Source organism: Streptomyces sp. NRRL S-340 (genome assembly GCF_000720185.1).
GTDB lineage: Bacteria > Actinomycetota > Actinomycetes > Streptomycetales > Streptomycetaceae > Streptomyces.
Genome location: NZ_JOIY01000025.1, coordinates 1 through 55,651, shown reverse-complemented (window position 1 = coordinate 55,651; position 55,651 = coordinate 1). Strand labels below are relative to the sequence as shown.

The following is a 55,651-nucleotide window of genomic DNA, read 5'->3' as shown; positions in this document are numbered from 1 at the left end:
CCGCTACGAGTGGACGCTCTTCGACTTCGCGCTGTGGACCATCGGCGCCCAGGTGGTGCCGGTCTATCCCACCTCCTCGGCCGAGCAGTGCTTCTGGATGCTCTACGACGCCGAGGTGTCGGCGGCGATCGTCGAGCACGAGGACCACGCCATGACGATCGCCACCGTCATCGACCGGCTGCCGCGCCTGGGCCGGCTGTGGCAGCTCGACTCGGGGGCCGTGCAGGAGCTGTACGACGCGGGCGCGCACATCGAGGACGACGTGGTGCACCGGCACCGCGAGGCGGTGACACCGGAATCGGTCGCGACGGTGATCTACACCTCCGGCACCACCGGCCGCCCCAAGGGCTGTGTCCTGACCCACGGCAACTTCATGACCGAGGCGGACACGGTGATCGACCGGTGGCAGCCGGTGTTCCGCTCCCGCCGGGGGGACGAGGCGGCCACGCTGCTGTTCCTGCCGCTCGCGCACGTCTTCGGCCGCATGGTGGAGGTGGCCGCGATCCGCGGCCGGGTCCGCTTCGGCCACCAGCCGCAACTGCACGCCGCCGCGCTGCTGCCGGACCTCCAGGCGTTCCGGCCGACGTTCATCCTGGCGGTGCCGTACATCTTCGAGAAGGTGTTCAACGCGGCCCGGCGCAAGGCCGAGGCCGAGGGCCGCGAGGGCCCCTTCGAGAAGGCCGTGGACATCGCCGTGAAGTACGCGGACGCGATCGAGGCGAAGGCGTGGGGCGTCGGCCCCGGCCCGTCGGCCGCGCTGCGCATGCAGCACCAGCTCTTCGACAAGCTGGTGTACTCCAAGGTGCGCGCGGCGATGGGCGGCCGGATCCGCAACGCCATGTCCGGCGGGTCGGGCATGGACCGGCGGCTGGGGCTGTTCTTCGCGGGCGCGGGCGTGCAGATCTACGAGGGCTACGGTCTGACCGAGTCGACGGCCGCCGCCACCGCCAACCCTCCCGAGCGCACCCGTTACGGCACCGTGGGGCAGCCGATCCCCGGGGTCACCGTGCACATCGCCGACGACGGCGAGGTCTGGCTGCGCGGCGGCAACGTCTTCCAGGGCTATCTGAACAACCCGAAGGCCACCGACCAGACGCTGCACGACGGCTGGCTGGCCACCGGTGACCTCGGCGCCCTCGACGAGGACGGCTACCTCACCATCACCGGGCGCAAGAAGGAGATCCTCGTGACCTCCGGCGGCAAGAGCGTGGCGCCGGGCGTGCTGGAGGAGCGGGTGCGCGACCATCCGCTGGTCTCCCAGTGCATCGTCGTCGGCAACGACCGCCCCTACATCGCCGCCCTGGTCACCCTCGACCACGAGGCCGTCGAGCACTGGCTGAAGATGCGGAACAAGCCGAAGCCGACACCGGCCGAGCTGGTGCACGACCCCGATCTGGAGACCGAGGTGCGGCGCGCGGTGGTCGCCGCGAACACGCTGGTGTCCCAGGCGGAGTCCATCCGCACCTTCCGCATCCTCGCCCAGCCCTTCACCGAGGAGCACGGCCTGCTGACGCCGTCCCTGAAGCTGAAGCGCAAGGCGATCGAGAACGCGTACGCGGCCGAGGTCGAGGCGCTGTACCGGGCGTGAGGAACCGGCCGGAACGGGGGGGCAGGAATGCGCCGACGCCCGTGATCGTTGACCATAGGAGTACCACTTCGACGACAACCGAAGGATCAACAGCTCGTGAGCAGCCAGGTCCCCACGATCATCCTCAACAACGATGTCGAGATGCCCCAGCTGGGCTTCGGCGTCTGGCAGGTGCCGGACGACGAGGCCGAGCGCGCGGTCGCCACCGCCCTGGAGGCCGGGTACCGCAGCATCGACACAGCGGCGATCTACGGCAACGAGGAGGGCACGGGCAAGGCCATCGCCGCCTGTGGCCTCCCGCGCGAGGACGTCTTCGTCACCACCAAGCTCTGGAACGGCGACCAGGGGTACGACAGCACCCTGCGCGCCTTCGACGCGTCCCTGGCCAAGCTCGGCCTGGAGTACGTCGACCTGTACCTGATCCACTGGCCGCTGCCGGCCCGGGGCACGTACGTCGACACGTACAAGGCGTTCGAGAAGCTGCTCGCCGACGGCCGGGTCCGGGCGATCGGCACGTCCAACTTCCTGCCCGAGCACCTGCGGCAGCTGACCGCCGAGACGTCCGTGGTCCCGGCGGTCAACCAGATCGAGCTGCACCCGCACCTGCAGCAGCGCGCCGCCCGCGAGTTCCACGCGGAGCAGGGCATCGCCACCGAGGCCTGGTCGCCGCTGGGCCAGGGCAAGGGCCTGCTGGAGGTCCCGGCGATCGTGGCGATCGCGCAGAAGCACGGACGCACCCCGGCCCAGGTCGTGCTGCGCTGGCACCTCCAGCTCGGCAACATCGTCATCCCGAAGTCCGTGACGCCGTCCCGGATCCAGGAGAACATCCAGGTCTTCGACTTCACCCTGGACGACGAGGACCTGGCGGCGATCAGTGCGCTGAACGAGGACCGGCGGCTGGGCCCGGACCCGGCCACGTTCGACGTGGTCTGAGCCGGCGGGCCCGCCGCACCGGGTGCCCCGCCCCCGCCTGCCCGGCGGGGGCGGGGCACCCGCCTTTCCAGCGGTGTCCTGGAGGCCGGGGAAGATCCCGGCACCGCAGTCTTGACGCGCACATGGCCAAGGGGCCACCTTGTATCGCACCCGGTCAGGAAAGTTTCCTAACAGAAGGGTTCCCCCACCGTGCGCATACGAACACTGGCCCTCGCCGCCGCCTCCGGAGCCGCCCTGCTCGCCGCGGGCGTCCTCCCCGCCAACGCCTCCGGCCCGAGCGGCACCGCCGCGCCCCGCTCCGCCCAGGAGGGCTCGGTCAGCGCGGCCGACCTGCTCGCCAAGGTGAAGTCCTGCCAGCAGATCTCCAACGGCAAGTACCGGACCGACGAGGAGACCTCGGCCACCGTCCCCGTGTGCGGCAAGAACGGCGCGGTGTTCTGGAAGGCCGACATGGACATCGACTGCGACGGACAGCGCACCGCCAACTGCAACGAGGACCGCGACCCCTGGTACCAGGACGACACGAGGTTCCACCAGTCCGACGGCAAGCCGCTCAAGGCGGAGTCGCTGCCCTACGTCGTGGTCCCCAGCTCCAGCGGCATCTGGAACTACGCCGACTCGGGCATCAAGGGCGGCGGTGTGGTCGCCGTCGTCTACGGCAACAAGGTCGAGTACGCCGTCGTCGGCGACACCGGACCGGACAAGATCATCGGCGAGGCGTCGTACGCCACCGCCAAGGCCCTCGGCATCGACCCCGACCCGGAGACCGGCGGGGCGGACTCCGGGGTGACGTACATCCTGTTCAAGGACGCGAAGGCGTCCCCCATCGAGAGCCACAGCGCGGCCGTGACCCTCGGCGACAAGCTCGCCAGGCAGTTCCTCGCCGCGAACTGACCCGCGCGGGGCGGGGCGGGCGGGTCAGCCGGTGCGGACGGCCGTGTACACGGTGTGCGCCTTCAGCACGAAGACGTCCTTCCTGCGGTGCACGCTCGCCTCGTCCTCGGGGTCCAGCAGCCGGTCGAGGGTGTCCCGGTCCTCCGCGCCCAGGCCGTCCGCCGCCCCTTCGCGCAGCCGGCCGAGGGTGGCGGCGACGTAGGCGCGGGCCGGTCCCGAGAGCGGGGCGGGCAGGTCCAGCAGGAAGCTGCGGGTGCCGGTGGGCTTCAGACCCGCCGAGGCCAGCAGTCGCGGCCAGTCCTCGGTCTCGGCGACGGAGTCCGGCAGGTCCTCGCGCATCCGTGTGAACCACTCCGACTCGACCGCGTCCAGGCGGGCCTGCAGCCCGGGGCGGCCGAGGCCGATGTCCCGGGGCAGGTAGCGGGCGGGCAGACCGCCCTCCAGCAGGGCCAGGGTCCCGCCGGGCGCCAGCCGCTCGGCGAACGCGGCGAGCGCGGCGCGCTGGTCGCCGAGGTGGTGCAGGCTGTTGCTGGCCCACAGGAGGTCGGCCGGGTAGTCCAGCTCGGACAGGGCGCCGGGCAGTTCGCCGGTGACCGTGGTGAAGCGGTCGGCGACGCCGACCCGGGCGGCGCGGGCGGCGGCCCGCTCCAGCAGCGGCGCTGAGCCGTCCACCGCCACCACCCGGGCGTCCGGGAAGGTCTCGGCGAACAGGCAGGAGACCACCCCCGGGCCACTGCCCGCGTCCACGATCAGACCGGGGGCGGCCGCCTCCCGGGCCAGCCAGTCCATCGCCTGCCGGTACAGCGGGGTGAAGAGTTCCGCCTGCGACTCCAGCAGCGGGGCCATCACGGCCCAGTCCAGGTCCGCGTGGCCGTGGTGGTGGCCCTGGTGTCCGCCGGACCCGTGGTCGCCGTGGCGGTGGTCCTCGTGTCCGCCGGACGCGTGGCCGCCCTGGGGGTCGTGCCCGTGCGGACCCTGGTGGCCCCGGTGCTCCTGCGCCATGGTGATCAGCCTCTCGTCTCGGTGCGGCCAGCGTGCGCCGCCACACCGCGCCGGGGCCAGTTCCCTTGCCGGGACGGCAAAAAATCCGTGCAGAATTCCCTGTTCGGCGTGAGGAGGCGTCCCTGGAACCCCGGCGCCCCGGAAGGGACCGGGGCCCGGCCCGGAAGGCGCGGCCGGGCAGACGGCCGCACCTCGCCCGGACCGGGCCCCGGCGGAACACCTATGCCCCGCCCGTCACGGCAGCGGCGGATAGGCGTTCTGCATCAGCTGCTGGAACTGGGCGGAGAACCAGTGCCCGGCCAGCGGCGCGTTCGGCAGCGCGCCCGAGGGGTTGTTGCCGTTGCGTGCGTTGCCCCCGTACGTCGGGTCGCACATCCGGTCGAAACCCTTGCCCTCGTCGTTGGAGACGGCGGAGCTGGCCCCGTCCGACTCGCCCGGCGGCTTGACCCACACATAGGCGTCGATCCCGGCGGCCGGGGAGGCGGCCGGCCGTTCGCCGAGGCCCGCACCGCTCTGGTTGCACCAGTTGCCCACGTGGATGCGGCGGTCGATGCGGCCGCCGTCGACGTAGGCGTCCACCGAGGTCAGCGGTCCGGCGCCGGCCGGCCGCGCGGATCCGCCCCAGCCGTTGCGGGAGGTGTCGATCAGCATGCCGAGACCGGAGTCGAAGCCGGCCGCGACGAGCTTGTCCCGCAGCGCCTGCGCGAACGACTGCTCGTCCACGTACTGGTTCCAGTCCACCCACTTGGACTGGCGCACCGTCTGCCCGTTGACGCTGTCGGTGACCTTGAAGTACGGCTCCTTGGTGGGGCTGTAGTTGGCCGTGTTGACGATGAACCCGGCCACGTCGTGCAGGCTCGCGCCGTTGCTCGTCGCGGTCTTCAGGAACTCCGTGACGGACGGCCCGAGGTTGGAGTCCCAGCCCAGCCAGCCGTGGTGGCCGGCGTCGATGTAGTTGTAGACGTTCGGGACGGCGCCGAGCTTGTCCAGGGCGTAGCCGACCCCCTTCTCGTAGTTGCCGTTGGACTTCATGGTCACGCAGGCGTCGGTGGTGGTGTTGGTGCCGCCGGCGTTGGTGACCAGGTTGGGCAGCGAGTCGGGCTCGATGACCGTGGCGATGCGCAGGCCCGCGTACTTCGGGTCGGACAGGATCGACGCGATGGGGTCGATGTACTGGGTCTTGTACTTGTCGAGGTCGGTGGGGCCGAGTTCGCCGTTGGAGGCGAGGGCCGCGCAGTCGCGTCCGGGCAGGTCGTACACGACCAGCTGGACGACGAGTTCGCCGGAGCCCTTCTGCTTGAGGGCCTCGTCGAGGTGGTCGCGCAGGCCCATGCCGCCGTTGACGCCCTCGATGGCGGCGATGCGGTCGAGCCAGACGGCGGTGGGCTGGTTGGCGATGCGGCTGCCGCCCGGTTCGGCGGCGGCGTGCGCGGACCACTCGGGGTTCACGTAGACCTTGGCGCCGTCGTACGGGTTGGCGGCCCGGCCGCCCGGGTCGGTGGTGCCGCCGCCCGGGTCCGTCGTGCCGCCGCCCGGGTCGGTGGTGCCCCCGTCGACGTTGCAGGTCACGCCGTCGAGGGTGAAGGTGGCCGGGACGGCGTTGGTGCCGCTGTAGGTGCCCTGGAACCCGAAGGCCGCGCTGGATCCGGTGGCGAGGGTGCCGTTGTAGCTCTCGTTGGCGGCGGTGACGGCGGCGCCGCTCTGGGTGATCTTCGCGTTCCAGCCGCTGGTGACCTTCTGGTCCCCCGCGTAGGACCACTTCAGGGTCCAGGCCGACTTGGCGGGGCCGTTGTTGGTGACGGTGACGGCGGCCGTGAAGCCGGTGCTCCACTGGTTCTGCACCTGGTAGTCGACGGTGCAGGGTGCGGCGGCCGCGCCGGCGCTGGCGGGTGCGGCGGTGAGCGCCATGCCCGTGCCCCCGGCGACGAGGGTCAGGGCGGCGAGCATCGCTGTTCTGCTGCGGCTCATGAGTGGGGAATCCTCCTGTAGAAGGGAAGGACTGACCTGCTGGGATGCCTGCTGTGCCGGTGTTGCTGCTGTGCCGGTGTTCCGGTGGTGCTCTTGTGCCGGTGGTGCGGGAGGGGAGTCAGGGGGCGAGGGCGCGCAGGTGGTCGCGCAGCCCGGCGCCGTACGCCGTGGGCGTACCGCCGTAGTCGCTGATCAGGGACGGGCCGGAGGAACAGTCCCAGGTGTTCCAGGTCCAGCCGAGATAGGACAGGTTGTGGTCGTCGAACCACTTCATGACCCGGTCCACGAACCCGTGGGAGCAGGTGTTCTCACCGATCTCGCCCGCCACCAGCGGCACCTGGGCCGCGACGGGGGTGAGCGTGGAGTCCCAGCAGCTCTCACTGGCGCAGGCGTTGAAGTTGTAGACGTGGTAGGCGGCGGCCAGATTGCCCGCCGGGTCCTCGGGCCGGTGGGTCAGCCACTGGCTCAGGTCGTTGGAGTAGGCGAGCCCGCCGGCCAGGATCACGTTCTTCGCCCCGGTGCCGCGTACGGCGTCGACCAGGTCCTGCATGCCGGCCACCTCGTAGCCGATGCCCGGGCAGGTGCCGCCGTCGCGCCAGCACGTCCACGCGTCGGCGGCGCTGGAGGTGGCACGGTCCGGGTAGGGCTCGTTGAACAGGTCGAAGGCGACGGCCTGGTCGTCCTTGAAGGCACCGGCGACCGACGACCAGAACGAGGGGCTGTACCGGGCGTCGGGCATCGGTTTCTGGCAGGTGGCGTGCACGTCGGAGCAGCCCGCCGAGTTCCCGGTGTACTGGCCCTCGGTCCAGTGCAGTTCGACGATCGGGGTCATGCCGTGCGCCTCGGCACGGGCCACCAGCTGCTTGACCGCGTCGACGTACCGCTCGCCCGCGTACGCGGGGTCCACGCCGGAAAGTCCCAGCCAGCACTCCTCGTTGAGGGGGATGCGGACGGCGTTCGCCTTCCAGCCGGCGATCGCCTCGACGGCGGCGTCGTCGACGGGACCGTCGAAGATGCCACGGCCCTGGACGCACATGAACTCGCCGCCGGAGCGGTTGACGCCGAGCAGCCGGCGCGGGGTGCCGTCGGCGGTGACGAGCCGGTTGCCGTTCACGTGCAGGGCGGGTGCCCGGCCGTCACCGGCCGGCGGGGGGTCCGTCGGCGGGCCGGTCGGGTCCGTCGGCGGTGCGGACGGATCCGGGTCGACGTTGCAGGTGACCCCGTTGAGCCGGAACACGGCCGGTGCGGGGCCGCTCCCCGGCGAGGTGCCGAGGAAGCCGGCGCCGACGCTCGCGCCTGTGCCGAGCGAGCCGTTCCAGCTCTCGTTCCGCGCGGTCACCTCCGTGCCGGACTGGGACCACTTCGCGTTCCAGCCGCCGGTGACCTCCTGGCCGTCGGCGAGGTCGAAGGTCAGACGCCAGCCGGTCAGCGGCGCACGGTTGTTGGTGAGGGTGACGGCGCCCTGGAAGCCGGTGCCCCACTGTCCGGTGACGGAGTACTCCACCGTGCACGCGGGGGCGGCGCCCTGCGCCGAGGCCACCGGGACGACCACGCTCGCGGCGAGCGCGACCGCTCCGGTGGCGGCTAAAAACACTGAACGCGGGGGGTGTCGCATGAGCGACTCCTTGCAGACCGGGCGCGTCGTGGCGGACGCGCCGACTGATGGAACCGCTCCCACTGGTGCGAGTGAAGGTAGCGCCAAGCGCCGGTGAAGGCCAGGGGGCTTCCTGACTTTCGGCGGAATTCCCCGGGCCCGGCCCGCCGGAGGGGCCGGAATCTTTTTCGACCCCTCAAGGACTTGACCGTTCCCTGACAGGTCCGCACTATGGGAGCGCTCCCACTGGTCAGGTCTTGTCGCACCTCCCCCGCAGCCCCGCTCCACCTCCCCGTTCCTCCCCGCTCCTCCCCCGTCTTCCGAGCCGCAAGGAGAGGGACCGTTCATGCACCCACCTGACGGACGGCGCCGCGCGCCGCCCCGCGCGGCACGACCGGTTCCGGACCGGGGCGGACGGCGCCCCGGCCATGGGTTCGTACGCGGAGCCACTCGCCCAAGTCCCCGCTGACGGCTCCGCGTACGGCACGGGGCGCGTGCCGGTCCAGGCGCGCGCCCCGCACACGCCGACGAGGTGCGGCCCGCCTGCCGGTCCGCGCCTCACGCACGCCGAGGCGCGGACCGGCCCCGGGCCGTGGAAACGTCCTCCCGTTCCGCGCCCCCGCGCGGTACGGCGCGCGGGGCGGTGCGGCTTCCGGTCGCCCCTCGCCGGTCGCCCGGTCGTGGACTCAGCCCGTGACCGCCGCCCTGCGGTACGCGCGCAGACGGAAGACCGGGTCGGGGCGCGGGCGGTCCTGGTCGGGCAGGGCCGCCAGCCGGGCCGCGAAGGCGTCGGCGAGCGGGCCGCCCGGCGGCAGCGTCATGAACCAGCCGCGCCGCAGGTCGGCGATGGTACGGCGGGGGCTGCGGCCCTGGCCGGCGCCGCGGAACTCCGCCGCCCCGGCCGGTACCAGGCCGTACGCGGCCGCGTACCCGGTGACGAGACCGTCCGCGTCCCGGGCGGGACTGGGCGGCCGGGAGGCCAGCACGGCGTCGATGTCGCTGCCCACGTTGTGCGCGGCGGCCTTGCCGACCGTGGTGACGTACACCCCGCCGGGGCGCAGCACGCGGGCGCACTCGGCGACGACGGCGCGCGCGTCGGCGTCGCTCGGGGCGAGGTGGAGCAGCCAGACGCTGGTGACCGCGTCGAAGCGGCCGTCGGGGAAGGGCAGCCGCCGGGCGTCGGCGCGCACGACGGCACCAGGCAGGCGCTCGGCGGCCCTGCGGGTCATGGCCGGCGCCAGGTCCACGCCGGTCACCCGGGCCGCGGGCCGGCCGGCGGCGAGGCGGCGGGTCACGATGCCGGTGCCGCAGCCGGTGTCCAGCAGTTCCCGGACGTCCGCGGGCAGCAGGCCGAGGACCGCCCCGGCCGCGGCGGCGGCCCGGGGTTCGCCGCCGCGGGCGCTGTCGTAGCGTTCGGCTTCCTGGTCGTAGTCCAGCACGCGGTCCCCCGCCCCGTCCGGTCCGGTTCAGTGCGCTCCGTGGACCGGGGCCAGTTCCTGCACCCGGCGGGCGAGCCGGAAGTCCAGCTCGGTGACGGCGCCGCCCGCGCTGTGCGTGTTCACGGCGAGGGAGACGGTGTTGTAGCCGAGGGTCAGGTCGGAGTGGTGGTCCAGCTCTTCCTGCACCTGGGCGATGTGCACCACCATCGCGGTCGCCGCGAAGTGCGAGCCGAGCCGGTAGGAGCGGGTGAGGCGGTCCCCGTCGAGGGACCAGCCGGGCAGTTCCGCCAGCCGGTCCTCGATCTCCTTCTGGGACAGCGGTGCGACGGGCATGGGCCGGCTCCCTTCCTGGGCGCCGCCGGGCGGCGCGCGCCTGTGGTGACGGTGTGCGGGGCGCGCCGGGCCGGGCGCCCGGTCGGCCTGCGCTGTTCAGCCTGCCACAGGAAGGCCGCCGGGTCCCGGGCCGGACGCGGGCCCGCGCTCACCCGGGGAGGGATCCGGCCGCAAGGTCGTCGGCCAGCGCGGCGATCCGTGCCCGCCCCTCCACGCGCTCCACCCAGCTGTGCGGCAGGCCGTGGTCGCCGTGACGGGCGCCGAGGATGTTGCCGCAGACCGACCCGGTCGAGTCGCTGTCGCCCGAGTGGTTGACGGCCAGCAGCAGGGCGTTCTCGACGCCGGAGGCGGCGAGGGCGGCGTAGACGCCGATGGCCAGCGCCTCCTCGGCGACCCAGCCGGCGCCGAGCCGTTCGACGTGTTCCGCGCTCGGGGTGCCCTCGGCGGCCAGGTCGAGCGCCTGGGTGAGGGCAGCGCTGGTCTCCTCGTGGCCGGCGTGGCGGCCGAGCAGGCGCAGCGCGCGCAGCACCGCGCCCTCGACGGAGTCGCCGGCGACGAGGCAGGCGATGAGCGCGGCGAAGGCACCGGCCGCGTAGTAGCCGGTGGGGTGGCCGTGGGTCATCTGGGCGCAGCGGGCGGCGCTGTCGAAGGCCTCTTCGGGGGTGGCGCCGGTGAGGCCGAAGGGCGCCGAGCGCATCACGGCGCCGCAGCCCTTGGAGTCGGGGTTGATGGGTCCGGGCGGGCCGAGCACGGCGGCCGGGTCGGGGACGAGGTCGAGGGCGAGCCCGGACAGGCAGGCGTTGCCGGGCGCGCGGCGGGAGTACAGCCAGGCCTCGGTGACCAGGCCGCCGCGCGGGCCCTCGTAGTCGCCGCCGGCGGGCCGGGCGAGTTCGCTCTCCTGCGGTCCGGTGCGGCGCTGGGTCTCCAGCCAGCGCTCGTAGGCCCAGCGCACCATCCGGAAGCCGCCGCTGCCCAGGCGGGGGCCGTGGCCGTGCTGCTGGGCCTGGCGGATGCCCTCGGCGGTGAACAGGGTCATCTGGGTGTCGTCGCTGATCAGGGCGACCGATCCGGCGTCGGCCGAGACGGTGACCAGGCCGGTGAGGCCGCGCGGGCCGTGGGTGGCGCGGATGCGGTCCAGGGCGTTGAACTCGATCGGGTAGCCGAGGGCGTCCCCGACGGCCCCGCCCAGCAGACAGCCGCGCACCCTGGCCCGGTACACGGCCGTCGCCTCCCCGGACGGCTTCCACAGCTCGCTCATGCGCCCACTCCTCCACGTCGGTTCGACTACGGTCGTACGCATGACCATTCTCGCGACCGGTGACGTCCGGGTTCCCACCGCCCCCGCGGGCCGCGGCGCGGGTCCGCTGCTGCGGGCCTGGCGGGAGCGGCGGCGGATCAGCCAGCTGGAGCTGGCACTGCGCGCCGACTCCTCGGCCCGGCACATCAGTTTCATCGAGACGGGCCGGTCCAGGCCGAGCGAGGAGATGTTGCTGCGGCTGGCCGAGCACCTGGAGGTTCCGGTGCGGGAGCGCAACGCGCTGCTGCTGGCGGCCGGTTACGCGCCGCGCTATCCGGAGACGCCGCTGGACGACCCGGCGCTGGGCGCGCTGCGCGAGGGCCTCGAACGGCTGATCCGGGGCTACGAGCCGTATCCGGCGCTGGTGGTCGACGCGGTGTACGACGTGGTGACGGCCAACCGGGGTGTGGCGATGCTCCTGGAGGGTGTTCCCGAGGAGCTGCTCGTCCCGCCGCTGAACGCGATGCGGCTGACCCTGCACCCCGAGGGGCTGGCGCCGCGCATCCGCAATCTGCGCGAGTGGCGGGGGCATCTGCTGGCGCAGATGGAGCGGCAGATCGCGCTGCACCGCTCGCCGGCGCTGCGGGAGCTGTACGAGGAGGTGGCGGGCTACCCGTTGCCGGAGGCGGCCGCGGGGGCGGTGCGGGAGGAGGAGGCCGGCGAGGCGCCGTACTTCGCGCTGCCGATGCGGATCGAGCACGAGGGCCAGGTGCTGTCGTTCGTGTCCTCGATCTCCACGTTCAACACGCCGATGGACGTGACGGTGGCGGAGCTGGCGATCGAGACGTTCCTGCCGGCCGACCCGGCGACCGTGAAGTACCTTCACTCGATGATGCCTTGACCGGGTGTGACACACTGCTGCGCGGATGTCGGCGCGCGTGGGGAGGCGTGGCGTGAGTGAGCGGCGGCCCGCGCCCACCGTGGGTCAGGTGGTGCTCGGCAGGAGGCTGCAGGAGCTGCGCGACGCGGCCGGTCTCACCCGTGAGGAGGCCGCCCGGGTGCTGCGGGTGGCCGCCGCGACCGTGCGGCGCATGGAGCTGGCCGAGGTCTCGCTGAAGATCCCGTACGTGCAGGTGCTGCTGGCGACGTACGGGGTGGACGAGGAGGAGGCGGCCACCTTCGTGCGGCTGGCCGAGGAGGCCAACGAGCCGGGCTGGTGGCAGCGGTACCACGACGTGCTGCCGGAGTGGTTCAGCCTGTACGTGAGCCTGGAGGGCGCGGCCCGGCTGATCCGTTCCTACGAGCCGCACTTCGTGCCGGGTCTGCTGCAGACGGAGGAGTACGCGCGTGCCGTGCTGGAGGCCGGCACGGTCGGGCAGAGGGGCCCGGAGGCGATCGAGCGGCACGTGTCGCTGCGCATGGCCCGGCAGGCGCTGCTGGAGCGGCCGGACCCGCCGCACCTGTGGGTGATCATCGAGGAGACGGTGCTGCGGCGGCCGGTGAGCATCCGCGGCGAGGTGATGCGCGGGCAGCTGGACAAGCTGCTGGAGTTCACCGAGCGGGACCGGGTGACGGTGCAGGTCGCGGAGTTCGCGGACGGCCCGCATCCGGGGACGTACGCGCCGTTCTCGCTGTTCCGCTTCGCCGAGCCGGAGCTGCCCGACCTGGTCTACACCGAGTACCTGACCGGCGCGCTGTACCTGGACTCGCGCAAGGAGGTCTCCGCGCACCTGGAGGTCCTCGACCACATGATCGCCCGTGCCGCCACGGCCGAACGCACCCGGCAGCTGCTGCGGGAGTGCCGCGAGAGCTACTGACCGGACGACCGAGGAGCGGTCACCGCATGCCCGGCTCCGAGACCGCGCCCGTCCGCCTGTTCCGCCGGGGCGGCACGCCCTTCTTCCCGCGCTCCCTCGCCGAGTTCTCACGCTTCTTCACGGGCCGGGTCAGGCTGCTCCTCCGCCCCTGGGGTTCCGCTCGTCCCGGTCCTCGTCGACGATCTCCGCGTCCACCACACCCTCCTCCTGCGTGCCGGTGTGCGGGCCCGTGCCCTCGCCGTCGTCCGCCGGGTGCGGGCGGTCCTGGGCGGCCTCGGCGTACATGGCCTGCCCCATCTTCTGGCTGACCGCGGCGAGCTTGTCGACGCCGGTGCGCAGGGCGGTGGTGTCCGTGTCGCCTTCCAGCAGGCCCTTCACCTCGGCGGCGGCCGACTCGACCTCGCTCCTCGTCCCGGCCGGTATCCGGTCGCCGTTGTCGCGGAGGAACTTCTCGGTCTGGTAGACGAGTTGCTCCGCCTGGTTGCGGGTCTCGGCGGCCTCTCGGCGGGTGCGGTCCTCCTCGGCGTACTGCTCCGCCTCGCGCATCATGCGGTCGATGTCGTCCTTGGGCAGGGCGGAGCCGCCGGTCACGGTCATCTTCTGCTCGCGGCCGGTGGCCAGGTCCTTGGCGGAGACGTGCATGATCCCGTTGGCGTCGATGTCGAAGGCGACCTCGATCTGCGGCACCCCGCGCGGGGCGGGCGGCAGCCCGGTGAGGTCGAAGACGCCGAGCTTCTTGTTGTACGCGGCGATCTCGCGTTCGCCCTGGTAGACCTGGATGCCGACCGAGGGCTGGTTGTCGGTCGCGGTGGTGAAGATCTCCGAACGCCGGGTCGGGATCGTCGTGTTGCGCTCGATCAGCTTCGTCATGATGCCGCCCTTGGTCTCGATGCCCAGGGACAGCGGGGTGACGTCCAGGAGCAGGACGTCCTTCACGTCGCCGCGGATCACACCCGCCTGGAGGGCTGCGCCCACGGCGACCACCTCGTCGGGGTTGACACCCTTGTGCGGGTCCTTGCCGGTGAGTTCGCGGACCAGGCCGGTGACGGCGGGCATCCGGGTGGAGCCGCCGACGAGGATCACGTGGTCGATGGCGGAGAGCTTGACGCCCGCGTCGTCCACGGCCTGGTGGAAGGGCTTCTTGCAGCGCTCCAGCAGGTCGGCGGTGAGTTCCTGGAACTGGGCCCGGGTGAGCTTCTCCTCCAGGTGCAGCGGGCCCTCGGCGGAGGCGGTGATGTACGGCAGGTTGACCGAGGTCTCCGTCGACGAGGACAGCTCGATCTTCGCCTTCTCCGCGGCCTCGCGCAGCCGCTGCACCGCCATCTTGTCGTTGCCCAGGTCGATGCCGTACTGCCCTTTGAACCGTTTGACCAGGTGCTCGACGATCCGCTGGTCCCAGTCGTCGCCGCCCAGGTGCGTGTCGCCGTTGGTGGCCTTGACCTCGATGACTCCGTCGCCGATCTCCAGCAGGGAGACGTCGAAGGTGCCGCCGCCGAGGTCGAAGACGAGCACGGTCTGCTCCTCGCCCCGGTCCAGTCCGTAGGCGAGGGCGGCGGCCGTGGGCTCGTTGATGATCCGCAGCACCTTCAGGCCGGCCACCTCCCCGGCCTCCTTCGTCGCCTGCCGCTGGGCGTCGTCGAAGTACGCGGGCACGGTGATCACCGCGTCCGTGACGTCCTCACCGAGGTAGGCCTCGGCGTCCCGCTTCAGCTTCTGCAGCACCCGCGCGGACAGCTCCTGCGCCCGGTAGCGGGTGCCGTCGACGGATCCCTGCTCGGGGAAGCGCCAGTGCGCGTCGCCCATGTGGCGTTTGACGGAGCGGGCGGTGCGGTCCACGTTCGTCACCGCCTGCCGTTTGGCGACCTCGCCGACGAGCACCTCGCCGCTCTTGGCGAACGCCACGACCGACGGGGTGGTCCGCGCGCCCTCCGCGTTGGCGACGACGGTGGGCTCGCCGCCCTCCAGGACGGCCACCACCGAGTTCGTCGTCCCCAGATCGATCCCGACCGCACGTGCCATCGTCGTCCCCTTTCCGCCTCTTTCCTGCGGGTACCCAGGCGGGCGGGAAAACACGAAGGCGCCGCGCCCCGGCGTGAGCGGGAGGGGCGCGGCGCCGCGGACCGTTCCCGCCGGGTCAGGCGAGCTTGGCGTCCAGGGTGATCGTCGTACCGGTCAGGGCCTGGCTGACCGGGCAGTTCTTCTTGGCGTCCTCGGCGGCGGCGGCGAACGCGTCGTCGTCGATGCCGGGGACGGTGCCCTCGACGGTCAGGTGGATGCCGGTGATGCCCTCACCCGGCTGGAAGGTGACGTCGGCCTTGGTGCGGATGCTGGTGGGCGGGGTGCCGGCACCGGCCAGGCCGTGCGACAGCGCCATGGAGAAGCAGCTGGAGTGGGCGGCGGCGATCAGTTCCTCGGGGCTGGTCTTCCCGTTGGCCTGTTCGGCGCGCGACGGCCACGACACCGGCTGCTCGCCGATGCCGGAGGAGTCGAAGGTGACGACGCCGTTGCCCTGGAGCAGGTTGCCTTCCCAGACGGTGTGAGCGGTGCGCGTGGTTGCCACGGTGTGTTCCATACCTTTCGCCGAGGTGCCCGGTTCCCGGGTTCCGTCGCCCCCATCCGATCACATCCGCGCGGCACGTACCCGGTGAACGGCGTGGGCCGCGGGGCGTTCCGCCCCGGACTCCTGCGGGCCGGGGGCGGTCAGGCGGCCCGCTCCTCGGCCGGGACCGGGCGGGGCACCTGGGGGCCGCCGGCTGCCTCGCGCAGCCAGCGGCGCAGCACCCGGTGGACCTGTTCCGCGCCGACGAGGTCCGCGCCGTCCGCTGCGGGCGGCGAGCAGACCAGCGGCGACAGCAGGAAGGGACGGCCCTGCGCCCCGCCGAGGCCGCCGTGCGAGCCGATCTGCTCCTCGAAGGCGAGGACCTCGCCGTCGGCCGGGTCGTAACTGGAGTTGACCATGATGTCGGCGGTGTGCGGGAAGGAGTCGGTACGGCGGACGGCGTCGGCCGCGCCGGGTCCGAACGCGGCCAGCGGCCCGGGGTCGGTGTCGAGGCCGGCCAGCGGTGTCTGCGCGCCGCGCGCGCCGAGCACCACCGCGCCGTGCTCCTCGCTGCGCACGAGCAGGAAGCCGATGCCGGGGTGGTTGGCGAGGGTGGGCAGCAACGCGGGGTGGCGGGCGTCGATCTCCTCCCGGCTCATGCGGTGCGGCACGTCAGGGAAGGAGACCAGGCCGAGGTTGCCCGAGGCCAGCACGACGGGCTCGGAGCGGCTGCCCGTGCCCGTGTGCCGCTCGCCCGGCTCCTCGACGGTGCGGCCCAGCGCGGCCCGTACGGCGGCCCGTGCCTCGGCGCCGCTGCGGGTCCGCCCCGCTTTGCGGGGCACGTGCAGTCCGCAGCCGGCCCGGACCAGGTCGCCGAGGGTGAGGCCGTAACGTGCGTGGAAGGTCTCGCCGGGACTCTGGCCGTGGTCGGACAGGACCACGATCCGGTACGGACGCGGGGCGTGCTCGGCGACGTTCTCGATCAGCGCGAGCGCGCGGTCCAGGCGCCGCAGCACCTTGGCCGCGTCCCGGCTGTGCGGCCCGGAGTGGTGGGCGACCTCGTCGTAGGCGACCAGGTCGGCGTAGACGACGGTGCGGCCGGCGAGCAGGTCGCCCATGACGGCGGCCACCACCACGTCCCGTTCCACGACGGTCGCGAAGGCGCGCACGAGCGGGTAGAGGCCGCCGCGCGAGACGCGGGGGCGCTGCCCGCGGATCCGGGCGCGGAGCGACTCGCCGATCTCGCGGACGACCTCGGCGCCGAAGGACAGCGCGGTGCGCACCGCGTTGGCGGGGTCGGAGAAGTAGGCGAAGTAGCCCGCGCGGGAACGGTTGTCCCGGCCGCGGCGCGCGGAGACGGACAGCACGAGGGCGAGTTCGTCGGCACCGCCGCTGAAGAGGTTGCCGCGGCTGGCGCCGTCGGCGGTGAGCAGCCCGCCGTCGCGGGTGCGTTCGACGGCCCTGCGCTGGAGTTCCACCGCGCCGGCGGGGCGGTTGCACACCATCACCTCGCCGGTCTCCTTCTCGTACCAGCGGAAGGCGGGGACGTCGTGGTTGCTGCCGTGCAGGATGCCGAGCTGGCTGGCACCGGTCTGGCTGGACCAGTCGGTGCGCCAGGGGGTGAGGCGGTGGGTGGGCGGCTGCGCGGGCAGGGGACGGCCGGCGGCCATGACACGGCCGGTGGCGGCGGCGGGGCGGGCGGCGGCGGCAGCGCGGGTCGCGGTGGCACCGGGTTCCGCACCGGCTGCGGTGCGGGTGCTCGCGCCGGTACCGGTCCCGGTGCCCGTGCCGGCGCTGGTGTCCGCGCTGATGCCGGTGTCCGCACCGGTGCCGCGGTCCGCGCTGATGCCGAGCCAGCGGGCGACGGTCGGCATCAGTCCGCCGTCCACGGCGTCCCGCAGGACGTCGTGGCCGACGCCGTCGAGCTGGACGACGACCGTGCCGGGCGTGGTCGAGCAGGGCGGCTGCCGTCTGCGGCGGCGGTCGGCGAGCCGGTGGAGCCGGCGCCGGTAGGCGTCGTCGTCACGGACGGCGAGGGCGCCGCCGGTCGCGGAGGCCACCGCCGACATCACGGCGGCCACGATGACCGCGGTCTCGGGCGCGGCCTGCGGATGCCCGGAGGGGTTGACGCGCAGGGCGAGCAGGAGCAGCGAGCCGTTGAGGAAGAACACCAGCAGGCCGAGGACCAGGGCGGGCACGAGCAGCAGCAGCCGGACCAGCAGCGGCCACACGACCGCCGACAGGACACCGAAGGCACCAGCGCCCAGGGCCGCGGTCACCGCGATGGTGGTCGCGCTGTCGCCGTCGGCGGACTGGAGCCGGAAGTCCGGCAGGATCCCGGCGAGCACCAGCATCGTGACCGTGGAGACGGCCCACACCGTGACGCTCCGTCCCGCCTGACTGGCGGCCCGCCGCCACCACCACCCGCCTCGCACTCCCGCACCTCACGTCCCGGCCCGGTCGTCCGCACGGGCCCGCTCCAGCTTGTCACACGCCCCGCGCTGCCCGGCCGGGCTGTGGACAACCACGGAAACCCGCAGGTCGAGACGGGCGGCGTGGGGCGGAGGCGGGAAGGCCTAGCGGCCGTCGTAGCCCGCGGTGGGCATGGAGAGGCGGCGATGGACCCGGGCCTTCATCTGGGCGTCGTAGGACGGCTCGGCGCAGCCGACCGTCTCCACGCGGACGCCGCGCCGGGCGCACTCCGCGGTGAACTCCTCCACGGAGGACAGCGCCCGCTCCAGCACCCGGCGGCTGGGGGCGACGAACAGGTCGACGCCCGGGCGGACGCCGTCCCACAGGGCGCGGTGGTCGATGCGCAGCCCCCGTACGAGAAGCTCGCGCGCGATCACGTAGCCGTGCTCGGCCGCCCAGCGGGCGCACATCGCGTACTGACTGCGGGAGTCCACGAGGAAGGGGTCCTCGTTCAGCTCCTCCAGGGGGGTCAGGCTGGCGATCGCCGTCACGCGGACCGGCGTCGCGGCGGACCGGCCGCGGGCGTCCCGCACATGTCCCATGGAGTCTCCCTCACCTCCGGGTTCCGGCCGCCGACACTACCCCTGCACGTAGGCTCAGGGGGAGTCGCGCGAAGGAGGCAAAGAAGGTGCCGGTGGAGATCACCTGGTGGGGTCACGCGACGTGCACGGTCGAGGATTCGGGCGTGCGTGTGCTGACCGATCCGCTGTTCGCCCGCCGCCTCGCGCACCTGCGGCGGCGCCGCGGCGCGCTGCCGCCGCCGGGCGCCCGGCAGGCGGACGTGGCGCTCGTCTCCCATCTGCACGCCGACCATCTGCACGTCCCCTCGCTGGCCCGGCTCGCCCCGGGCACTCGGCTGCTGGTGCCGCGCGGGGCGCCGCGGGCGGTGCCGGGGCTGCGGCGGCTCACCGGGCTGCGGGTGACCGAGGTGGCGCCCGGGGACCGGGTCGAGGTCGGCGGGCTCGTCGTCCGGGTGGTGCCCGCCCGCCACGACGGGCGGCGGCTGCCGGTCGGACCGCACCGCTCACCGGCGCTCGGTTACGTCGTGGAGGGTGCCGCCCGGACGTACTTCGCCGGGGACACCGGCCTGTTCGAGACGATGGCCGAGGAGGTCGGGCCGGTGGACGTGGCACTGCTGCCGGTGGGCGGCTGGGGGCCGTACCTCGGCGAGGGGCACCTGGACGCGGAGCGGGCGGCGCACGCGCTGGCCCGGCTCGCGCCGCGCATCGCCGTACCGGTGCACTACGGCACGTACTGGCCGATCGGGATGGACGCCGTGCGCCCCCACGAGTTCCATGCGCCGGGCGAGGAGTTCGTGCGCCATGCGGCGCTGCGCGCGCCGGGGGTGGCGGTGCACCGGCTCGGGCACGGGGAGAGCGTGCGGCTGGAGGTCGCCCGGTGATACGGCTCGCCGCCGCCGTGACGACGGTGGTGCCGCCGGAGTCCACCCAGCAGGCCCTCGGCTATCCGTCGCTGTTCCTGCTGGTGCTGGTCGGGGCCCTGGTCCCGGTGGTGCCGACGGGAGCGCTGGTCAGTTCGGCGGCGGTGGTGGCCGTGCACCAGACGGCACCCTTCTCGCTGGCACTGGTGTTCGTGACGGCGTCGCTGGCCGCGTTCCTCGGGGACGCCGCGCTGTACTGGCTGGGGCGGCGCGGGCTCCGCTCGAAGAACGGTTCGCGCTGGCTGGCGGCGATCCGCTCGCGCGCGCCGGAGGAGCGGCTCGCGCAGGCGCAGGAGAAGCTCGGCGAGCACGGCGTCGCGGTGCTGGTGCTCTCGCGTCTGGTCCCGGGCGGGCGCATACCGGTGATGCTGGCCTGCCTGCTGGCCGGCTGGCCGCTGCGCCGCTTCTCCCGCGGCAACCTGCCCGCCTGTCTGGCCTGGGCGGTGACGTACCAGGTGATCGGCATCCTCGGCGGTTCGCTGTTCCCCGAGCCGTGGGAAGGCGTGGTCGCCGCCATCGCCCTGACGGTGCTGGTCGGTGCGGCCCCGGGCGTGTGGCGCAGGCTCCGCCGCTCGGCCCCGGCGCACCGGTCGAACTGACCGGCCGGGGCACGTCGCTGCGGGCCGTCCGCCCGGGCAAGTAGCCGCGCACGCGAGGGGCGCCCGGCTCGGGCTCCCCTGGTGCTCGCGGCTCTCAGTCCAGCACCCGGGAGGCGCCCACCGGGAGGTCCCACAGGTCCTCCCGGGCGAGGCCCGCCTCGTCCCAGGCCGCACGGACACGGGTGAGCGGTTCCAGGACCGGTTCCGCGGACAGCACGAACGTGCCCCAGTGCATCGGGGCCATCCGGCGCGCGCCGAGGTCCTGGGCGGCCCGGACCGCTTCCTCCGGGTCGCAGTGGACGTCGCTGAGCCACCAGCGGGGGTCGTAGGCGCCGATGGGGAGCAGCGCGAGGTCGATGCCGGGGTAGCGGCGGCCGATCCGGGAGAACCAGTGGCCGTAGCCGGTGTCCCCGGCGAAGTAGACGCGCTGTCCGTCGGGGGCGGTGAGCACCCAGCCGCCCCACAGGCTGCGGCAGGTGTCGGTGAGGGTGCGCTTGGACCAGTGGTGGGCGGGGACGAAGTCGATGCGGACCCCGTCGAGCCGGGCCGCCTCCCACCAGTCCAGCTCGGTGACGCGGGTGAACCGCCTGCGCCGGAACCAGCGGCCGAGTCCGGCCGGGACGAACACCGGTGTGTCGCGCGGGAGTCTGCGCAGGGTCGGGGCGTCGAGGTGGTCGTAGTGGTTGTGGCTGATGACGACCGCGTCGACGGGCGGCAGGGCCTCCCAGGCGACGCCGACGGGGGTGACGCGGGCGGGGGTGCCGACGATCCGGCGCGACCACACCGGGTCGGTCAGCACGGTCAGCCCCCCGATCCGCACGACCCAGCTGGCGTGCCCCGCCCAGGTGACCGCGACGGTGCGGCTGTCCACACGCGGCAGCGGGCCCGGCTCGTAGGGCAGCAGGGGGATGTCGGCCAGCCCCTCCTTGCCCGGCCGGACCGCGCCCTCCCTGGCGAACCGGGCGAAGGCCTTCAGACCGGGCAGCGGGGCGGTGAGCCGGTCGTGGAAGGCGCGCGGCCACACCCGCCGCTCCCCCAGCGGGCGCGGCTCGGCCAGCGGCGGGTACGGCGCGGCCGGGGAGGCGAGCGCGGCGGGGGCCGCACCGCCGTCGGCCTCCCGGACGTCCGCGGTCGGGGGGCCGGGCGGAGGCGGGGTGAGGACGGAGGCGGCCGGGGCGGTGGAGGGAGGCGCGGTGGTGGAGGGGGACGCGGTGGTGACGGAGGTGAGCTGGGTGGGGGTCGCGGTCGGGGTCGGCTCGGACTGCTGCGTCATCGAGGAGGCTCCCATCGCCGGGCATCGTCACGGAGATCGTCGAAAACCGACCTCAAGGAGATCAACGCGCGCCGCACGTGCGGCAGTTCCGACGGCTCCGGGGACAGCAGGCATCGCGCCCGCTCCTCGTCCGTGCCGCCGAGCAGTTCGGCGCCGGCCAGCCGTACGCGCAACGCGCCGAGGTCGTCCCCGAAACGGTGGCCGCCCGGCGCCCTCAGCCCCGTGCGGGCGCTGAGGAAGTCCTCCAGTTCCTGTGCGTCACCGACGCCGTGGGCGGCGAGCGCGGGGCGCAGCGGACCGAGGTCGGCGTAGAGGTGGCGCCCGGCCTGCGGCGGCCGGGCCAGCGCGCCGGCGGCGACGACCGCGGCGTGCACGGCGCGGGCCAGGCGCGCGTGCAGGCGCACGGTGGCGGCCAGACGCGTGGTGACGGGCTCGGGTTCGTCCAGGGCGTAGCCGGCAGCGGCGGCGACGGGCTCGGCGACACGGGCGTCCAGGGCGGTGAGGATGTCGAGCACGCGTGCGTGCAACGCGTCGCCCCTCGCGCCGTCCGGGAAGCGGGCGACCGCGGCGGGCCAGCCCGAGGGCAGGAAGGCACCGGCGAGGTCGGTGACGACGGTGACCCGGTCGGGCAGCATCTCGGCGGGGCTGAGCAGCACCGTCTCGTGCGGTGCGTGCACGGTGTCGCGCCAGGTCTCGTCGCTGACCAGGTGCAGGCCCTCGCCCGCCGCCGCCTCGACGGTCTCGTGCAGCAGCTCCGGCGGTGCCACGGTCGCGGTCGGGTCGTCGGCGACCGCCAGCACCAGCAGCCGCGGGTCGCCGCCCTCCGCGCGGACCCTGCGCACCGTTTCCAGCAGTGCGTACGGGTCGGGTACGCCGCCGCACTCGGCCGGTGTCGCCACAGGGAAGGCGGGCCTGCCGAGCAGGCGTGCTGAGGGCGCCCACCATGCGGCGCACGGCCGGGGCACGAGGACGTCGCCGCCGAGCGCGGCGGTCAGGGCGAGCAGGAGGGCGGGCGCGCCGGGCGCGGCGGCCACCCGGTCGGGCGTGGTGGCCAGGCCGCGCCGCTGCCAGTAGCCGGCCGCCGCGGCCAGGAGCGAGCCGCCGCCGCCGATCGGCCGCTCCGCGCGCCGTGCGGCGGAGGCGGCGAGCGCGGCGGACAGTTCCGGCAGCACGGGCAGTCCGTCGCCGGGCAGCGCGGAGGGCCCGTAGCGGACGGGACCGTGGCCCTCACCGCGCCCACGAGCCGGGCCACGGCCGTCGCCGGGGGCGGAGTCGTGGGCCGGGCCGTCGTTGCCGGGCCGTGGGTCGCGGCCGGAGTCCTGGCCCGGACCGCCGTCGCCGGGGCCGGGGACGGGGTTTTGGCCGCCGTCCCGGCCCGGGCCGGCGTGACCAGGGCCGGGATCGTTGCCCGAGCCCTGGGCCGGGGCGCCGTGGCCGGAGCCCGGACCTTGGCCGCGGTCCCGGCCCGGGCCGCCGCGACCCGCGCCCGGGCCGTGGCCTTCGGGGGCCGTCCGCCGCATGGGTACCTCCGCGCAGTCCCTGGTGCCGTGCCGTGCCGCCGGTCCGTACGGGCACGGGTACGGGGGCCGCGCCCGGCGCCCGCCGCGGAGTCCACCGCGGCTCCGAGCGCACCCGGCCGGACCGTGCCCGCGGTGGCCGGGGCCGCCGCCGGTGACGGGTCCGTCCGTACGGCGAGAGCGGGTGCGGCGGTCTCCGTGGGCGCCGTGCCCTCGGCGGGCGAGTACCCCGGCCGGCGCCGTTCCATGGCAGGCGGACCGGACGACGCCGGTCGCGGGGGGCCGCGGCCGGCACGGCACCCCGGGTGGGTGCGGGTACTGGAGGTCCATGCGGTGTCCCGCGGGCCCGGTCAGCCGTCCGCTCGCCTGCGCCGCCACACCCGGTGCGCGGCGCCGCAGAGCGCGATGGCGATGAGGGTCCCGCCGCCGATCAGCGCGGGCAGCGACGCGGTGAACGAGCCGCCCGTACCGGCCTGCACGCCGTGTTCGGCGGCCGCCCCCGCACAGGACCCGTCCCCCGTCCACTCGCCGTCCCCGTCGTCGCTCCCGCCCCTTCCGTCGCGGTCGCGGTCAGTACAGCCTGAGCCGGGGTCGTGGGTGGCCTGGCCGTGCGGGCTCTGGTCCCGGCCCGGGGCGCGGGTGGCCTCGTCGCGGCCCGGTTCGCGTGAACCGTCGCTGCGGGCGGGTGTGCGCGAGGGCGACGCGTGCGCCGTCTGGTCGCGGCCGGGGGTTGCCGCGGAGGTGCCGTGGGAGGGGTCGTACGAGGCCGTGCCCGCGAGTGGGCCGTAGGACGGGTCGCCGCCCCGGGTGCCGGAGGGCGCCCCGTCCTGGAGGGGACCGGGGGAAACCCCGGTGAGGGCCGGGTCGTGCGCCAGCGCGTCCCGCAGCAGCGGGTCCTCGGCGGGGTCGAGGAGCCCGTCGCCGTCGGGGGCGGAGGCCCGGGGCGCCGGGGCGGACAGGGCGGGGGCATGCGCCCGACCGGTGCCGGCGGCGGCAGCCCCGGGGAGGGCGACGCCGCGTGCCGGTCCGGCCGCCCCGGCGCTCAGGGACCCCGGCGCACGGACCGCACCGCCGGCATTGGCCTGTACGCGGGCGTTCACCGGGCGGTTCGCTCGGGCCGCGGGTTCGGCCGCACCGGCCGCCGCGACGGCCGGTGCGGCCGAGCCCGCTATGAGGGCGGCCAGGGCGGCGGCGGACAGGGCGCGGGGGGCGGTACGGCGCATGGGCGGAACTCCTCGGACCGGCGGTCGGCGGACGGCACGTCACGCGTGCCTTCCCCGCCATCACAGCCCCCCGGGTCGCGGGCCGCGCGCGGCCGAGCCCCATTCGCGGGACGGCGGCGGCCTATCGGGTGACCCGTCATCCGGGCCGGAGAGGCCGTGTCGGTTCCGTGTGCACGGGTACGCGGCAGCCACCCCGACCGATCTGGAGCAAGACATGCAGCGAGGCAGTGACCGGCTGAGTGTCCACCGTGACGACGAGATGAAGCACGAACTGCAGGGACTGCTCCGGTCCGGCCATCCCACGCGCAGCGAGGAGTGGCACGACCCGGAGCCGACCGCCGACGACGACCCCGAGGTGTGGGGCGGCCCGGTGGCACCGGGCGGTTCCCGGGCCTCCCTGGAGACCGTCCGCCTTGAGCTGGCCAGGATCCTCGGCCGCAGCGCCTTCCCCGCGGGCCCGTCCGAACTGGCGCGCGTGCTGCGCCGCAAGAACGCGCCCGACGCGCTGGTCGACGCGCTGGAGCGGTTGCCGCGCAAGGCGCAGTACGCCAACGTCCAGGAGCTGGCCAAGGAACTGACCCACACCGAGCGGCCCGCGCGCGAGGACCGGGCGTAGGCCCGGCCCGGGCCGACGCGCGCCGGGACACCCCAGGCCGACCACGAACCGTCCTCCCTGCGTACGAGGACGGCCCCGTGTACGAGGACGGCCCCGTGCACGAGGGCGACGAAAGGACTCCGAACCATCATGCGCATCGCTTTTCTGACCGCACCCGAGGGCGTGGAGCAGGTCGAGCTGACCGAGCCCTGGAAGGCGGCGAAGGACGCCGGGCACGAACCCGTGCTGGTGTCCACGGCGCCCGGCGAGATCCAGGCGTTCGACCACCTGGACAAGGCGGACACGTTCCCGGTCGACGAGGTCGTCGGGGACACCTCGGCCGACTCCTTCGGCGGGCTGGTCCTGCCGGGCGGCGTGGCCAACCCCGACTTCCTGCGCACCGACGAGAAGGCCGTCGCGTTCGTGAAGGACTTCTTCCAGCAGGGCAGGCCGGTCGCGGCCATCTGTCACGCGCCCTGGACGCTGGTCGAGGCGGACGTCGTGCGCGACCGCGTCCTGACCTCCTGGCCGAGCCTGCGGACGGACATCCGCAACGCGGGCGGCACCTGGGTCGACGAGCAGGTGAAGATCTGCGAGGGCGGCCCGAACAAGCTCGTCACCAGCCGCAAGCCGGACGACCTGAAGGCGTTCTGCGAAGCCTTCCTGGGCGTGTTCGGACATCAGGGCGGCTGACCGGACCGAGAGCGGCTGACCGGACCGCGGCCGGCCGCCCGGCCCGGCCGGTACGGCCAGTCCCGACCGGCCGGCCCGGCAGGTGCGGCGCGTCCTCGAACAGCCGCACCCGGGTCGCGCCGCCGCCGGAAGGCGGCCGGCCCGGCAGAGCCCGGCAGCCGGGGAGGAACGACAGGTGCCCGTCGGCCCGCCGCAGGAAGCGGGCCGACGGGCACGACTGTGACCACTCACGGGTGACGCCGCTCACGGCGGACGGGACGCCTCCCGACGCCGGGCGCCGCCCCCCCGTTCAGCGGCTTCAGCGGCCGGGAGCCGCCGGTCCCCCGCCGCAGCGCTCCCTGGCTCCTTCCCGGGTGCGGCCCGCGGCCACGGGGCGTCGTGGATTGCGGCGCAGGTACTCGCCCTCGAGCTGCGCCATGCGCTCGTTGTGGATGCGCAGCGCGTCGTTGGAGCCGTACAGCAGGGTGTCGTGGCGCGTGCGGTGGATGGTCTCCAGCTCCTTCATGAGCTGCTGATCGTCCAGCCGGCCCGGGTCGACTCCGGTCATGGTGGTGCCCCGCTCGTCGTGTCCGTCCATGCCTCCCGGGTACCCGCCCCGCGCGCACTGCCACCGGACGGCACCCCGGGAGGGAGCCATGGATCTCGCCTTTCTGCATCCACTGTACGAACACCCGGGCCCCTGGGCCTCCGTGTACGTCGACACCTCCCGGCACACGGAGGACACCGCCCGCGAACTGCACCTGACCGGCCGGGCGATGGCGCGGGAGCTGGCGCGGCGCGGCGCCGACGAGGCGACCTGCCGCGCGGTCGGGGCGGCGGTGGAGGAGCTGCGCCACTCCCCCGGCCCTCACGGGCGTGCCTTCTTCGCCCGGGCCGGGACGGTGGTGCTCGACCCGCGTCTGGCGCGCCCTCCGCAGGGCGGCAGCCGGGCGGAGTGGGGTCCGCTGCCGCGGGTGGGGCCGCTGCTGGACCTGGCGGGCGAGGACCCGGTCGCGATCGTCGCCTACGTCGACCGCAAGGGGGCCGACTTCGAACTGCGCAGCGCGCTGGGCCGCCGCGAGGCCGGCACGGCGGCGGGCCGGCGGTGGCCCGTGCACCCCACGAGCGGTCCCGACTGGTCGGAGCGGCACTTCCAGCTGAAGGTCGAGAACACCTGGGAGCACAACGCGGCCGAGATCGCGGACGCGCTCAGCGTCTGCCAGGAGGAGACCCGGGCCGATCTGCTGATCCTGGTGGGTGAGCAGCGCGAACGGCACGAGGTGCGCGGACGGCTGCCGCGCCGGTTGCACGAGCGCGTCGTGGAGGCCACGCACGGCTTCGGCAGCAGGCTGCTGGACGAGGACGTGGAGCAGTTGCGCGCCGAGCACGTACGCGACCGGATCGACGGGGAACTGGACCGGTTCCGGGCCGCCCGCGCACCCGACGGGGAAGGCCGGTCCGGCGCGGTGGAGGGGGTGCCCGCGCTGGTGGAGGCGGCCCGCGAACACCGGCTGGAGGAGCTGTTGATCCGTCCCGAGGCGGCGGACGCCCACCGCGAGGTGTGGGTCGGCGAGGACCCCGACGAGCTGGCCGCGCGCCGTGCGGAGCTGAAGGCGCTCGGCGAGCAGCACGCGTGGCCCACGCGGGCCGACGACGCGCTGATCCGCTCCGCGGTGACGACGGACGCCGCCGCCCTCTCCCTGACCCCGGTGACGCCGCTCATGGAGGACGACGCGCCGGCCGGAGGCCTGGGCGCGATCCTCCGCTGGAGGTGAGCCGCCGACGGGCCGCCGACGGACATCCGGTGCAGGCCTACCGGGCCCGTTCCACCCGGCGTTCGTCCCAGACCGGTTCGGGGGTCTCGCGGACCCGGCCGTCGCTGCCGAAGACCAGGTAGCGGTCGAAGGAGCGGGCGAACCAGCGGTCGTGGGTGACGGCGAGGACCGTGCCCTCGTAGGCTTCCAGGCCTTCCTGGAGGGCTTCCGCGGACTCCAGGTCGAGGTTGTCGGTGGGCTCGTCCAGGAGGAGGGCGGTCGCTCCCGCCAGTTCCAGCAGCAGGATCTGGAAGCGGGCCTGCTGGCCGCCGGAGAGCCGGTCGAAGGCCTGCTCGGCCTGCCCGGTCAGCTCGTAGCGGCGCAGCCGGGACATCGCGGCGCCCCGGTCCTGGGCGTGCTCCTTCCACAGGATGTCCAGGAGGGTGCGGCCCTCCAGCTCCGGGTGGGCGTGGGTCTGGGCGAAGTGGCCGGGCACCACCCGGGCGCCGAGCTTCCACGCACCGGTGTGCGCCACTTCGCCGCCCGCGAGCAGACGCAGGAAGTGCGACTTGCCGGAGCCGTTGGAGCCGAGCACCGCGACCCGTTCGCCGTAGAAGACCTCCAGGTCGAACGGTTTCATGAGTCCGGTCAGCTCCAGACCCTGGCAGGTGACGGCCCGCACGCCGGTGCGGCCGCCCTTCAGGCGCATCCGGATGTCCTGCTCGCGGGGCGGCTCGGGCGGCGGGCCGGCCTCCTCGAACTTGCGCAGCCGGGTCTGCGCGGCCTGGTAGCGGGAGGCCATCTCGTGGCTGACGGCGGCGGCCTGGCGCAGGTTGAGCACCAGCTTCTTCAACTGGGCGTGCTTCTCGTCCCACCGGCGGCGCAGCTCCTCGAAGCGGGCGAAGCGCTCGCGCCGGGCCTCGTGGTAGGTGGCGAAGCCGGCGCCGTGCACCCAGGCGTCGGCGCCGGCCGGGCCGGGTTCGACCGAGACGATCTTCTCGGCGGCCCGCGCGAGCAGTTCGCGGTCGTGGGAGACGAACAGGACGGTCTTGCGGGTCTCCCGCAGCCGCTCCTCCAGCCAGCGCTTGCCCGGCACGTCGAGGTAGTTGTCGGGCTCGTCCAGCAGCAGCACCTCGTCGGTGCCGCGCAGCAGCGCCTCCAGGACCAGCCGCTTCTGCTCGCCGCCCGACAGGGTGCGCACCTGCCGCCACTGCGCCTTCTCGTAGGGCACGCCCAACGCGGCCGTGGTGCACATGTCCCACAGCGTCTCGGCCTCGTAGCCGCGGACCTCGGCCCAGTCGGCGAGCGCCTGGGCGTAGCGCAGCTGGGCGGCCTCGTCGTCGACGGTCATGAGGGCGTGCTCGGCCGCGTCGACGGCGCGCGCGGCCTGCTGGATGCGCGGTGGGGCGACCGAGACGAGCAGGTCGCGCACGGTCGTCTCGTCGCGTACGGAACCCACGAACTGCCGCATCACGCCGAGGCCGCCGTTGACGGTGACGGTGCCGCCGTGCGGTTTCAGCTCGCCGGAGATCAGGCGCAGCAGGGTCGTCTTGCCCGCGCCGTTGGGTCCGACGAGGGCCACCACGGCTCCCTCCCCCACCCGGAAGGACACGTCGCCGAGCAGCGCCCTCCCGTCGGGCAGGTAGTACTCCAGGTGCGCGGCTTCCAGATGTCCCATGGTCCCGCATTCTCCTGGCGGCCCCCCGGCCGCGGCAAACCCTTATCGCCCCGGTCCGGTACGGCGGCGCCCGCCCGGTGCGCGGGCCGGCGGCGGCTCACCCGGGACGGCGCCCGGCGTCGCTCACGCCTGTCCGCTCACCCGGCGCCGACGGGCCGCCCGGTCGGGCCCCCCTCGCGTGCCGGGGTCACCACGGCGCCCGCCCAGCTCAGCGCCGTCCAGCCGGCCTCGGGCGTGCCCTCGAGGATGACCACGCCGGTGTTGCGCAGCGGGTGGGCGGCGGCGAACCGGGCGTCGAGGTTGCGGGCGCGTACCGCGGTCCACAGGCGGATGGCCGCGCCGTGGCTGACCATGGCGACGGTCCGCCCGCCGCCCGCCGCGGCCTCGGCGACGACGGCGTCGTACCGGGCCAGCGCCTCGGTGCCGCTCTCCCCGCCGGGCCCCGGCATCCGCAGGTCGCGCTCGCCGTCGGCCCAGGCCAGGACCGTGCGCATGTAGCGCTGTCCGCGTTCGGAGTCGCCGGGTTCCAGTTCCAGGTCCCCGGCGGACAGCTCGCGGATGCCGTCGCGGACGATCACGTCGAGTCCGCGGGCGGCGGCGAGCGGGGCCGCGGTGAGCTGGGTGCGCACCAGGGTGGAGGCGTAGAGGGCGTCGATGTCCTCGCCGGCGAGTGCCTCGGGCAGCGCGGCGGCCTGCCGGGTGCCGAGTTCGGTCAGGCCCGGTCCCGGGACGGCCGTGTCCAGCAGGGAGTCGACGTTGGAGGGGGTCTCGCCGTGGCGGACGAGGAGCAGGCGCATAGGAGGTTCCCGGGTGGCTCAGTGCGGTGTGCCGTGCGCGCACGGCCGGGTACGACCCGCGCACAAGAAACGGCCGCTTCAGGGTAACGGTGCCTGTATGAGCCCTGACGTCGACCTCACCGCCCCGGCCAGCGCGCCGGGCAGCGCTGCCCGCACCGCCCTGACCCGCCTGCTCGCCGCCGACTCGTGGCTGTTCCGGGCGGCCGCGGGACGCCGCTGGCCCGGCGCCGAGCCGGTGCTGCCCCGGCTGAGCCGCAGCGCCAACCACGGGGTGCTGTGGTTCGCGACCGCGGCGGCGGTCGCGGCGACCCGCACCCCGCGCGCCCGGCGTGCCGCGGTGCGGGGCCTGGCCTCGCTGAGCCTGGCCTCGCTGACCGTCAACACGCTCGGCAAGCGTTCGGTGCGCCGGCCGCGGCCCTCCCTGGACCCGGTTCCGCTGGTGCGCCGGCTGGGGCGGCAGCCGATCACCACGTCCTTCCCGTCCGGCCACGCCGCCTCGGCCGCCGCCTTCGCGACCGGTGTCGCCCTGGAGTCACCGGCGTGGGGAGCGGCGGTGGCCCCGCTGGCCTTCTCGGTGGCGGCCTCCCGCGTCTACACGGGCGTCCACTTCCCGAGCGACGTGCTGGCGGGCGCGGCCCTGGGCGCGGGGGCCGCGTTCGCCGTACGGGCGCTGGTGCCGGCCCGCGCCCAGATCGTGCCGCCGGCCCGGCCGTGGGCCGACGTGCCGGCGCTCCCGGAGGGCGAGGGCCTGGTCCTCGTGGCGAACAACGCCTCCGGTACCGCGGAGCGGGCCCGGGCCCTGCGGGACGTGCTGCCGAAGGCGGAGGTCGTCGAGTGCGAGCCGGACGGCATACCGGACGCGCTGGAGGAGGCCGCGGGCCGGGCCCGGGTGCTCGGCGTGTGCGGCGGCGACGGCACGGTGAACACCGCCGCCGGGACCGCGCTGCGCCACGGACTGCCGCTCGCCGTGCTGCCGGGCGGCACGCTCAACCACTTCGCTTACGACCTCGGGGTGGAGGACGCCCGCGATCTGGGACGGGCCGTGGCGCAGGGCCAGGGTGTGCGGGTGGACGTGGGCCGCTTCAGTTCCGGGCGCGGGGAGGGCGTCTTCCTCAACACCTTCAGCCTCGGGGTGTACCCGGAGCTGGTGCGTGAGCGCGAGCGGTGGACGGACCGGATCGGCGGCTGGCCCGCGGGGGTGCTGGCGGCGGTGCGGGTGCTGCGGGCGGACCGGCATCCGGTGGAGGCTCAGGTCCAGGGCCGCCGCCGCCCGCTGTGGCTGCTGTTCGCCGGCAACGGCACCTACCACCGCATGGGCCTGGCGCCGGGCCGCCGGCTCGACCTGGCCGACGGGATGCTCGACGTCCGGGTGGTGCACGGGGGCCGCCGGCCCGCCCTGCGGCTGCTGTCGGCCGCGTTCGCCGGCCCGCTGACCCGGTCGCCCGCGCACGCGGCGGTCCAACTGCCCCGGCTGCGCCTGGACGGCCTGGCGCCGGGGACGCTCCTCGCCTACGACGGCGAGGTCACCGAGGTGGAGGGCGAGGTGCGCGTGGAGAAGCTGCCCGGGGCGCTGACGGTGTACCGCCCGCTGCCGCCCGCCTGAGCCGGCGGCACGACGCTACCTGACACTGCGTCAGTCCACATGGCAATACTCGGGTCTCATCATTCGGCATGCGCGCGTACCGTGATCCCTACCGACCCGGGGCCGCCGCGGCCCGTTCGGGCGGCAGGGGACGAGAAGGGGTACCGCCATGCCGAAACAGCAGGAGACGGCCGTCTACACGCACGGGCACCACGAGTCCGTGCTGCGTTCGCACACCTGGCGCACCGCCGCCAACTCTGCGGCCTACCTGCTCGGCTCGCTCAAGCCCCACATGAAGGTCCTGGACATCGGCTGCGGTCCCGGCACCATCACCGCCGACCTGGCGGAACTGGTCCCCGACGGACACGTGACGGGCGTCGACCGGGCGCCGGGGGTCCTGGAGCAGGCCCGCGCCACGGCGGCCGCGCGGGGACTGGACAACGTCGACTTCGCGGTGGCGGACGTGCACGCCCTGGACTACCCGGACGACACGTTCTGCGTGGTCCACGCCCACCAGGTGCTCCAGCACGTCGGCGACCCGGTGGCGGCGCTGCGGGAGATGCGCCGCGTGACGAAGCCCGGCGGATTCGTCGCGGTCCGGGACGCGGACTACGCGGCGATGACCTGGTACCCGCGCGTGCCGGGCCTGGACGACTGGCTGGAGCTGTACCGGAGGGTGGCCCGCGCCAACGGCGGGGAACCGGACGCCGGCCGCCGGCTGCGCTCCTGGGCCCTGCGGGCGGGGTTCACGGAGCCCCGGATCACGGCCGGCTCCAGCACCTGGACGTACGCCACCCGGGACGAGCGGGAGTGGTGGAGCGGGCTGTGGGCCGACCGCACGGTGGCGTCCGCCTACGCCGAGCGGGCGACCGGGGGCGGCCACGCCACCGAGGAGCAGCTGAAGGCCGTGTCCGGGGCGTGGCGCGAGTGGGGCGGGCAGGAGGACGGCTGGTTCGCCGTCCTGCACGGGGAGATCCTGTGCCGCAAGGAGGACCCGGCGGACGCCGTCCCCGCCTGAGAACCGTCCCGGCGGCCGACGGGGATGCCTGATTCCTGCCTTCCGGGAAACCCGGGGAGCAGGAGGTCATGATGGTTCCCATTCTGCTCGTTCTGCTTCTCGCGATCGTCCTCTTCGGAATCGGCTTCGCCGTGAAGGTGCTGTGGTGGGTGGCACTGGCGGTGCTGGTCGTCTGGCTGCTCGGGTTCCTGGTCCGCGGGACGTCCGCGTCCGGTGGCCGGGGCCGCTGGTACAGGTGGTAGAGGAGGAAGACGGGGTCCGGGTTCCGGTGAAAGGACCCGGTGAAGGGACCCGGTGAACGGGGTTCCGGCGGTAGAGAGAAGGAATTCCCTCACTCCCGGGGAAGCAGCGGTCCCAGCGGCCCGAGGTCCAGGTTCAGGTCCTCGGGCCGCAGTCCGTAGCGGTCCCGCAACTCCGCCATGCGGTCCTCCAGCAGCATCAGCGTCAGGCCGATGCGCTCCTCCTGCTCCTCGGTCAGGTCCCCCACGTCGAAGCGGCGCAGTGCCTGCCGCTCCATGAGCTGGCGCAGCAGTTCGACCACGGTGAGGACGAGTTTCACCAGGTCCCGCTCCACCGTGTCGGGTTCGAGTTCGAGATGCTTGCGCGCGGTCACGACGGCTCCTCCAGGGCCTCGAAGGGTGAGGGCACTTGTGCGTTCACCGAGCTGATCAGCGCGTTCAGGTCGATGCGGACGAGGTCCACGTCGGCGATGCGCAGGGTGACGTCGCCGGTGATGACGACGCCGCCGGCCAGCAGCCGGTCGAGCAGGTCGACCAGGGCGACCTCACGGCGTTCCACGACCGTCATGCCCGCTCCCCCCGCGGCGACGGGGGTGCGGTGGCGGCGCGCGGCCCGGCCGCGCCTTCCCCTACGCCGCCCCCTCCGCTTTCCCCGGCATCGCGCTCCGCGCCTTCCCCGGGGTTTCCCGCCGTTCCCTCGCCGGGGTTCTCCGCCGTTCCCTCGCCGGGGTCTCCCTCCGCGCTCTCCCCGGCGAAGGAGTACGCCGCCCAGGGGCCCGTGAGTTCCACCCGCAGCCCGGGCGCGTCGTCCTTCGTGCGGTCCACCAGTTCCACGAACTCCTCGGAATGGGTGCGCGGCACCAGATAAGCGGCGTTGAGCACGTTGCGCCCGGCGGCACCGGAGAGCGCGGGATTCTGCGGGGCGTGCAGCCGCGATTCCTCGGCGAACGCCGACAGTCTGGCGTGCAGCCGCGTGGCGAACGTCTCGGCCCGCTCCCACTGGTCCTCGTGGGCCCGGGTCTCCTGCCGGCGCCGGCGCAGATAGTCACGGCCGGACGCGGGCCTGCCCGCCGGCGCGGAGACCGCCGCCTCCTCGCGCCGCTCCGGCTCCAGGTAGACCTTGACGCCCCACTCCACCCGCCCCTGGAGACGCTCCAGGGCGCGGCGGAAGTGTTCCTCCCGGGACTCGATCATCGCGCGTACCCCGCTGTCGTCCCGGAAGACGGTGGCCAGCCGGAGCGGCAGCGGGGTCGTGACGACGGTGAGCGCGTCGATGACGCCCTGGTGGGCGCGGGCGGTGGCGGCGAGCCAGTCCAGGTCCTCCAGGCGGGCGCGCAGCGCCTCCTCGGAGAAGTCCCGTTCCGGTACCTCGCTGACGACGGCGACCAGGCCGTGGTGCGCCAGCGGTTTGGCCGGCGCGCCCGCGACGCCGGTCAACTGCGCCTGCAGGGGCGCCCCGAGGGGGCGGCAGACGGCGTAGACGTACCGCAGTCCGGTCATGGTGCCTCCTTGGGGACGGTACGGTCCGCACGCTCGGTACGGCCTGTGGTGCCCGCGCTCGCGCCGGTGCCGCTGCCCTGCTCCAGTCCCAGCTCCTCCAGCCGGGCCAGCCGCTCGCGCAACTCGGCGTTCTCCCGCGCGAGTTCGTCACGGCGGGCCCGGGAGGAGAGGGCGGGATCGCTCTCCCACCAGTCGATGCCCATCTCCTTGGCCTTGTCGACCGAGGCGACGACGAGCCGGAGTTTGATCGTGAGGAGTTCGATGTCGAGCAGGTTGATCCGGATGTCGCCGGCGATGACGACACCCTTGTCGAGCACCCGTTCCAGGATGTCGGCCAGGTTGGCCCCGCTGCTCGGGCCGTACGGTTCCGGCAGCCTGCCCGGCATCGTCATCGACGGCTCCCGCCCTCGGCGTACTCGTACTCGGCCTCGTCCTCGTCGTCCTCGGGCTCGGCCTGGTCCTTGTGTCCGCCTTCGGGCTCCTCGTCGTCCTCGTACTCCTCGTCGTCCTCGTACTCACCCTCCTCGTCGTACGGCTCCTCCTCTTCCTCCGCCTCCTCGTCCTCGTCGTACTCGTCCCGCGGCTCCCCGCCGTTCTCCTCCGCTTCCTCGTCCTCGTCCTCCTCCTCGTCGTACTCGTCCTCCGGCTCCCCGCCGTTCTCCTCCTCGTCCTCGCGGTCCTCGCCCTCCGGCTCCCCGGCGTTCTCCTCTTCCTCCGCCACCGCGTCGTCATGGCTGCGGACGACCTCGCCGTCGCGGATCTCACCGCGCCAGCCGTCCTCCGCCTCCCCCTTGAGGGTGATGAAGCGGGCGAAGTTCTTCAGATCGAGCCGGGCCCGGCGGCCCTGGGACCGCCAGATGTTGCCCGTCTTCTCGAACAGACCGCTGGGGTAGTACTCGATGACGAGCAGGACGCGGGTGAGGTCGTCGTCGAGGCGGTGGAAGGACACGACGCCCTTCGTCGTGCCCTTGGCGCCCTCGGAGGTCCACTGGATGCGGTAGTCGGGGATCTGCTCGGTGGTGTGCGCCTTCCAGCTGCGGCTGGACCAGAAGATCTTCGCCTGCCAGTCGGAGTGGGTGTCGTCGGCGCGGCTCGCGCTCTTGACCCCCTTGGCGAAGGTGCTGAAGTCCTGGAACCGGGTCCACTGGTCGTACGCGGTGCGCCGGGAGACGCCGACGTCGACGGACTCGACGATGACGGTGGGCTTGTTCCCGCTGCCGCTCTTGCGGGAGCCCTTGCCGCCGCCGAGGCCCTTGACCGCGCCCATCACCTTGTCCTTGGCGTGCGAGGCGCCGAGTTCCAGGACGGAGCGCACCGGTCCCTTCCCCTCGGCGATCTTCCGCCCGCCTTCGAGGGCGAGCTTCGCGAAGCCGGGGCTGTTGCCCTCGGCGATGTCGTTGAGCTTCCCGGTGGTCTCGCCGAGCTTGCGGCCGAAACCGGCGAGCAGCCGCTCGGCCTGGGCGGTGAGGTACTCCTGCGCCTCCCCCTTGAGCCGGTCGGCGGCCTCGCTGTGGGCGAGGTCGGTCAGCGGACTGTTCCTGGCCGCGCCGCCCGCGGCCTTGCCGGCCGCGGAGGTCGCGGATCCGAGGGCTTCGGTCATCGGTCACCGCCACCCTTCGCCGCCCTGCGGGCCGGCGTCGTCTTCCTCGCGGCCGTCTTCTTGCCGGCCGCCGTCCTCGGGGCCGCCGCCGTCTTCCTGGCGGGGGCCTTCTTCGCCGCCTTCCTGGCCGGTGCGCCGGGCGCGCCGGACTGCGTCTTCTTGCCGGCCGCCCCTGCGGTCTTCTCCGCACCCGCCCCGGCGGTCCTCTTCGCGGGCGCCTTCTTCGCGGGTGCCTTCCGCCCCTGCGCCCTCTTGTCCGGAGCCTTCCGCGCGGGCCGCTCGCCGTCGCGCTCGCGACCGGACGCGTCCTCGGAGCCGGGTTCCTCACCGGCCTCCCGGCCCTCCCGGTCCTCGTACCCGTCCCCGAACTCCTCCTCGTCCTCGGTCTCGGACTCGTCGTCGCTCCCGTCGGCGCGCTCGTCCTCGTGCGCGTCGCCGGACCCGTTCCCGGAGTCCTCGCCGGCCCGCCGTCCGCCGCCGTCGCGGGACTTGCGTCCGCCGCCCCCGGGCACGGCGCCGGCCGCTTCGTCGCGGACCTGCGCCGTACGGCTGTGCAGCCGGTCCGCGAGTGCGGTCATCTGCCGTTCGACCATCGCCCCGGAGGCCGCCTTGCCGACACCCCGCAGGTCCTGGCGCAACTGGTCGCCGATCTCCTTGAACTGCGGGTTGTCCTTCAGCTGCTGGTTGACCAGGTCGGCTATCGCGCGCGGCCCCAGGTTCAGCTTCTTGCCCGCGACCATGCTGCCGACGGCCAGGGCGAGTTTCGCCTTCTTCGTACGTCCCAGCAAGTAGCCGGCCCCTACCGCGAGACCGAGTCCCATCCGATTCATCGTGCCGTCCCCTCACCCGTCCCCGCGCCACCGCGCAGGCCGATCTCCAGCCGGTCCAGCAGGGCGTCCTCCTCGCGGTCGAACTCCTCCTCGGTGATCTCCTCCGCCTCCAGACGCTCCTCCAGCCGTGCCAGTTCGGCCCGTACCGCGGCCGGGTCGTAGTAGATGCGCTCCGCCTCGCGCAGCACCTGTCTGACCGCCCAGGCGCTGCCGCGCGCCGGGGCGAACGGCAGCAGCAGCACCTCCGAGATCAGTCCCATGACGTCACTCCGCTCCCGCGTCGGCTCCCGCCGCGCTGCCCGCCGGCTCGGCCGGGCCGGGCTCGACGAAGCTGTAGGGCGGCAACGGGCCGTTGACGCGCAGTTCGAGATGGGGCATGTCCTTGCGGGCCTGCTCCACTGCCTCCAGGAAGCCGGCCGCCTCGTCGCGGTCGACCAGGAAGGAGGCGTTGACGAGCCAGCCGGTGGACTCCGGGCCCGCGCTGACCGCCGCCGCGTGCGGTTCGATCGCCCGCACCACCAGGTCGCCGTCCTCGGCCTCCCGTGCCTTGACGGCCGCCGCGACCAGCTCGCCGAGCCTGATCTTGTCCTCGTACGTTCCGCCACCGGCCTGCCGGTTGGCCTCGGCCTGCGCCCTGATCTCCGGGTTCTCGGACATCACGCGGTGCAGGACCGCCTCTTCCACATGGCTGCCCTTGACGTTGTACTCGACCTTGCCGTCCAGGGCCCGCAGGCGTTCCTTGTAGTGCTCGGCGCGCTCGGTGAGCACCGAGGTGACGGACTCGTCGTCGGGGGCCACGCTGCCGAAGCGCATGGGCAGCACACAGCCCTCCGCGCCGGCCGCGCCGAGCACGTTCTGGTGGGCGAGCAGGTCCCTGCGCTTGGGTCGCAGCCCCTCGGGCGCGTCGCTGACCACGGCGGCCAGCTCGCCCGCCGTCAGGACGCGGACCGGCAGGGGCGGGTCGCCGACGCCGGCGAGGTCCTCGGGCAGCGCGGGGTGCGCGGCCGCTGTGATGCCGTAGACGTAGGTGCTCACTCCTGTTCCTCCTTCCTGCGCGCCGAGGAGGTCCTGCGCGGCCGCGGCCGGGACTCGGACTCGCCCGCGCTCTCGGAGCGGGCCTGCTTGAAGGCGTCGGAGACGGTCTGGGCAGCGCCGGACAGCGCGCCCTTGGACTTGCCGCGCGCGCCGGACTCGGTGACCTCGCCGACGATCTCGGGCAGGCCCGGGCTCTTGCGCGGCCCGGCCTCCAGGTCGAGCCGGTTGCAGGCCTCGGCGAAGCGCAGATACGTGTCGACGCTGGCGACGACGACACGCACGTCGATCTTGAGGATCTCGATGCCGACCAGGGACACCCTCACGAACGCGTCGATCACCAGCCCCCTGTCGAGGACGAGCTCCAGTACGTCGTAGAGGCCGCTGCTGCCGCCTCCACCGCCGGACGTCTGTGCCGGGACAACGGTCATGCCGACCGTGCCTCCTTGTCTGTGAGTGGATGTGTGTGCGGGTCTGTACGTGCTTCCGTGCTTGGTTCGGTACGGGGGGTGTGGGTCCGTACGACCGCCGGTGCGACCCGGGGCGGGCGGCCTACCGGCCGCCGGACCTGTGTGCGTCGGCCCGGCCCCGTTCGTAGCGGCTCAGCCGCCGGTACCCGTCGAGCTGCCCCTCGGGGTCGAGTTCGACCAGGTAGCTCGCCATCAGACTCATCGTGTCGGGCACCCGGGCGAGTTCGAGCACCTCGACCTCCAGGGACCAGCCGTCCTCGGTCCGCTCGAAACTCGTGACGGACTCCGGGGTCATACCGGTCAGCTCCGCGAACTGGGCGCGCGCCTCGCGCAGCACCTCCATGGGACGGGGCCGCCGCGCGGTCGTGCGGTCGTCGTGGTCGTGGTCGATCTCGTCCTCGCGCTCGTAGTCGCTTTCCTCGTCGCGCTCGTCATCGATCTCGTAGTCGCGCTCGTCGTCGCCTTCCTCGTCGCGCTCGTCATCGCTTCCGTCGTCACCGCGAATCTCGCCGTGGTCGTCACCGTTCTCGTTGCGTGACTGTCGCGGTTGGTGTGGTCGGTGTGCTTTGCGGGTCTTGTGAGCCTTCTGGGGCTCGGGGTCGTCGTGTCTGCTCTGGGGCTTGCGTGTTTCCTGCGGCTCTGCTGAGTCGTCTGTGTTCGCCATGGCCACCTCTTCCTCTCCGTGTGGCCGCAGGTTCGTTGGCCAAACCTCAACCGAGCAGTGCGTCCAGCCGCCGCCGGGCCGGCCCCAGGGAACGGCCCCGTCCCGGTACGTCGGCCCACGGCCGGGTCCGTGCCTGGTCGGCGGCGTCGGCGATGGTCCAGCGGCGCGGGCCGAGAGCTGGGTCGTCGAGCTGGTCCCAGGAAAGGGGTACGGCCACGGGCGCGCCCGGCCTGGCCCGGACCGCGTAGGGCGCGACGGCGGTCTGCGCGTACCCGTTGCGCTGCACGTCCAGGTAGAGGCGGTCGCCCCGGTCCTTCTTGCGGGCGGCGGTGGTGAAGCGGTCGGGGTGGCGGGCCGCCAGCAGCCCGGCGACGTCCCGGGCGAACTCGCGCACCGGGTCGAAGCCGAGCCTGCCGTCGAGCGGCACGATCACGTGCAGTCCGCGCGATCCCGTGGTCATGAGGGCGGCGGGCAGCCCCAGCTCGCCGAGGAGTCCGCCCGTCAGCCGGGCCGCCGTGCGCACGGCTTCGAAGTCGCCGCCCGCCGGGTCGAGGTCGAAGACCATCCGGTCCGGCCGCTCGACGCCGGGGGCGCGCGACAGCCAGCGGTGCGGGGTCAGGCAGGCCTGGTCCGCGAGGTACACCAGGGTCGCGGCGTCGTCGCACACGGTGTGCGTGACCGTGCCGTCCTCTTTCGCGACCTCCACGCGGGTGATCCACCCCGGATAGTGCTCCGGCGTGTTCTTCTGCATGAACACGGGACCGTCCAGCCCGTCCGGGTGGCGCTCCAGCATCAGGGGACGGCCGCGCAGGTGCGGCAGCATGAAGCGGGCGACGCTGCGGTAGTACTCCGCGAGGTCGCCCTTCGTGTACTGCCTGTCGCCGTGCGCCCCGCCGGCCTGCTCCCTCCCGGGAGCGGCGGGGAAGAGAACCTTGTCCGGCCGGCGCACCTCGACGGTGCGCCGGCCGGCCCGTACGGTGCGTGCGTCACCGCTCACCGCACCACGGCCTCTTCCACCAGCAGCCGGGCGGAGGCGGCGATGGACTCGGCGTCGATGCCGGCGGCGTGCAGCTGCTCGGCGGGTGTGGCGGAGCCGGGCATGGACCGGACGGCGAGCCGGACCAGCCGGGGCACCGGCCGCCCGTCGAGGAAGGCGTCCAGGACCGCGTCGCCGATACCGCCCTCCTCCCGGTGGTCCTCGACCGTGAGCAGGCACCCGGTGTCCTCGGCGGCCTTGCGCAGCGTGACCCGGTCGACGGGCTTGACGGAGTACAGGTCGACGACCCGCACGGCGATGCCCTCCTCGCCGAGGGCGTCGGCGGCGGTCAGCGCCTCGTGCAGGGTGACACCCGCGGCGACGATCGTCAGCCGGTCCTCGGCGGAGGAGCGCAATACCTTGCTGCCGCCGACCGGGAAATCCTCGTCGGGCCCGTACAGCACCGGGCTCTCGCCGCGCGAGGTGCGCAGGTAGCGGATGCCGTCCAGGCCGGCCATGGCGGCGACGAGCTTGGCGGTCTGGTTGGCGTCGCACGGGTACAGGACGGTCGAGCCGTGCACCGTCCGCATCATGGCCAGGTCCTCCAGACCCATCTGGCTCGGCCCGTCCTGGCCGATCGACACGCCCGAGTGCGAACCGTTGAGGTTGATCCCGGAGCCGCTGACGGAGGCCATACGGACGAAGTCGTGGGCGCGGGTCAGGAACGCGGCGAAGGTGGAGGCGTACGGCACCCAGCCGCGCCGGGCCATCCCGACCGCCGTCGCGACCATCTGCTGTTCGGCGATGTAGCACTCGAAGTAGCGCTCGGGGTGTTCCTTGGCGAAGAACTCCGAGCGGGTGGAGTCGCCGACCTCGCCGTCCAGGGCCACCACGTCGCCCCGTGCGGTGCCGAGCGCGGCGAGGGCCCTGCCGTAGGCGTCGCGCGTGGCGACCTGTTCGCCCCGCTCCCAGCGGGGCAGTTCGAGGCTGCCGTCCCCGACGGCGTGCAGCGAGCGCACGGACGGCGGCTCGTGCACGCGGACGCGCAGGTCGCGCACACCGCCGAGTTCCTCGATCGCCTCGTCGGCGTCCTTGACCGGCTTGCCGTGCAGTCCCTCGCGGTCCTCGGTGGCCTTGACGCCCTTGCCCTTGAGGGTGCGGGCGATGATGGCGGTCGGCTGCCCCTTGGTGGAGGCCGCTTCGCCGTAGGCCCGGTCGATCGCTTCCACGTCATGGCCGTCGATCTCGACCGTGTGCCAGTCGAAGGCGCGGAAGCGGCGGGCGTAGGCGTCCAGGTCGTGGCCGTGCCGGGTGGGGCCGCGCTGGCCGAGGCGGTTGACGTCCACGATCACGGTCAGGTTGTCCAGGTGCTCGTACCCGGCGTGCTCGGCGGCCTCCCAGATCGAGCCCTCGGCCATCTCGCTGTCGCCGCACAGCACCCACACCCGGTAGTCGGCGTGGTCGAGGCGCTTGCCCGCCAGCGCGATGCCGACGCCGATGGGCAGGCCCTGGCCCAGTGAGCCGGTGGCCGTCTCCACCCAGGGCAGCCGCTGCGGCGTGGGGTGCCCTTCGAGGCGGCTGCCCAGCTTGCGGAAGGTGAGCAGTTCGCCGTCGTCCACGGCGCCGGCGGCCTTGTAGGCGGAGTACAGCAGCGGGGAGGCGTGGCCCTTGGAGAGGACGAAGCGGTCGTTCCCGGGGTGCTCGGGCCGGTCGAAGTCGTAGCGCAGGTGATGGGCCAGGAGTACGGCCATCAGGTCGGCGGCGGACATGGACGACGTGGGATGCCCGGATCCCGCCGCCGCGGCCGCCCGCACGCTGTCGACACGCAACTGCTGGGCCAGGTCGACGAGTTCGGCGTGGTTCATGAGTCTCCTTCCGCTGGGATGTCGGCACGCTTGACGGGCCCGGGGGCCGGATGGTGTCCGTGCTGCCCGGCGGCCTCCTGACCCGGCCGGTCCTCCGCGGGCCCCGGACCCGGCTGGTTCCTGGCGGGCTCCGGGCCCGGCTGGTTCTTCGCGGGCTCCGGGCCCGGCTGATTCCTGGCGGGCTCCGGACCCGGCTGGTTCTTCGCGGGCTCCGGGCCCGGCTGGTTCCTGGCGGGCTCCGGACCGGGCTGGTTTCTGGCGGGCTCGGGTCCGGGCCGGTCCTTCGCAGGTCCGGGAACCGGGTGGTTCTTGGCGGGTCCGGGGGCGGGGCCGCCCCGCGTGGTCCGCGGGCCCGGGGACCGCGGCGCCGGTTCCGCGCCCGCCAGCTGCGTCTTCTCCGTGTTGTCGATGATGTCCGTGATCCTTTCGCTCGTCGCCTCGCCGGTCGGTGCCGCGTCCGCTCCCGCGCGGGTACCCGGGTCCGCCGCCGCTCCCTCCTGCGGCCCGCCGCCCACCCGCGCCAGCTCGGGCGACGCCGTGTCCAGGGGCACGGACCAGGACCGTACGAGCCCCAACTGCACGGCCTGGCGCGGCAGTACGCCGCCCAGCAGCCAGTCGGCCGCCACCCGGACCCGGTTGCCCGGTATGGCGGCCAGGTGGTAGCCACGCGTCACCGCGGCGGCCGGCGGGCCGGACAGCGTGAGGCCCAGCGGGTTCGCGGCGGCCCGCGCTCCGCCGAGGTCCACGACGAATCCGAGGTCCCGGTGGCGGTAGGGGCGCCGCGCGCAGGCCCCGAGCGAGGCGGCGACGTTGATCGCGGCGACCCGGCCGTGCCGCCAGGCGTGCTGGGCGGTCATCGGGGTGAAGCCGCCGGGGTGGTACACGTCCGGCACGGCCGCCGCGTCGCCGCAGGCGAACACCTCGGGCCGCCCCGGCACCTGGAGGTAGGGATCCACCACGATCCGCCCGCGTTCCAGCGGCTGCCCGGTGCCCTCCACCAGCGGGTCGGGTCGGACGCCCACGCACCACACCAGGGTCCGGGTGGGCACGAACTCACCGTCGGTGAGCAGCACGCCCTCGTGCGTGGCCTCCCGCACGGAGGTGCCCATGCGGACGTCCACGCCGCGCTGCCGCAGCACCCGGTCCGCGGTGCGCGAGAGCCGCTCGTCCAACTCGGGCAGGACGCGGGGGGCGACGTCCAGGAGCATCCAGCGCGGCCGCAACCCCGGGCGCGGCGGGCGGCGGCGCACCTGCGCGTCGGTGTACATCTTTCCGTGCGCGGCGACCTCGGTGCCCGTGTAGCCCGCCCCGACCACGACGAAGGTGCAGCGGGCGGCGCGGTCCTCCCGGTCGTCGGACGCCGCCGCCAGTTCGACCTGCCGGGTCACGTGGTCGCGCAGGTAGAGCGCCTCGGGCAGCCCGCGGAAGCCGTGCGCGTGCTCGGCGACGCCGGGGACGGGCAGGAGCTTGTTCACGCTGCCGACGGCCAGCACGAGCCGGTCGTAGCCGAGCGTGCCGCGGTTCCCCTCGGGGCCGGTGAAGTGCACGGTGCGCGCGTCGAGGTCGACGCGGCCGGCCTCGCCGAGGACCAGGCGGACGCCGGGCAGACCGGCGGAGAGGGAGACGGCGACGCGGCGCGGTTCCAGGACGTCCGCGGCCACCTGGGGCAGCAGCGGCAGGTACAGGAAGTAGTCGGTCGGGTTCAGCACGGTGACGTCTGCCCTGTTCCGTGACATCCGGGACAGGGTCCGGGCGGCGTGATAGCCGGCGAAGCCGGCGCCGACGATCACGATGCGGGGTCGACTCACGGTTCGCCTCCGGCGCTGTCGCGTACCTGGTGCGGAACCCTCCGCGTCCCCCGGGCCGCGGCACCCAAACGTGAGCCGGGGGCCGGAGACGGGCCTGGCCGGGGGCGGGGCGCGCACGTCGGCCCGGAGCGGGACGCGGCAGGCCGCCGCCGGTTTCCGGCCCCGCCGCCGGGTACTCGGGACCGCGATCCCGTCCGCCCCCTTCGTGGAGGTCCCGCCCATGCCCGAGTACGGCTACTTCCTGTCCTGCGAGCAGTACGGCCCCGCCGACCTGGTGGAGCAGGCCAGAATGGCCGAGCAGGCCGGTTTCCAGGCCCTGTGGATCTCCGACCACTACCACCCGTGGAACGACGCGCAGGGCCAGAGCGCGTTCGTGTGGTCGGTGATCGGCGCACTGTCCGAGGCGGTGTCGCTGCCGGTCGAGACGGCCGTCACCTGCCCGACGGTGCGGATGCATCCGGCGGTGGTGGCGCAGGCCGCCGCGACCAGCGCGGTGATGACCGGGGGGCGGTTCCGGCTCGGTGTCGGCAGCGGGGAGGCCCTGAACGAGCACATCCTGGGCGACCGGTGGCCGCCGGCGCACGTGCGTCTGGAGATGCTGGAGGAGGCGATCCAGGTGATGCGCCGGCTGTTCACCGGCGAGGAGGTCGACCACCACGGCACGTACTACACCGTGGAGAACGCGCGCCTCTACACCGTCCCCGACGAACCGGTGCCGATCGACGTCTCCGGGTTCGGTCCCAAGGCGACCTCGCTCGCCGCCCGCGTGGGCGACGGGTACATCACGATGATGCCGGACGAGGAGATGGTCACGCAGTACCGCAAGGGCGGGGGCGGGGCCAAGCTCGTCAGCGGCGGCACGAAGGTGTGCTTCGGGCACGACCGCGAGGAGTGCGTCCGCACCGTACGCGAGCTGTGGTACAACGAGCAGTTGCCCGGCGAGATGGGCCAGGTGCTGCCCACGCCGCGCCACTTCGAGCAGCTGGAGCCGCTGGTCACCGAGGACATGATCCGCGAGAACGTGGTGTGCGGGGACGACGCGGACCAGCACGTGGCCGCGCTGAAGGAGTTCGCCGACGCGGGCTTCGACCGGGTCTACGTCAACCAGATCGGGGCCGACCAGCGCGGCTTCTTCGACTTCTACCGCACGAAGGTGCTGCCGCAACTGCCGTAGCGGCGGGCGCGGGCCGTCACTACGGCGGCCCGCGCGCACGGCGGCGCCCGCACCTGAGCGTGCGGGCGCCGCCGTGTGCGCGTCGTCTACGCGCGGCCGGTTCAGAAATCGTGCTCCGAACCCTGCGGGCGGGACGCGCCCGGCGCGCGGGGCGGGCTCTGCGGCATCGGCGGCACGGACGGCGCCGGGGGCACCGGCGGCTGCGCGGACATCCGGGACGCCGCACCCCCCGGCATCGCGGCCCCGGCGGCGCGGCCGGGGGCCGCGGGACCGGAGGCGGCGGGCCGGGCCGCGCGGCGCAGCGCGTAGGCGGCCGCGCCGAGGACCGCGGCGGTGATCAGTGCGGCGGCCCAGCCGGGCAGCCCCACGGCGAGGGCCAGACCGGCGGCGAGCGCCACGGCCGCGCCCGCGTACAGGGCGACGGCGCCCGAGGCGGCGTACAGCAGGGCCGTGCGGCGCTGCCTGCGGGTCTGCTCACGCAGTTCGTCGCGCACCGTCTCGCGCGCCACCTGCGCCAGTTCCTCCACCAGGTGCTTGTCCAGATGTTCCAGGTGGTCCAAGTGGCCCAGGTGGTCCGGTCGTTTCGGATTCTCCAGTTGCTCCGAGCGTTCCATGTTCCGGCGGGTACCCGAACAGGCGTACGCGACACGGCGGTACGGCCCGGTCGCGGCGATCCCCCTGACGATCTCCCCCGCCCCGGCGCCCAACTAGGCTCTGCCGTATGGAGATTCTGGGAACCAGCCTGCGCGTCTGCGTCGACGACCTGGAAACCGCGGTCCCCTTCTACGAACGTCTGGCGGGCGCCAGGGCCCTCCGGTTCGGGCGCGGCGGGGTGGAGGTGGCCGCCGTCGGCTGCTTCCTGCTGATGAGCGGGCCCGAGGCCGAGCTGGAGGTGCTGCGCAAGGTGGCGGCGACCATCGCCGTCACGGACGTCGACGAGGCCCAGCGGGTGCTGACCGAGTTGGGTGCCCGCGTCGTGGCGGGCCCGGTCGCCACGCCCGGGGGCCGCAATCTGATCGCCGTCCATCCGGACGGGTCGGTGTACGAGTACGTGGACCGCCGCGGCTGATCCTCACGCGGGCCGCATCCGGAAGTCGTAGCGTGGCGGCGGCGGCCCGCCCGCCACCCGCTCCCACAGCCGGCCGATCCGCTCGTCACCCTCCCGCAGGTCGGCGACCTCGAAGCCGTCCTCGAAGACCGCCCGGGCCCGGTCGCGGTCCCCCTCCGCGAGCAGCAGCTCCGCCTCCAGCAGCCGGAACCGGCCCTGTGCCCGGATCGCCGGGAACAGCCGGTCCCACACGGCGCGCGCGGCGGCCGTCCGGCCGGTCCGCAGCAGCGCCTCGATCGTCTCCCGGCCGAGCGCGGCGGTGGCGGCGGTCCACTGCTCGCCCTGGTCGCGCCGCTCGTGGCACAGGTCGTCGAAGGCATCGGCGTACCGGTCGGCGGCCCGCTCGTGGTGGCCGCTCTCCTGGTCGGCGACGGCCAGGCAGCGCAGCAACGGCCACGGGGAAGGGGCGAGTTCGAGCGCGCGCTCCCAGCTGCGCACCGCCTGCGCGCGGTCACCGGCGTGCCACTGGGCGACCCCGAGGTGGTACTCGGCGAGCGGTGTGGCGGGTGCCGTCTCCAGCAGGTCGCGCCAGTGCGGGGCGACCAGGCTCTCGCCGGGCGGGCCGGCCCGGCGCGGCTCGGGGAAGGAGCCGGTGCGCAGCAGTTCGCGCCAGGGGTGCTGGGCGGCTGTGATCGTGGACCCGGGAAACGGCGTGCCGGGCAGTTTCCAGCCGGCGCGCAGCACTTCGAGGGCGCCCCAGCCGGATCCGGTGGCGAGGACCTCGTCCGGTTCGGCGTCGGCGTACGGGCGCCAGGCGGCGTGGGCGGCCTCGACGTCCGCGCGTGGCAGGACGGCCTCCAGCCGCTCCTCGGTGCGCCGTACGGCACTGTCCCAGTCCCCCGCCGGTGGCGGTGCGTCGAGCGGTCCGTAGGACTCCAGCCAGGCCACCTCGCTCTCCGCCTCCAGCCGGACGTGCTCCAGTTGGGTGCGGGCGAGTCCGGCCTGGATCTCGCAGTAGCCGCCGGTGCCGGGCTCGGTGAGCCACTGCTGCCAGCGGCGCCCGCCGGGGCCGGTGCCCCAGACGAACAGTTTGCGGCCGCTCAGCACGTCGGTGGAGGTCTGCACGAGACCGGTGCCGTCCTCGTCCAGCGCGGCGATCCAGCGGCGCCGCCCGGCCGGCACCTCGTAGAAGTAGTCGGCCGCGTACGGGCTGTTGAGGGGGTAGGTGCGGTCGGCGCCGTCGTGCACGGGGACCGGGACCCGGCGCAGCCTGCGTTCGTAGCCGAAGTGCCAGGCCTGCTCGGCGGGCGCGAGGACCCTGCGCTCCTCGGGGACGGCGGTGTTCGACCACCAGTAGGCGGGGACCGGTCGTTCGTGCGGGTTGCGGACGCGGACGCCGACGTGCAGGAAGTCGGAGCCGTCGGGCAGCCACAGGTCGACCTGGAAGGGCAGGTCGCGCAGTCGTTCCCACTCCCACAGGCGCAGCATGACCCCGCCGTCGGGGGCCGGGACGCGGGCGGCGTGCAGGGGCGCGCAGGAGAGGGTGGTGTGGCCGGTGGCCCCGATGTTCCATTCGATGCCGCCGGAGAACCAGGCACCGTTGAGGGCGAAGTCGGCGGGCTGGAACACCGGGTTGCGGTACAGGAGTTCACGGTCGGCGGGCTTGTGGACGAGGGCGGCGATCCGGCCGCCGAGGCCCGGCAGGACGGTGGCGCGCAGCCGGTCGTTCTCCAGGACGAGGGCGTCGATCCCGGTGGGCCGCCGCGTTCTGCCGTAGCCGTCGCGGATCCGCGCGGGCAGCACACTGCGCAGGGGGGCGTAGCCGAGCTGCCGGGCCATGTCGTGCGGCAGACCGGCCCTGTCCCGGTCCTCGATGCGGTGGGCGTCGTCCAGGGGGCGCAGCGCGGGGAGCGGGTTGTCGGGGCCCAGGGGTGCGGCGGGGAGCGTCAGTACCTCGCGTCGGATCGTCGTCACGATCACCATGGAACCCGGTCGCCGGGGAGCTGACCAGGGGCACCGGCGGTCAGGATTGCGCAAAGGCGCCCGCCGGGCCACCGCGCCCGGGAGGGACGCAAATGCGGTGGGCGGGCCCGCCGGGGCGACGTACAGTCGGTGCTTCGACCATGTCCGCGGCGACACGCCGGTGCGCTGGTGTGCCGGGGCGGTGGCGAAGGAGCACGAGAAGCGATGAGCGAGCAGCACACCTACCGGGTCATCGTCCGGGGTACCTGGGCCGGGCTGACCGAGGAGGCGCGGGCGCGGCTGCTCGCCGAGGCCGCCGACCACGGGATGATGAGCATGCGGTTCACCGAGGAGGGGACGCTGTCCTACGAGGCGGCGCCGCTGAAGCACTTCTCGATGCGCTTCGTCGTGGTGTCGGACGCCCGGGACGGCGAGGAGATGGCGGCGGCCGTCGCGGAGGACCGGGCCGAGAGCACCCTGCGCGGCCTCGGCTACGGTTTCGGCGAGCTGAGGTCGACCGTCACCGACCTCGACACCATGAAGGTCAACCGGAAGTCCGCGTCCCGGCGGTGAGCGCCCAGCGTTCGTGGTCGCGCCACGCCCCGTCGACGTACAGCATGTCCGGGGAGTAGCCCTCCAGGCGGAAGCCGCAGGAGCGGGCGAGCGCGATGGAGGCGGTGTTGCCCGGCTGGGCGTTGATCTCCAGCCGGTGCAGTCCCATCGGTCCGAAGGCGTGCCCGATGACGAGGGTCAGGGCCTCTTTCATCAGTCCGCGTCCGGCGGCGTGCGCGAAGGCGCCGTAGCCGAGCGCGCCGGAGAGGAAGGCGCCCCGGACGATGTTGTTGATGTTGATGAAACCGGCGAGGCCGCCGCCGGGCTTCTCGCAGACGAGGAAGCCGGCCCTGTCCTGCCCGTCGATCAGCCGCCCCGCGTAGGCGGTGTACGCCTCGGCCGTGGCGGGCGGGAAGAGCCACGGGCGGTGCAGCTCCGCGCTCTCGCGGACCCGGGCGGTGAACTCGGGGCCGTCCTCCTGGGTGAAGGGGCGGATGCCCGTGCGGGGCCCCTCGGCGAGGTAGCGGGACGCGGTGTGCGGCATGCCGTCACCTTACGCGAGGCGCCCTGACGTCCGGCCCGGTGTCAGTCCTGCACGACGGGCAGTCGCAGTACCCCGGTGTCCTCGGGGGAGCTGACCACGGTGACCGGCTTGACGCCGCGGTTGCCGAAGTAGGCGTCGTCACTGGCCGCGATCACGAACCGCAGCCGGTGCCCCTGCTCGAAGCGGTGCACGATGCCCGGCAGGGTGACGGTGAAGGGACGGGTCACGTCGGGCACGCGGACGGGGGCGACCAGCCGGTGCACGAGGGTGCGGGTGCCGTCGGGTGCCTCGTCGTACAGCTTGGCGAACAGGACGAGGTGGTCGGCGGCGTCGGCCGAACGCTGGGTGCGCTCGGCCTTCGGGGAGCGCACCCGCAGGGTGGCGCGGGGTGCGCCGACGACGTCGGTGGCCCGTGACAGCGGCTCGCTGGTCCAGGCGAGGTGGGTGCCGGCGAGGTCGTAGGGGGCGGGGTCGGGAAGGTTGATGATGCCCGCCAGGGAGCTTTCCGAATGGCTGGTGGGGACGAGCCAGTTGGTGTAGGTGCGGCTGCCGCGGGTGACCTCGTCGCGCCGGTCGACGAGTCTGCCGTCGCCGGAGAGGTACAGCGTCCGGCCGGGTGCGGGGAGGCGGTCCGCGCTCGCGTAGGTGTGAGCGGGGTCGGCGATCCAGTCGCGGTAGTAGGCGAAGTCGGGTCCGGTTCCGGTGATCTGGTCGCGGTGCAGGTAGCGGTCGAACCAGGCGAGGACGCGCCTGCCGACGTAGCTGGTCTCCAGGTTGCCCTGGGCGAGGTTCAGTTCGCCGGCGGCCGGGTCGGTCATGCCCCCGCTGTGGCCCCAGGACTGCCAGATCATCTTCGTCTCGGTGCCCTGTGCCTTGAGGGCCTGGTAGGTGGCGGTGGCCTCGTTGAGGTTGAAGAGGCTGTCGGCCTGACCCTGGACGAGCAGCGTGGGCGCCTTCACCCGGCCGAGGTAGGAGACCGGGGAGACGCTGTGCGCGTAGGAGAGCAGGCGCCGGGTGGCGTCCTCGGGGTAGCGGCCCGAGTCGAGGGTGCGGACGGTGTCGCAGGCCCGGGTCACGAAGTGCAGGCAGGTGAGGGAGTTGATCCGGGAGGGGTCGAGGGCGGGCTGGGTGAGCGGCTGGCTCTCGCCCATGAGGTAGAAGCCGTTGGTCCACTGCCATTTGAAGGCGCCGGGCAGGTCCGGGGCGCCGGCGGCGTTGTTGGGGTCCAGGGAGTAGGCGAGGTCGTTCCAGGTGATCATCGGGACGAGGGCGTCGACCCGGTGGTCCACGGCGGCGGTGGCCAGTTGCACGGCGCCGCCGTAGGAACCGCCGATCATGCCGACGCGCGGGTCGCCCGGGCCGTCGAGGGTGACGTAGCCGGCGCGGGTGCCGTCGTCGGCGGCGCGCCGGCCGCCGAGGAAGTCGATGAGCTGGGAGGCGGCCCGGCCGTCGATGTCCGGGTCGTCGAGGGAGATCGGGCAGCCCGACTTCCCGAAGCCGAGGCCGGAGTAGACGAGCGAGACGTATCCGCGCCGGGCGAAGGCCTTGCCGATGGCGTCGGTCGAGCCGTCGTCCTTGCTCCCGCCGAAGCCGTTGGTGGCGAGCACGGCGGGCGCCGGGTGCGCGGGGTCGGCCCCGGCCGGCCGGTACAGGTCGGCGTCCACGGTGCAGGTGCGCTCCCCCGCCCGGACGGTGAACCTCAGCGGTGTCACACCGTACTGGCCGTCGGCCGCCGCGGGGGCGGTGAGCGCCAGGGGCGCGCTCAGCGCGGCTGCGAGTGAGACGGCGAGGGCGGCGCAGGTTCTGGGCGCACGACGGGACACGAGACCTCCACACTGAGGGCGAGCGGCTACCGGCAACCCGTCTTACCAACCGGTAAGTAACCGGTCGGCAAGCCATGGTGTGACACGTGTCAGGCCGCGTCAATCGGTGCGACGGAGGTTTCTTGACGGAGATTCGGTGAGCGGCATGCGGGACCGCGCCTCAGCGCAGGGCGGGCCTGTCCAGCGTCAGCGTCCCCGCCTGAGCGTCGAGTTCGGCGGCGACCCCGAAGGGGATCGTCGAGGCGCCCGCGCAGTGCCCGAACCCGAAGTCCTCGGCGACGGGCACCCCGAGCGGGCCGAGCCGGTCGGCCAGCAGCGCCCGCACCCGGCCGGGCGCGCCGCACTCCTCCCACGAGCCCAGCAGCACCCCGGCGACGCCCTCCAGCCAGTCGGCGCGCAGCAGTTGGGTCAGGTAGCGGTCCAGTCGGTAGGTCTCCTCGCCCACGTCCTCCAGGCACAGCAGGCCGCCGGCCGCCGAGGGCCGCGCGTGCGGGGTGCCGAGTTCGGCGGCGAGCAGGGCGAGGCAGCCGCCGAGCGTCACCCCCCTGGCCCGCCCGGGGACCAGGGCCGTACCGCCGGAGGAGATCACGCGGACCGTCTCCGGCGCGAACAGGGTCGCCTTGAGGTGTTCCTGCGCCCGGGCGTTCTTGATGAAGTCGGCGCCGGCCGCCATCGGACCGTGCAGGGTGACCAGGCCCAGCCGCACGGCGAAGGCCTCGTGCAGCGCGGTGATGTCGCTGAAGCCGACGAACACCTTGGGCCCCGCCGCGCGCATCGCCTCCCAGTCGAGCAGGTCGGCCATCCGCTGCACGCCGTAGCCGCCCCGGGCGCACAGCACCGCGTCCACCGACGGGTCGCACCACGCCTGCTGCAGGTCGGCGGCCCGGTCCGCGTCGGTGCCCGCCAAATAGGCGAACTCACGGTGGCGGTCCAGCACATGGGGCGCCACCACGGGGTCCAGGTCCCAGCCGCGCAGCACGTCGAGACCGGCCTGCAGGCGTTCCTCCGGGACGGGACCGCTGGGGGCGACGACGGCGACGCGGGCGCCGGGGGCGAGCCGGGCGGGGCGCAGGAGTTCCTTCACGTGCCCAGCTCCAGCACCGGCAGGCCGGCCGGGGCGAGCCCGAACACCTGGGCGTACAGCGAGAGTTCGGCCTCCAGGGCGCGGACCATGGTGGCGGCGCGGCGGAATCCGTGCCCCTCGCCCTCGAAGGTGAGGTAGGCGTGCGGCACGTCGCGCCCCTTCAGCCGGGCCAGGAACCGCTCGCACTGCACCGGCGGGCAGATCACGTCGTCCAGTCCCTGGAGCAGCAGGAACGGCGCCGTGATCCGGTCGGCGTGCTCGGCGGGCGAACGCTGCGCGTACCGTTCGGGCACCTCGGCGAGCGGGCCGACCAGGCTCTCCAGGTACTGCGACTCGAAGTCGTGGGTCTCCCCCGAGCCCCACCCCGTCAGGTCGAGGATCGGGTAGAGGATCGTGCCGCAGGCGTAGACGTCGGTGCCGGCCAGGGAGGCCGCGGCGGTCCAGCCGCCCGCGCTGCCGCCGCGGATCGCCAGCCGGTCGCGGTCCGCGGTGCCCTCGTCGGCGAGGGCGAGCGCGACGGCCGCGCAGTCCTCGACGTCGACGACGCCCCACTGCTCGCGCAGCCGCTCGCGGTACTCACGGCCGTACCCCGTCGAGCCGCCGTAGTTCACCTCGGCGACGCCGATGCCGCGCGAGGTGAAGTAGGCGATCTCCAGGTCGAGGACGAGCGGTGACCGGCTGGTGGGACCGCCGTGCGCCCACACGACGTACGGGGGCAGCTCACCGGCGGGCGCGGCGCACTGCGGGTGGTGCGGCGGGTAGATGTGCGCGTGCACGTCACGGCCGCCCGGGCCGGTGAAGGTGCGCACCCGCGGTTGGGGGTAGTAGGCGGGGTCGACCGGGTCGCGGTGGGCGGCGCCGATCACCCGGGCCCGGCCGGTGCGGGTGTCCAGTTCGACGACCTCGTGGGAGCCGCGCGGTCCGGCGCCGACGGCGACGACACGTTCGCCGTGCACCGCGAGCGTGGCGTCGAACTCCCCCCAGGGGCCCGCCGCGTCGACGACCTCGCCGCTCTCCGGGTCGAGTATGCCGAGGGCGGTGGCGCCGCGGCCGTGCACGACGGCCACGAGACCGGTCTCCAGCGGGGCGAACCAGCGCTGCCCGAGCTTCCACAGCGGCCCGCCGAACTCCTCCTCGCGCGGGCACAGCGGGTGCCCGTCGCGGTACAGGTTCCACCAGCCGCCGCGGTCGCTCGCGTACAGCAGGGAGCCGTCGGCCGCCCACTCCGCCTGGGCCACGGACTCCTCGGGGCCGCCGGCGAGGGTGCGGGGCGCGGTGAGGCGGCCGTCCGCGTCCACCTCGGCCACCACGAGTTCCGTACCGTCCCAGGGCATCCTGGGATGGTCCCAGGCCAGCCACGCGGCCCGCCGTCCGTCGGGCGACAGCCGCGGCCCGGTCACGAACCGGTGGCGCTCCGCGGTCAGTTCCCGCACCGCGCCCCGGTCCCCGGCCGCCGAGCCGTCCAGCGGTACGGCGACGGGCACGCGCCGGACGTCGGTGGGGCCCTCGCCGGTGAACTCCTCCATCACGCACCAGACTTGACCGCGCTCGGCCCGCACCTGCGGTTCCGCCCAGCGCAGTCCCCCGCCCACCGCCGACAGGGGGGTGAGCGGCACCGGCTCGTCCGCGCCGGGCTGGAAGCGGTAGAGCCGCTGGTCGGCGAAGTGCACGAAGACGACGAGCACCGCGCCGTCCGCGACCGTCCCGGCCCAGGGGCGGCCGCCGTACTCGATGACCCTGCTGCGCACGTTCCACGGCGGCGGCAGCACGGACTCCTCGGTACCGTCGGCGCGCCGCCGCACGAGTGCCCGGCGGCCGCCCTCGGCGGGCCGCGGCTCGGTCCACCACACCTCGTCGCCGACGAAGTCCACGAACTCCGGCTTGCCGTCGTGCGCGGCGGCCAGGGCCGCGTCGATCGGCGAGGGCCAGGAACCGTACGGCAGGCTCTGCACTGTTTCCTTCTCCCAACTCGCTCAGGACGTCCGCAGGAAGCGGTCGAGCACGCGGACACCGAAGTGCAGCGCCTCGACGGGGACGCGTTCGTCGACTCCGTGGAACAGGGCGTCGTAGTCGAAGCCCTCGGGCAGCTTCAGCGGCGAGAAGCCGTAGCCGGTGATGCCGAGCCGCGAGAACTGCTTGGCGTCGGTGCCGCCCGCCATGCAGTAGGGCACGACGTGCCCCTCGGGCGCGAACTCCTCGACGGCGGCCCGCATCGCGGCGAACGTCGGCGAGTCGACCGGCGCCTGGATCGCCACCTCGCGGTGGTGGAACTCCCAGTCCACGTCCGGGCCGGTCAGCAGGTCCAGGGTGGCGCGGAACTCCTCCTCGCCGCCGGGCAGGTACCGTCCGTCGACGTGGGCGACGGCCTCGCCCGGGATGACGTTCACCTTGTAACCCGCCTCCAGCATGGTCGGGTTGGCGCTGTTGCGCAGCGTCGCCTCCACCAGTCGCGCGGCGGGGCCGAGCTTGTCGAGCAGCGCGTCCACGGTGTGCGGGTCGGCCTCCAGGCCGTACAGGGCGGCGAGTTCGCCGAGCGCGGCGCGGACGGTCGGGGTGAGCCGCAGGGGCCACTGGTGGGCGCCGATCCGGGCGATCGCGGCGGCGAGCCGGGTCACCGCGTTCTCCTTGTTGACGCGGGAGCCGTGCCCCGCCCGGCCGCGCGCGGTCAGCTTCAGCCAGGCGGTGCCGCGTTCCCCGGCGGCGATCGGGTAGATCTGCCGGCCGGCGCCGTCGTGGAAGGTGTACGCGCCGGACTCGCTGATGCCCTCGGTGCAGCCCTCGAACAGCTCGGGGTGCTCGTCGGCCAGGAAGCCCGAGCCGTCCTCGGCGCTGGCCTCCTCGTCGGCGGTGAACGCCACCACGAGGTCCCGGCGCGGCCGCAGGCCCTGCCGGGCCCAGGAGCGGATCACCGAGAGGATCATCGCGTCCATGTTCTTCATGTCGACCGCGCCCCGGCCCCACACCACGCCGTCGCGGACCTCCCCGGAGAAGGGGTGCACGCTCCAGTCCGCGGCCTGCGCCGGCACCACGTCCAGGTGACCGTGCACGAGCAGTGCGGGCGCCGAGGGGTCGGTGCCCTCGACCCGGGCGACGACGTTGGTCCGGCCCGGCGTGCGCTCCAGCAGCACCGGCTCCAGACCCGCGCCGGCCAGTTGCTCGGCGGCGTACTCGGCGGCCGGACGCTCCCGGCAGTCGCCGCCGCCCCGGTTGGTGGTGTCGATCCGGATCAGCTCGGAGGTGAACCGGACGACCTCGTCCAGCGCCTGCGCGTCAGCCATACTGCTCCTCGATGGCGGCCGAGGCGATCGTGGTGACCGCCTTGAAGGTGCGGATTGCCTCGTACATCGTGGCGCTGGTGTAGACGGCCTTGCGCTCACCGGCGCGCGCCACGCCGGGGACCACGGTGGCGGCCATGGCCAGGTGCTCGGCGTCGAACTCCACCGCGACGGTGAACGGACCGCCCTGCACGGGCTCGCCCCGGACCGCCAGCGACGCGGCCTTCGCCGCGGCAGCGCGGATGTCGGCGGCGGTACGGGCCGGCGTCCGGCAGACCGCCGCGTACCGCGACACATGGTCCTTGACCGCGACCTTCAGCGCCTCGGGCGCGTAGCCCAGCGCGTCCTCACAGGCCACGTCGTCGCCGGTGACGAGGACCACGGGCACCCCGTACTCGGCGACGACGTGCGCGTTGAGCAGTCCTTCGCTGGCCCGTACGCCGTTCACCCACACGCCGGTGATGGAGTTGGCGAGGTAGGTGTGCGCGAGGACGCCCTCCATCCCGGCGCCGGCGTGGTAGCCGACGAAGGCGATGCCGTCGACGTCGCCGTGCTGCACGCCCTCCACCATGGACAGCGACTTGTGGCGCCCGGTGAGCATCTGCGCCCGCTCGTCCAGCTCCTCGAGCAGCAGGTTGCGCATGGTCCAGTGCGCCTCGTTGACGAGGACCTCGTCCGCGCCGCCGTCGAAGAACCCGAGCACGGCGGCGTTGACGTCCGAGGTGAACATCGACCGGCACCGCTCCCACTGCGGCGTCCCCGGCAGCACGTCGGCCGGCCAGGTCACACCGGTGGCGCCTTCCATGTCGGCGCTGATGAGGATCTTCATGGGGCGCCACGTTACGCGTCGGCGGAGCGCCCCGGAACTGCCGCACGCCGAGTTGTCCGCAGCCATGGCGCCACCGGACCGAGGTCACTAGGTTTAAACTCGAACTCCCGAACGGGAGTTCACCCATAAGAAGGAGCTTGCTTCCGTGGCGAGAAGCCGAGCAAGGACGAGGTCAAGTCCAAGGTCGACAAGCTCTACGAGCAGGCGGAGCAGGCCACCGAGAAGTACAACGGGGCCAAGGAGAAGCAGCAGAGGCTCCAGAGGGAGATCTCCACCATCCAGGACAACGTCGCCCGCGGTCAGCAGGAGCTGAACAAGCTGCGCGACGGCCTCGGTTCGATGGCGGCCGGCCAGTACCGCTCCGGCGGCATCGACCCGTCCCTCCAGCTCTTCCTCTCCTCCCACCCGGAC

General features: G+C 74.0%; 52 protein-coding genes and 2 pseudogenes (1 of these 54 cut by a window edge). 17 read left to right on the top strand and 37 right to left on the bottom strand.

Features of this window, described 5'->3' with window-relative positions:
* The 3 genes from IG64_RS20315 to IG64_RS20305 all read left to right on the top strand — a co-directional run.
* Nucleotides 1-1,588, top strand: partial view of an AMP-dependent synthetase/ligase gene (locus IG64_RS20315; protein ID WP_037858256.1) — the 3' portion only. The gene continues 239 nt to the left of window position 1, outside the view; only the last 1,588 of its 1,827 coding nucleotides appear in the window; the start codon falls outside the window, past its left edge; the stop codon is at nt 1,586-1,588.
* A 96-nt stretch (nt 1,589-1,684) separates the two neighbouring features.
* Entirely contained in the window at nt 1,685-2,521 is an 837-nt protein-coding gene (locus tag IG64_RS20310; protein WP_037858255.1) for an aldo/keto reductase, read from the top strand.
* A gap of 189 nt (nt 2,522-2,710) precedes the next feature.
* Nucleotides 2,711-3,415 carry a glycoside hydrolase family 75 protein gene (locus tag IG64_RS20305; protein WP_037858254.1) on the top strand — a complete coding sequence of 235 codons (705 nt, stop codon included), beginning with the start codon at nt 2,711-2,713 and terminating at the stop codon, nt 3,413-3,415.
* A gap of 24 nt (nt 3,416-3,439) precedes the next feature.
* On the opposite strand, the gene IG64_RS20300 is transcribed toward IG64_RS20305, so the two are convergent.
* From IG64_RS20300 to IG64_RS20275, 6 genes are all read right to left on the bottom strand, one after another.
* On the bottom strand, nt 3,440-4,417 hold the full coding sequence (locus tag IG64_RS20300) for a class I SAM-dependent methyltransferase (protein WP_037858251.1): 978 nt from the start codon (nt 4,415-4,417) through the stop codon (nt 3,440-3,442).
* 234 nt (nt 4,418-4,651) lie between these two features.
* Nucleotides 4,652-6,385, bottom strand: coding sequence for a glycoside hydrolase family 6 protein (locus IG64_RS20295; RefSeq protein ID WP_037858249.1), 1,734 nt, complete (start codon nt 6,383-6,385; stop codon nt 4,652-4,654).
* A 118-nt stretch (nt 6,386-6,503) separates the two neighbouring features.
* Complete coding sequence (locus tag IG64_RS20290) at nt 6,504-8,000, bottom strand: cellulose binding domain-containing protein (RefSeq protein ID WP_078884110.1); 1,497 nt, start codon at nt 7,998-8,000, stop codon at nt 6,504-6,506.
* A gap of 665 nt (nt 8,001-8,665) precedes the next feature.
* Nucleotides 8,666-9,418: a class I SAM-dependent methyltransferase gene (locus tag IG64_RS20285; RefSeq protein WP_037858247.1), complete on the bottom strand. Its 753-nt coding sequence runs from the start codon at nt 9,416-9,418 to the stop codon at nt 8,666-8,668.
* Between the two features lie 27 nt (nt 9,419-9,445).
* Complete coding sequence (locus IG64_RS20280; RefSeq protein ID WP_037858246.1) at nt 9,446-9,751, bottom strand: 4a-hydroxytetrahydrobiopterin dehydratase; 306 nt, start codon at nt 9,749-9,751, stop codon at nt 9,446-9,448.
* 148 nt (nt 9,752-9,899) lie between these two features.
* Complete coding sequence (locus tag IG64_RS20275) at nt 9,900-11,009, bottom strand: ADP-ribosylglycohydrolase family protein (protein ID WP_037858244.1); 1,110 nt, start codon at nt 11,007-11,009, stop codon at nt 9,900-9,902.
* Between the two features lie 40 nt (nt 11,010-11,049).
* On the opposite strand from IG64_RS20275, the gene IG64_RS20270 reads away from it, so the two are divergent.
* Together IG64_RS20270 and IG64_RS20265 are read left to right on the top strand one after the other, a co-directional pair.
* On the top strand, nt 11,050-11,889 hold the full coding sequence (locus IG64_RS20270; protein ID WP_037858243.1) for a helix-turn-helix domain-containing protein: 840 nt from the start codon (nt 11,050-11,052) through the stop codon (nt 11,887-11,889).
* A gap of 52 nt (nt 11,890-11,941) precedes the next feature.
* Nucleotides 11,942-12,805: a DUF5753 domain-containing protein gene (locus tag IG64_RS20265; RefSeq protein WP_037858242.1), complete on the top strand. Its 864-nt coding sequence runs from the start codon at nt 11,942-11,944 to the stop codon at nt 12,803-12,805.
* 129 nt (nt 12,806-12,934) lie between these two features.
* Here IG64_RS20265 and dnaK read toward each other — a convergent pair whose 3' ends face one another.
* From dnaK to IG64_RS20245, 4 genes are all read right to left on the bottom strand, one after another.
* On the bottom strand, nt 12,935-14,824 hold the full coding sequence (gene dnaK / locus IG64_RS20260) for a molecular chaperone DnaK (protein ID WP_037858240.1): 1,890 nt from the start codon (nt 14,822-14,824) through the stop codon (nt 12,935-12,937).
* 115 nt (nt 14,825-14,939) lie between these two features.
* A complete protein-coding gene (locus IG64_RS20255) occupies nt 14,940-15,365 on the bottom strand; it encodes an OsmC family protein (RefSeq protein WP_037858338.1) in 426 nt (141 codons plus the stop codon).
* 140 nt (nt 15,366-15,505) lie between these two features.
* A complete protein-coding gene (locus tag IG64_RS20250) occupies nt 15,506-17,722 on the bottom strand; it encodes an alkaline phosphatase family protein (RefSeq protein ID WP_199811628.1) in 2,217 nt (738 codons plus the stop codon).
* A 198-nt stretch (nt 17,723-17,920) separates the two neighbouring features.
* Entirely contained in the window at nt 17,921-18,358 is a 438-nt protein-coding gene (locus IG64_RS20245; protein WP_051813130.1) for a hypothetical protein, read from the bottom strand.
* Nucleotides 18,359-18,444: 86 nt separating this feature from the next.
* Between IG64_RS20245 and IG64_RS20240 the strand changes: the two genes are divergently transcribed.
* Both IG64_RS20240 and IG64_RS20235 read left to right on the top strand, forming a co-directional pair.
* The gene (locus IG64_RS20240; RefSeq protein ID WP_037858235.1) at nt 18,445-19,218 is read left to right on the top strand and encodes an MBL fold metallo-hydrolase; all 774 of its coding nucleotides are present in this window, start codon (nt 18,445-18,447) and stop codon (nt 19,216-19,218) included.
* Nucleotides 19,215-19,856 (top strand): DedA family protein, encoded by a 642-nt coding sequence (locus IG64_RS20235; RefSeq protein WP_037858232.1) that lies wholly within the window; start codon nt 19,215-19,217, stop codon nt 19,854-19,856. The genes IG64_RS20240 and IG64_RS20235 overlap by 4 nt, the downstream gene beginning before the upstream one ends.
* A gap of 94 nt (nt 19,857-19,950) precedes the next feature.
* Here IG64_RS20235 and IG64_RS20230 read toward each other — a convergent pair whose 3' ends face one another.
* The 3 genes from IG64_RS20230 to IG64_RS42860 form a co-directional block, all read right to left on the bottom strand.
* Complete coding sequence (locus IG64_RS20230; protein WP_037858231.1) at nt 19,951-21,129, bottom strand: MBL fold metallo-hydrolase; 1,179 nt, start codon at nt 21,127-21,129, stop codon at nt 19,951-19,953.
* A complete protein-coding gene (locus tag IG64_RS20225) occupies nt 21,126-22,649 on the bottom strand; it encodes an aminotransferase class I/II-fold pyridoxal phosphate-dependent enzyme (RefSeq protein WP_234438565.1) in 1,524 nt (507 codons plus the stop codon). Before IG64_RS20225 ends, IG64_RS20230 begins: the two co-directional genes overlap by 4 nt.
* A 347-nt stretch (nt 22,650-22,996) precedes the next feature.
* Complete coding sequence (locus IG64_RS42860) at nt 22,997-23,869, bottom strand: hypothetical protein (RefSeq protein WP_037858229.1); 873 nt, start codon at nt 23,867-23,869, stop codon at nt 22,997-22,999.
* 214 nt (nt 23,870-24,083) lie between these two features.
* Between IG64_RS42860 and IG64_RS20215 the strand changes: the two genes are divergently transcribed.
* A complete protein-coding gene (locus IG64_RS20215; protein WP_037858228.1) occupies nt 24,084-24,485 on the top strand; it encodes a DUF2795 domain-containing protein in 402 nt (133 codons plus the stop codon).
* A gap of 129 nt (nt 24,486-24,614) precedes the next feature.
* Nucleotides 24,615-25,157 carry a type 1 glutamine amidotransferase domain-containing protein gene (locus tag IG64_RS20210; RefSeq protein ID WP_037858225.1) on the top strand — a complete coding sequence of 181 codons (543 nt, stop codon included), beginning with the start codon at nt 24,615-24,617 and terminating at the stop codon, nt 25,155-25,157.
* A 298-nt stretch (nt 25,158-25,455) separates the two neighbouring features.
* Here IG64_RS20210 and IG64_RS20205 read toward each other — a convergent pair whose 3' ends face one another.
* Nucleotides 25,456-25,734 carry a DUF6158 family protein gene (locus IG64_RS20205; protein ID WP_037858223.1) on the bottom strand — a complete coding sequence of 93 codons (279 nt, stop codon included), beginning with the start codon at nt 25,732-25,734 and terminating at the stop codon, nt 25,456-25,458.
* 58 nt (nt 25,735-25,792) lie between these two features.
* Between IG64_RS20205 and IG64_RS20200 the strand changes: the two genes are divergently transcribed.
* On the top strand, nt 25,793-26,911 hold the full coding sequence (locus tag IG64_RS20200) for a Vms1/Ankzf1 family peptidyl-tRNA hydrolase (protein WP_037858220.1): 1,119 nt from the start codon (nt 25,793-25,795) through the stop codon (nt 26,909-26,911).
* Nucleotides 26,912-26,948: 37 nt separating this feature from the next.
* Here IG64_RS20200 and IG64_RS20195 read toward each other — a convergent pair whose 3' ends face one another.
* Both IG64_RS20195 and IG64_RS20190 read right to left on the bottom strand, forming a co-directional pair.
* A complete protein-coding gene (locus tag IG64_RS20195) occupies nt 26,949-28,568 on the bottom strand; it encodes an ABC-F family ATP-binding cassette domain-containing protein (protein WP_037858218.1) in 1,620 nt (539 codons plus the stop codon).
* A 137-nt stretch (nt 28,569-28,705) separates the two neighbouring features.
* Nucleotides 28,706-29,365, bottom strand: a complete 660-nt coding sequence (locus IG64_RS20190) for a histidine phosphatase family protein (RefSeq protein ID WP_037858215.1) — start codon at nt 29,363-29,365, stop codon at nt 28,706-28,708.
* A gap of 97 nt (nt 29,366-29,462) precedes the next feature.
* Between IG64_RS20190 and IG64_RS20185 the strand changes: the two genes are divergently transcribed.
* From IG64_RS20185 to IG64_RS20175, 3 genes are all read left to right on the top strand, one after another.
* On the top strand, nt 29,463-30,968 hold the full coding sequence (locus IG64_RS20185; RefSeq protein WP_037858213.1) for a bifunctional phosphatase PAP2/diacylglycerol kinase family protein: 1,506 nt from the start codon (nt 29,463-29,465) through the stop codon (nt 30,966-30,968).
* 148 nt (nt 30,969-31,116) lie between these two features.
* Nucleotides 31,117-31,965 carry a class I SAM-dependent methyltransferase gene (locus IG64_RS20180; protein WP_037858210.1) on the top strand — a complete coding sequence of 283 codons (849 nt, stop codon included), beginning with the start codon at nt 31,117-31,119 and terminating at the stop codon, nt 31,963-31,965.
* A 71-nt stretch (nt 31,966-32,036) separates the two neighbouring features.
* Nucleotides 32,037-32,207, top strand: a complete 171-nt coding sequence (locus IG64_RS20175) for a hypothetical protein (RefSeq protein ID WP_037858208.1) — start codon at nt 32,037-32,039, stop codon at nt 32,205-32,207.
* Between the two features lie 89 nt (nt 32,208-32,296).
* Here IG64_RS20175 and IG64_RS20170 read toward each other — a convergent pair whose 3' ends face one another.
* From IG64_RS20170 to IG64_RS20110, 13 genes and pseudogenes are all read right to left on the bottom strand, one after another.
* Entirely contained in the window at nt 32,297-32,578 is a 282-nt protein-coding gene (locus tag IG64_RS20170) for a gas vesicle protein K (RefSeq protein WP_037858205.1), read from the bottom strand.
* Entirely contained in the window at nt 32,575-32,772 is a 198-nt protein-coding gene (locus IG64_RS20165; protein WP_037858204.1) for a gas vesicle protein, read from the bottom strand. The genes IG64_RS20170 and IG64_RS20165 overlap by 4 nt, the downstream gene beginning before the upstream one ends.
* Complete coding sequence (locus IG64_RS20160) at nt 32,769-33,704, bottom strand: GvpL/GvpF family gas vesicle protein (protein ID WP_420709949.1); 936 nt, start codon at nt 33,702-33,704, stop codon at nt 32,769-32,771. Before IG64_RS20160 ends, IG64_RS20165 begins: the two co-directional genes overlap by 4 nt.
* Nucleotides 33,701-34,096, bottom strand: coding sequence for a gas vesicle protein (locus tag IG64_RS20155; protein WP_037858202.1), 396 nt, complete (start codon nt 34,094-34,096; stop codon nt 33,701-33,703). Before IG64_RS20155 ends, IG64_RS20160 begins: the two co-directional genes overlap by 4 nt.
* Nucleotides 34,093-35,304 (bottom strand): SRPBCC family protein, encoded by a 1,212-nt coding sequence (locus tag IG64_RS20150; RefSeq protein ID WP_037858199.1) that lies wholly within the window; start codon nt 35,302-35,304, stop codon nt 34,093-34,095. The genes IG64_RS20155 and IG64_RS20150 overlap by 4 nt, the downstream gene beginning before the upstream one ends.
* Entirely contained in the window at nt 35,301-36,134 is an 834-nt protein-coding gene (locus IG64_RS20145; protein WP_037858197.1) for a hypothetical protein, read from the bottom strand. Before IG64_RS20145 ends, IG64_RS20150 begins: the two co-directional genes overlap by 4 nt.
* Entirely contained in the window at nt 36,131-36,394 is a 264-nt protein-coding gene (locus IG64_RS20140; RefSeq protein ID WP_037858196.1) for a gas vesicle protein GvpG, read from the bottom strand. The genes IG64_RS20145 and IG64_RS20140 overlap by 4 nt, the downstream gene beginning before the upstream one ends.
* Before the next feature lie 4 nt (nt 36,395-36,398).
* Nucleotides 36,399-37,169 (bottom strand): GvpL/GvpF family gas vesicle protein, encoded by a 771-nt coding sequence (locus IG64_RS20135; protein ID WP_037858195.1) that lies wholly within the window; start codon nt 37,167-37,169, stop codon nt 36,399-36,401.
* Nucleotides 37,166-37,597, bottom strand: coding sequence for a gas vesicle structural protein GvpA (locus IG64_RS20130; protein ID WP_037858194.1), 432 nt, complete (start codon nt 37,595-37,597; stop codon nt 37,166-37,168). Before IG64_RS20130 ends, IG64_RS20135 begins: the two co-directional genes overlap by 4 nt.
* Nucleotides 37,598-37,718: 121 nt before the next feature.
* Nucleotides 37,719-37,997, bottom strand: a pseudogene (locus tag IG64_RS20125) (gas vesicle protein); the annotation flags it as partial.
* A gap of 349 nt (nt 37,998-38,346) precedes the next feature.
* A complete protein-coding gene (ligD, locus tag IG64_RS20120) occupies nt 38,347-39,297 on the bottom strand; it encodes a non-homologous end-joining DNA ligase (RefSeq protein WP_037858192.1) in 951 nt (316 codons plus the stop codon).
* Nucleotides 39,294-41,141, bottom strand: coding sequence for a transketolase (locus IG64_RS20115; RefSeq protein WP_037858191.1), 1,848 nt, complete (start codon nt 41,139-41,141; stop codon nt 39,294-39,296). The genes ligD and IG64_RS20115 overlap by 4 nt, the downstream gene beginning before the upstream one ends.
* Nucleotides 41,138-42,949, bottom strand: a complete 1,812-nt coding sequence (locus IG64_RS20110; protein ID WP_063758821.1) for an NAD(P)/FAD-dependent oxidoreductase — start codon at nt 42,947-42,949, stop codon at nt 41,138-41,140. Before IG64_RS20110 ends, IG64_RS20115 begins: the two co-directional genes overlap by 4 nt.
* Before the next feature lie 220 nt (nt 42,950-43,169).
* Between IG64_RS20110 and IG64_RS20105 the strand changes: the two genes are divergently transcribed.
* Nucleotides 43,170-44,123 (top strand): LLM class F420-dependent oxidoreductase, encoded by a 954-nt coding sequence (locus tag IG64_RS20105; RefSeq protein WP_037858329.1) that lies wholly within the window; start codon nt 43,170-43,172, stop codon nt 44,121-44,123.
* 101 nt (nt 44,124-44,224) lie between these two features.
* Here IG64_RS20105 and IG64_RS20100 read toward each other — a convergent pair whose 3' ends face one another.
* The gene (locus IG64_RS20100; RefSeq protein WP_037858327.1) at nt 44,225-44,692 is read right to left on the bottom strand and encodes a phage holin family protein; all 468 of its coding nucleotides are present in this window, start codon (nt 44,690-44,692) and stop codon (nt 44,225-44,227) included.
* A 152-nt stretch (nt 44,693-44,844) separates the two neighbouring features.
* Here IG64_RS20100 and IG64_RS20095 point away from each other — a divergent pair, with 152 nt between their 5' ends.
* Entirely contained in the window at nt 44,845-45,192 is a 348-nt protein-coding gene (locus tag IG64_RS20095) for a VOC family protein (RefSeq protein WP_037858187.1), read from the top strand.
* Nucleotides 45,193-45,195: 3 nt separating this feature from the next.
* On the opposite strand, the gene IG64_RS20090 is transcribed toward IG64_RS20095, so the two are convergent.
* Nucleotides 45,196-47,154 carry a DUF5107 domain-containing protein gene (locus IG64_RS20090; protein ID WP_037858185.1) on the bottom strand — a complete coding sequence of 653 codons (1,959 nt, stop codon included), beginning with the start codon at nt 47,152-47,154 and terminating at the stop codon, nt 45,196-45,198.
* Between the two features lie 204 nt (nt 47,155-47,358).
* Here IG64_RS20090 and IG64_RS20085 point away from each other — a divergent pair, with 204 nt between their 5' ends.
* A complete protein-coding gene (locus IG64_RS20085; RefSeq protein WP_037858184.1) occupies nt 47,359-47,706 on the top strand; it encodes a DUF6204 family protein in 348 nt (115 codons plus the stop codon).
* On the opposite strand, the gene IG64_RS20080 is transcribed toward IG64_RS20085, so the two are convergent.
* The 6 genes from IG64_RS20080 to IG64_RS20055 form a co-directional block, all read right to left on the bottom strand.
* Nucleotides 47,678-48,229: a GNAT family N-acetyltransferase gene (locus IG64_RS20080; protein ID WP_037858183.1), complete on the bottom strand. Its 552-nt coding sequence runs from the start codon at nt 48,227-48,229 to the stop codon at nt 47,678-47,680. The two genes, IG64_RS20085 and IG64_RS20080, sit on opposite strands and share 29 nt — an antisense overlap.
* 41 nt (nt 48,230-48,270) lie before the next feature.
* Nucleotides 48,271-50,052: a CocE/NonD family hydrolase gene (locus tag IG64_RS20075; RefSeq protein ID WP_037858180.1), complete on the bottom strand. Its 1,782-nt coding sequence runs from the start codon at nt 50,050-50,052 to the stop codon at nt 48,271-48,273.
* Nucleotides 50,053-50,212: 160 nt separating this feature from the next.
* Nucleotides 50,213-51,136 carry a S66 peptidase family protein gene (locus IG64_RS20070; RefSeq protein ID WP_037858178.1) on the bottom strand — a complete coding sequence of 308 codons (924 nt, stop codon included), beginning with the start codon at nt 51,134-51,136 and terminating at the stop codon, nt 50,213-50,215.
* Nucleotides 51,133-53,088, bottom strand: coding sequence for an LpqB family beta-propeller domain-containing protein (locus IG64_RS20065; protein ID WP_037858177.1), 1,956 nt, complete (start codon nt 53,086-53,088; stop codon nt 51,133-51,135). The genes IG64_RS20070 and IG64_RS20065 overlap by 4 nt, the downstream gene beginning before the upstream one ends.
* Nucleotides 53,089-53,109: 21 nt before the next feature.
* Nucleotides 53,110-54,414, bottom strand: a complete 1,305-nt coding sequence (locus tag IG64_RS20060; RefSeq protein WP_037858175.1) for a M20/M25/M40 family metallo-hydrolase — start codon at nt 54,412-54,414, stop codon at nt 53,110-53,112.
* Nucleotides 54,407-55,240, bottom strand: coding sequence for a M55 family metallopeptidase (locus IG64_RS20055; protein WP_037858173.1), 834 nt, complete (start codon nt 55,238-55,240; stop codon nt 54,407-54,409). The genes IG64_RS20060 and IG64_RS20055 overlap by 8 nt, the downstream gene beginning before the upstream one ends.
* A gap of 150 nt (nt 55,241-55,390) precedes the next feature.
* On the opposite strand from IG64_RS20055, the pseudogene IG64_RS42285 reads away from it, so the two are divergent.
* Nucleotides 55,391-55,651, top strand: a pseudogene (locus tag IG64_RS42285) (coiled-coil domain-containing protein); the annotation flags it as partial.

What these genes read in the sequence shown, in the direction of transcription:
- IG64_RS20105 (WP_037858329.1), top strand. Translation starts at nt 43,170, where the DNA reads ATGCCCGAGTACGGCTACTTCCTGTCCTGCGAGCAGTACGGCCCCGCC.
- IG64_RS20055 (WP_037858173.1), bottom strand. Translation starts at nt 55,240, where the DNA reads ATGAAGATCCTCATCAGCGCCGACATGGAAGGCGCCACCGGTGTGACC.
- IG64_RS20180 (WP_037858210.1), top strand. Translation starts at nt 31,117, where the DNA reads ATGCCGAAACAGCAGGAGACGGCCGTCTACACGCACGGGCACCACGAG.
- IG64_RS20155 (WP_037858202.1), bottom strand. Translation starts at nt 34,096, where the DNA reads ATGACGATGCCGGGCAGGCTGCCGGAACCGTACGGCCCGAGCAGCGGG.
- IG64_RS20115 (WP_037858191.1), bottom strand. Translation starts at nt 41,141, where the DNA reads ATGAACCACGCCGAACTCGTCGACCTGGCCCAGCAGTTGCGTGTCGAC.
- IG64_RS20190 (WP_037858215.1), bottom strand. Translation starts at nt 29,365, where the DNA reads ATGCGCCTGCTCCTCGTCCGCCACGGCGAGACCCCCTCCAACGTCGAC.
- IG64_RS20270 (WP_037858243.1), top strand. Translation starts at nt 11,050, where the DNA reads ATGACCATTCTCGCGACCGGTGACGTCCGGGTTCCCACCGCCCCCGCG.
- IG64_RS20275 (WP_037858244.1), bottom strand. Translation starts at nt 11,009, where the DNA reads ATGAGCGAGCTGTGGAAGCCGTCCGGGGAGGCGACGGCCGTGTACCGG.
- IG64_RS20090 (WP_037858185.1), bottom strand. Translation starts at nt 47,154, where the DNA reads ATGGTGATCGTGACGACGATCCGACGCGAGGTACTGACGCTCCCCGCC.
- IG64_RS20280 (WP_037858246.1), bottom strand. Translation starts at nt 9,751, where the DNA reads ATGCCCGTCGCACCGCTGTCCCAGAAGGAGATCGAGGACCGGCTGGCG.
- IG64_RS20205 (WP_037858223.1), bottom strand. Translation starts at nt 25,734, where the DNA reads ATGGACGGACACGACGAGCGGGGCACCACCATGACCGGAGTCGACCCG.
- IG64_RS20225 (WP_234438565.1), bottom strand. Translation starts at nt 22,649, where the DNA reads ATGCGGCGGACGGCCCCCGAAGGCCACGGCCCGGGCGCGGGTCGCGGC.
- IG64_RS20230 (WP_037858231.1), bottom strand. Translation starts at nt 21,129, where the DNA reads ATGACGCAGCAGTCCGAGCCGACCCCGACCGCGACCCCCACCCAGCTC.
- IG64_RS20150 (WP_037858199.1), bottom strand. Translation starts at nt 35,304, where the DNA reads ATGACCGAAGCCCTCGGATCCGCGACCTCCGCGGCCGGCAAGGCCGCG.
- IG64_RS20060 (WP_037858175.1), bottom strand. Translation starts at nt 54,414, where the DNA reads ATGGCTGACGCGCAGGCGCTGGACGAGGTCGTCCGGTTCACCTCCGAG.
- dnaK (WP_037858240.1), bottom strand. Translation starts at nt 14,824, where the DNA reads ATGGCACGTGCGGTCGGGATCGATCTGGGGACGACGAACTCGGTGGTG.
- IG64_RS42860 (WP_037858229.1), bottom strand. Translation starts at nt 23,869, where the DNA reads ATGCGCCGTACCGCCCCCCGCGCCCTGTCCGCCGCCGCCCTGGCCGCC.
- IG64_RS20210 (WP_037858225.1), top strand. Translation starts at nt 24,615, where the DNA reads ATGCGCATCGCTTTTCTGACCGCACCCGAGGGCGTGGAGCAGGTCGAG.
- IG64_RS20300 (WP_037858251.1), bottom strand. Translation starts at nt 4,417, where the DNA reads ATGGCGCAGGAGCACCGGGGCCACCAGGGTCCGCACGGGCACGACCCC.
- IG64_RS20200 (WP_037858220.1), top strand. Translation starts at nt 25,793, where the DNA reads ATGGATCTCGCCTTTCTGCATCCACTGTACGAACACCCGGGCCCCTGG.
- IG64_RS20130 (WP_037858194.1), bottom strand. Translation starts at nt 37,597, where the DNA reads ATGACCGTTGTCCCGGCACAGACGTCCGGCGGTGGAGGCGGCAGCAGC.
- IG64_RS20215 (WP_037858228.1), top strand. Translation starts at nt 24,084, where the DNA reads ATGCAGCGAGGCAGTGACCGGCTGAGTGTCCACCGTGACGACGAGATG.
- IG64_RS20165 (WP_037858204.1), bottom strand. Translation starts at nt 32,772, where the DNA reads ATGACGGTCGTGGAACGCCGTGAGGTCGCCCTGGTCGACCTGCTCGAC.
- IG64_RS20295 (WP_037858249.1), bottom strand. Translation starts at nt 6,385, where the DNA reads ATGAGCCGCAGCAGAACAGCGATGCTCGCCGCCCTGACCCTCGTCGCC.
- IG64_RS20160 (WP_420709949.1), bottom strand. Translation starts at nt 33,704, where the DNA reads ATGACCGGACTGCGGTACGTCTACGCCGTCTGCCGCCCCCTCGGGGCG.
- IG64_RS20145 (WP_037858197.1), bottom strand. Translation starts at nt 36,134, where the DNA reads ATGAATCGGATGGGACTCGGTCTCGCGGTAGGGGCCGGCTACTTGCTG.
- IG64_RS20080 (WP_037858183.1), bottom strand. Translation starts at nt 48,229, where the DNA reads ATGCCGCACACCGCGTCCCGCTACCTCGCCGAGGGGCCCCGCACGGGC.
- IG64_RS20195 (WP_037858218.1), bottom strand. Translation starts at nt 28,568, where the DNA reads ATGGGACATCTGGAAGCCGCGCACCTGGAGTACTACCTGCCCGACGGG.
- IG64_RS20185 (WP_037858213.1), top strand. Translation starts at nt 29,463, where the DNA reads ATGAGCCCTGACGTCGACCTCACCGCCCCGGCCAGCGCGCCGGGCAGC.
- IG64_RS20095 (WP_037858187.1), top strand. Translation starts at nt 44,845, where the DNA reads ATGGAGATTCTGGGAACCAGCCTGCGCGTCTGCGTCGACGACCTGGAA.
- IG64_RS20085 (WP_037858184.1), top strand. Translation starts at nt 47,359, where the DNA reads ATGAGCGAGCAGCACACCTACCGGGTCATCGTCCGGGGTACCTGGGCC.
- IG64_RS20245 (WP_051813130.1), bottom strand. Translation starts at nt 18,358, where the DNA reads ATGGGACATGTGCGGGACGCCCGCGGCCGGTCCGCCGCGACGCCGGTC.
- IG64_RS20290 (WP_078884110.1), bottom strand. Translation starts at nt 8,000, where the DNA reads ATGCGACACCCCCCGCGTTCAGTGTTTTTAGCCGCCACCGGAGCGGTC.
- IG64_RS20140 (WP_037858196.1), bottom strand. Translation starts at nt 36,394, where the DNA reads ATGGGACTGATCTCGGAGGTGCTGCTGCTGCCGTTCGCCCCGGCGCGC.
- IG64_RS20175 (WP_037858208.1), top strand. Translation starts at nt 32,037, where the DNA reads ATGGTTCCCATTCTGCTCGTTCTGCTTCTCGCGATCGTCCTCTTCGGA.